The sequence below is a fragment of the Clostridium sp. L2-50 genome (assembly GCF_000154245.1).
Classification (GTDB): Bacteria; Bacillota; Clostridia; order Lachnospirales; family Lachnospiraceae; genus Coprococcus.
Genome location: NZ_DS480312.1, coordinates 446,606 through 504,276, shown reverse-complemented (window position 1 = coordinate 504,276; position 57,671 = coordinate 446,606). Strand labels below are relative to the sequence as shown.

The 57,671-nt window shown below is 42.9% G+C and carries 55 protein-coding genes and 1 pseudogene (2 of these 56 running past the window's edge); 52 read left to right on the top strand and 4 right to left on the bottom strand.

Annotated features, from left to right (window positions below):
- Together CLOL250_RS13510 and CLOL250_RS02550 are read left to right on the top strand one after the other, a co-directional pair.
- Positions 1-508 carry the 3' portion of a DUF4234 domain-containing protein gene (locus CLOL250_RS13510; RefSeq protein WP_008400462.1) on the top strand. 50 nt of this gene lie to the left of the window's left edge, so 508 of the gene's 558 nt are visible here — the last part of the coding sequence; its start codon lies beyond the left edge, outside the window; the stop codon is at positions 506-508.
- 9 nt (positions 509-517) lie between these two features.
- Positions 518-895: a DUF2752 domain-containing protein gene (locus CLOL250_RS02550; RefSeq protein ID WP_008400461.1), complete on the top strand. Its 378-nt coding sequence runs from the start codon at positions 518-520 to the stop codon at positions 893-895.
- Between the two features lie 50 nt (positions 896-945).
- Here the strand turns inward: CLOL250_RS02550 and CLOL250_RS02545 are convergent, their stop codons facing one another.
- Positions 946-1,866, bottom strand: a complete 921-nt coding sequence (locus CLOL250_RS02545) for a DMT family transporter (RefSeq protein ID WP_008400460.1) — start codon at positions 1,864-1,866, stop codon at positions 946-948.
- A gap of 311 nt (positions 1,867-2,177) precedes the next feature.
- Between CLOL250_RS02545 and metG the strand changes: the two genes are divergently transcribed.
- The 3 genes from metG to CLOL250_RS02530 all read left to right on the top strand — a co-directional run bounded on the left by metG (position 2,178) and on the right by CLOL250_RS02530 (position 7,704).
- Positions 2,178-4,214: a methionine--tRNA ligase gene (metG, locus tag CLOL250_RS02540; protein WP_008400458.1), complete on the top strand. Its 2,037-nt coding sequence runs from the start codon at positions 2,178-2,180 to the stop codon at positions 4,212-4,214.
- Positions 4,215-4,772: 558 nt separating this feature from the next.
- On the top strand, positions 4,773-6,590 hold the full coding sequence (glmS, locus tag CLOL250_RS02535; RefSeq protein WP_008400457.1) for a glutamine--fructose-6-phosphate transaminase (isomerizing): 1,818 nt from the start codon (positions 4,773-4,775) through the stop codon (positions 6,588-6,590).
- Positions 6,591-6,633: 43 nt separating this feature from the next.
- A complete protein-coding gene (locus tag CLOL250_RS02530) occupies positions 6,634-7,704 on the top strand; it encodes a DUF6382 domain-containing protein (protein ID WP_044944649.1) in 1,071 nt (356 codons plus the stop codon).
- Between the two features lie 399 nt (positions 7,705-8,103).
- On the opposite strand, the gene CLOL250_RS02525 is transcribed toward CLOL250_RS02530, so the two are convergent.
- On the bottom strand, positions 8,104-8,799 hold the full coding sequence (locus CLOL250_RS02525) for a hypothetical protein (RefSeq protein ID WP_008400454.1): 696 nt from the start codon (positions 8,797-8,799) through the stop codon (positions 8,104-8,106).
- Positions 8,800-9,065: 266 nt separating this feature from the next.
- Here CLOL250_RS02525 and CLOL250_RS02520 point away from each other — a divergent pair, with 266 nt between their 5' ends.
- The 10 genes from CLOL250_RS02520 (at position 9,066) to CLOL250_RS13225 (ending at position 26,011) form a co-directional block, all read left to right on the top strand.
- A complete protein-coding gene (locus CLOL250_RS02520) occupies positions 9,066-10,007 on the top strand; it encodes a hypothetical protein (protein ID WP_008400452.1) in 942 nt (313 codons plus the stop codon).
- A gap of 99 nt (positions 10,008-10,106) precedes the next feature.
- Complete coding sequence (locus CLOL250_RS02515) at positions 10,107-12,596, top strand: PAS domain-containing protein (RefSeq protein WP_008400450.1); 2,490 nt, start codon at positions 10,107-10,109, stop codon at positions 12,594-12,596.
- Positions 12,597-12,620: 24 nt separating this feature from the next.
- Positions 12,621-13,613 carry a rod shape-determining protein gene (gene mreB / locus CLOL250_RS02510; protein ID WP_008400448.1) on the top strand — a complete coding sequence of 331 codons (993 nt, stop codon included), beginning with the start codon at positions 12,621-12,623 and terminating at the stop codon, positions 13,611-13,613.
- A 15-nt stretch (positions 13,614-13,628) separates the two neighbouring features.
- Positions 13,629-15,878, top strand: coding sequence for an SF1B family DNA helicase RecD2 (gene recD2 / locus CLOL250_RS02505; protein ID WP_008400446.1), 2,250 nt, complete (start codon positions 13,629-13,631; stop codon positions 15,876-15,878).
- Between the two features lie 27 nt (positions 15,879-15,905).
- Positions 15,906-16,628: a ComF family protein gene (locus CLOL250_RS02500; RefSeq protein ID WP_008400445.1), complete on the top strand. Its 723-nt coding sequence runs from the start codon at positions 15,906-15,908 to the stop codon at positions 16,626-16,628.
- Positions 16,629-16,743: 115 nt separating this feature from the next.
- Positions 16,744-17,520, top strand: a complete 777-nt coding sequence (hisA, locus tag CLOL250_RS02495) for a phosphoribosylformimino-5-aminoimidazole carboxamide ribotide isomerase (protein WP_008400441.1) — start codon at positions 16,744-16,746, stop codon at positions 17,518-17,520.
- An 86-nt stretch (positions 17,521-17,606) separates the two neighbouring features.
- Positions 17,607-19,895, top strand: coding sequence for a glycoside hydrolase family 9 protein (locus tag CLOL250_RS02490; RefSeq protein WP_008400439.1), 2,289 nt, complete (start codon positions 17,607-17,609; stop codon positions 19,893-19,895).
- An 82-nt stretch (positions 19,896-19,977) separates the two neighbouring features.
- A complete protein-coding gene (locus CLOL250_RS02485) occupies positions 19,978-23,160 on the top strand; it encodes a GtrA family protein (protein WP_008400437.1) in 3,183 nt (1,060 codons plus the stop codon).
- Between the two features lie 299 nt (positions 23,161-23,459).
- Positions 23,460-25,211, top strand: coding sequence for an ATP-binding protein (locus tag CLOL250_RS02480; protein WP_008400436.1), 1,752 nt, complete (start codon positions 23,460-23,462; stop codon positions 25,209-25,211).
- Between the two features lie 20 nt (positions 25,212-25,231).
- Positions 25,232-26,011, top strand: coding sequence for a hypothetical protein (locus tag CLOL250_RS13225; protein ID WP_008400434.1), 780 nt, complete (start codon positions 25,232-25,234; stop codon positions 26,009-26,011).
- Between the two features lie 65 nt (positions 26,012-26,076).
- On the opposite strand, the gene CLOL250_RS02470 is transcribed toward CLOL250_RS13225, so the two are convergent.
- Both CLOL250_RS02470 and CLOL250_RS02465 read right to left on the bottom strand, forming a co-directional pair.
- Positions 26,077-26,550, bottom strand: a complete 474-nt coding sequence (locus CLOL250_RS02470) for a DUF6120 family protein (RefSeq protein ID WP_008400433.1) — start codon at positions 26,548-26,550, stop codon at positions 26,077-26,079.
- Entirely contained in the window at positions 26,543-26,896 is a 354-nt protein-coding gene (locus CLOL250_RS02465) for a PadR family transcriptional regulator (RefSeq protein ID WP_008400431.1), read from the bottom strand. Before CLOL250_RS02465 ends, CLOL250_RS02470 begins: the two co-directional genes overlap by 8 nt.
- A 509-nt stretch (positions 26,897-27,405) precedes the next feature.
- Between CLOL250_RS02465 and CLOL250_RS13220 the strand changes: the two genes are divergently transcribed.
- From CLOL250_RS13220 to CLOL250_RS02270, 37 genes and pseudogenes are all read left to right on the top strand, one after another.
- Positions 27,406-29,469, top strand: a complete 2,064-nt coding sequence (locus CLOL250_RS13220) for a C39 family peptidase (RefSeq protein WP_008400429.1) — start codon at positions 27,406-27,408, stop codon at positions 29,467-29,469.
- A 106-nt stretch (positions 29,470-29,575) separates the two neighbouring features.
- The gene (locus CLOL250_RS02455) at positions 29,576-30,166 is read left to right on the top strand and encodes a hypothetical protein (protein ID WP_133302415.1); all 591 of its coding nucleotides are present in this window, start codon (positions 29,576-29,578) and stop codon (positions 30,164-30,166) included.
- A gap of 223 nt (positions 30,167-30,389) precedes the next feature.
- Entirely contained in the window at positions 30,390-31,124 is a 735-nt protein-coding gene (locus CLOL250_RS02450; protein ID WP_274922225.1) for an immunoglobulin-like domain-containing protein, read from the top strand.
- Positions 31,125-31,498: 374 nt separating this feature from the next.
- The gene (locus CLOL250_RS02445) at positions 31,499-31,933 is read left to right on the top strand and encodes an A24 family peptidase (protein WP_008400422.1); all 435 of its coding nucleotides are present in this window, start codon (positions 31,499-31,501) and stop codon (positions 31,931-31,933) included.
- Positions 31,934-31,946: 13 nt separating this feature from the next.
- Complete coding sequence (locus tag CLOL250_RS02440; protein ID WP_044944644.1) at positions 31,947-32,933, top strand: hypothetical protein; 987 nt, start codon at positions 31,947-31,949, stop codon at positions 32,931-32,933.
- Positions 32,911-34,248, top strand: coding sequence for a CpaF family protein (locus CLOL250_RS02435; protein ID WP_008400418.1), 1,338 nt, complete (start codon positions 32,911-32,913; stop codon positions 34,246-34,248). Before CLOL250_RS02440 ends, CLOL250_RS02435 begins: the two co-directional genes overlap by 23 nt.
- Positions 34,235-34,423: a hypothetical protein gene (locus CLOL250_RS14075; RefSeq protein ID WP_161117056.1), complete on the top strand. Its 189-nt coding sequence runs from the start codon at positions 34,235-34,237 to the stop codon at positions 34,421-34,423. Before CLOL250_RS02435 ends, CLOL250_RS14075 begins: the two co-directional genes overlap by 14 nt.
- On the top strand, positions 34,383-35,150 hold the full coding sequence (locus CLOL250_RS02430; RefSeq protein ID WP_161117057.1) for a type II secretion system F family protein: 768 nt from the start codon (positions 34,383-34,385) through the stop codon (positions 35,148-35,150). The genes CLOL250_RS14075 and CLOL250_RS02430 overlap by 41 nt, the downstream gene beginning before the upstream one ends.
- A 3-nt stretch (positions 35,151-35,153) precedes the next feature.
- Entirely contained in the window at positions 35,154-36,458 is a 1,305-nt protein-coding gene (locus CLOL250_RS02425) for a type II secretion system F family protein (RefSeq protein ID WP_008400416.1), read from the top strand.
- A 745-nt stretch (positions 36,459-37,203) separates the two neighbouring features.
- Positions 37,204-37,470, top strand: a complete 267-nt coding sequence (locus CLOL250_RS02415) for a hypothetical protein (RefSeq protein WP_008400414.1) — start codon at positions 37,204-37,206, stop codon at positions 37,468-37,470.
- A 32-nt stretch (positions 37,471-37,502) separates the two neighbouring features.
- Positions 37,503-38,159, top strand: a complete 657-nt coding sequence (locus tag CLOL250_RS02410; protein WP_008400413.1) for a hypothetical protein — start codon at positions 37,503-37,505, stop codon at positions 38,157-38,159.
- Complete coding sequence (locus CLOL250_RS02405) at positions 38,128-38,691, top strand: hypothetical protein (RefSeq protein ID WP_118482084.1); 564 nt, start codon at positions 38,128-38,130, stop codon at positions 38,689-38,691. Before CLOL250_RS02410 ends, CLOL250_RS02405 begins: the two co-directional genes overlap by 32 nt.
- Entirely contained in the window at positions 38,678-40,351 is a 1,674-nt protein-coding gene (locus CLOL250_RS02400; RefSeq protein WP_008400411.1) for an antirestriction protein ArdA, read from the top strand. Before CLOL250_RS02405 ends, CLOL250_RS02400 begins: the two co-directional genes overlap by 14 nt.
- A gap of 72 nt (positions 40,352-40,423) precedes the next feature.
- Positions 40,424-41,416: pseudogene (locus CLOL250_RS02395) on the top strand (DUF5688 family protein).
- Between the two features lie 50 nt (positions 41,417-41,466).
- On the top strand, positions 41,467-42,447 hold the full coding sequence (locus tag CLOL250_RS02385; RefSeq protein WP_084770634.1) for a DNA adenine methylase: 981 nt from the start codon (positions 41,467-41,469) through the stop codon (positions 42,445-42,447).
- The gene (locus tag CLOL250_RS02380) at positions 42,444-42,704 is read left to right on the top strand and encodes a hypothetical protein (RefSeq protein WP_008400407.1); all 261 of its coding nucleotides are present in this window, start codon (positions 42,444-42,446) and stop codon (positions 42,702-42,704) included. Before CLOL250_RS02385 ends, CLOL250_RS02380 begins: the two co-directional genes overlap by 4 nt.
- A complete protein-coding gene (locus tag CLOL250_RS02375) occupies positions 42,701-42,979 on the top strand; it encodes an AbrB/MazE/SpoVT family DNA-binding domain-containing protein (protein WP_002593826.1) in 279 nt (92 codons plus the stop codon). The genes CLOL250_RS02380 and CLOL250_RS02375 overlap by 4 nt, the downstream gene beginning before the upstream one ends.
- Before the next feature lie 4 nt (positions 42,980-42,983).
- Positions 42,984-43,544: a hypothetical protein gene (locus CLOL250_RS02370; protein ID WP_008400406.1), complete on the top strand. Its 561-nt coding sequence runs from the start codon at positions 42,984-42,986 to the stop codon at positions 43,542-43,544.
- A gap of 16 nt (positions 43,545-43,560) precedes the next feature.
- A complete protein-coding gene (locus tag CLOL250_RS02365; RefSeq protein WP_008400404.1) occupies positions 43,561-44,121 on the top strand; it encodes a YodL domain-containing protein in 561 nt (186 codons plus the stop codon).
- 87 nt (positions 44,122-44,208) lie between these two features.
- On the top strand, positions 44,209-44,535 hold the full coding sequence (locus tag CLOL250_RS02360) for a SpoVG family protein (RefSeq protein ID WP_002593823.1): 327 nt from the start codon (positions 44,209-44,211) through the stop codon (positions 44,533-44,535).
- 90 nt (positions 44,536-44,625) lie between these two features.
- Positions 44,626-44,823 carry a DUF6133 family protein gene (locus tag CLOL250_RS02355; RefSeq protein WP_333491461.1) on the top strand — a complete coding sequence of 66 codons (198 nt, stop codon included), beginning with the start codon at positions 44,626-44,628 and terminating at the stop codon, positions 44,821-44,823.
- 1 nt (position 44,824) lies between these two features.
- Complete coding sequence (locus CLOL250_RS02350) at positions 44,825-45,283, top strand: prepilin peptidase (protein ID WP_008400400.1); 459 nt, start codon at positions 44,825-44,827, stop codon at positions 45,281-45,283.
- Positions 45,284-45,432: 149 nt separating this feature from the next.
- Positions 45,433-46,293, top strand: coding sequence for a Flp pilus assembly protein CpaB (cpaB, locus tag CLOL250_RS02345; protein WP_008400399.1), 861 nt, complete (start codon positions 45,433-45,435; stop codon positions 46,291-46,293).
- 3 nt (positions 46,294-46,296) lie between these two features.
- Positions 46,297-47,109 (top strand): AAA family ATPase, encoded by an 813-nt coding sequence (locus CLOL250_RS02340; RefSeq protein ID WP_008400397.1) that lies wholly within the window; start codon positions 46,297-46,299, stop codon positions 47,107-47,109.
- Positions 47,103-48,749 carry an ATPase, T2SS/T4P/T4SS family gene (locus tag CLOL250_RS02335; protein ID WP_008400396.1) on the top strand — a complete coding sequence of 549 codons (1,647 nt, stop codon included), beginning with the start codon at positions 47,103-47,105 and terminating at the stop codon, positions 48,747-48,749. Before CLOL250_RS02340 ends, CLOL250_RS02335 begins: the two co-directional genes overlap by 7 nt.
- On the top strand, positions 48,746-49,675 hold the full coding sequence (locus tag CLOL250_RS02330) for a type II secretion system F family protein (RefSeq protein ID WP_008400395.1): 930 nt from the start codon (positions 48,746-48,748) through the stop codon (positions 49,673-49,675). Before CLOL250_RS02335 ends, CLOL250_RS02330 begins: the two co-directional genes overlap by 4 nt.
- 2 nt (positions 49,676-49,677) lie before the next feature.
- A complete protein-coding gene (locus CLOL250_RS02325; protein ID WP_008400394.1) occupies positions 49,678-50,550 on the top strand; it encodes a secretion protein F in 873 nt (290 codons plus the stop codon).
- A gap of 17 nt (positions 50,551-50,567) precedes the next feature.
- Complete coding sequence (locus tag CLOL250_RS02320) at positions 50,568-50,978, top strand: DUF4320 family protein (protein ID WP_008400393.1); 411 nt, start codon at positions 50,568-50,570, stop codon at positions 50,976-50,978.
- A gap of 22 nt (positions 50,979-51,000) precedes the next feature.
- Positions 51,001-51,546 carry a hypothetical protein gene (locus CLOL250_RS02315; protein ID WP_008400392.1) on the top strand — a complete coding sequence of 182 codons (546 nt, stop codon included), beginning with the start codon at positions 51,001-51,003 and terminating at the stop codon, positions 51,544-51,546.
- A gap of 74 nt (positions 51,547-51,620) precedes the next feature.
- Positions 51,621-52,229 carry a DUF6550 family protein gene (locus CLOL250_RS02310; RefSeq protein ID WP_008400391.1) on the top strand — a complete coding sequence of 203 codons (609 nt, stop codon included), beginning with the start codon at positions 51,621-51,623 and terminating at the stop codon, positions 52,227-52,229.
- Between the two features lie 96 nt (positions 52,230-52,325).
- Positions 52,326-54,029, top strand: a complete 1,704-nt coding sequence (locus CLOL250_RS02305; protein WP_044944801.1) for a hypothetical protein — start codon at positions 52,326-52,328, stop codon at positions 54,027-54,029.
- A gap of 8 nt (positions 54,030-54,037) precedes the next feature.
- Positions 54,038-54,508: a hypothetical protein gene (locus tag CLOL250_RS02300; protein ID WP_008400388.1), complete on the top strand. Its 471-nt coding sequence runs from the start codon at positions 54,038-54,040 to the stop codon at positions 54,506-54,508.
- Positions 54,509-54,524: 16 nt separating this feature from the next.
- Complete coding sequence (locus tag CLOL250_RS02295; RefSeq protein ID WP_008400387.1) at positions 54,525-54,857, top strand: DUF3852 domain-containing protein; 333 nt, start codon at positions 54,525-54,527, stop codon at positions 54,855-54,857.
- A gap of 10 nt (positions 54,858-54,867) precedes the next feature.
- Positions 54,868-55,887 (top strand): DUF4259 domain-containing protein, encoded by a 1,020-nt coding sequence (locus tag CLOL250_RS14305; protein WP_008400386.1) that lies wholly within the window; start codon positions 54,868-54,870, stop codon positions 55,885-55,887.
- Positions 55,888-55,904: 17 nt separating this feature from the next.
- Positions 55,905-56,807 carry a conjugal transfer protein TrbL family protein gene (locus tag CLOL250_RS02280; RefSeq protein ID WP_008400385.1) on the top strand — a complete coding sequence of 301 codons (903 nt, stop codon included), beginning with the start codon at positions 55,905-55,907 and terminating at the stop codon, positions 56,805-56,807.
- Positions 56,808-56,822: 15 nt separating this feature from the next.
- Entirely contained in the window at positions 56,823-57,197 is a 375-nt protein-coding gene (locus CLOL250_RS02275; RefSeq protein WP_008400384.1) for a DUF7768 domain-containing protein, read from the top strand.
- Positions 57,194-57,671: the 5' end (the start) of a DNA cytosine methyltransferase gene (locus CLOL250_RS02270; protein ID WP_008400381.1), read on the top strand. The gene runs 1,244 nt beyond the window's last position; 478 of the gene's 1,722 nt are visible here — the first part of the coding sequence; the start codon lies at positions 57,194-57,196; its stop codon lies beyond the right edge, outside the window. Before CLOL250_RS02275 ends, CLOL250_RS02270 begins: the two co-directional genes overlap by 4 nt.

Sequence of the window (57,671 nt, the reverse complement as noted above, 5' to 3'; positions counted from 1 at the left end):
TGGTATCTATGGGCTTTATTGGTTTGTATGTATTACAGATGATACAAATGAGATGTCAGGCGAGAATGACTTGGCAGGTGGTGGAATGGCACTGCTGCTTACGATTGTTACCTGTAATATTTACGGATGGTACTGGGCATATAAGATGGGTGAAAAGGTCGATATCATCAAGAACAGAAACGGTATGCCATCAAGCAACAGCGGTATCCTGTTTGTAGTTCTTCAGTTCCTTGGACTTGGAATCATCAACTATGCATTAGCGCAGGATGCGGTTAACAAGTACAGCGGAACAACAGGATATAATCAGCCGTATAATGGTGGATATCAGAATCAGCAGTATGGAGCTTATAACCAGAATCAGCAGCCATATAACGGCGGTTACAACCAGAATCAGCAACCATATAACGGCGGTTACAACCAGAATCAGCAATATGGTGGTTACAATCAGGGCGGCAATAATCCATACAGCAATGGAAATGATAATAACAACCCATATAACGGACAGTAAGAAACATATATGAAAGAAAAGAAAAATCGTGTCCGAAAGATTATATATCGGGATGTCATTATCCTTTTAGCAGGAATCCTGTATGCGGCATTTGCCAGACTGACCGGTTTGGCGGTTCCCTGCATATTTCGAGTTCTGACCGGTTGGCAGTGCCCCGGTTGTGGGATAACCAGAGCGTGCCTGTCTTTATTAAAAGGAGAGATACGGACATCCTTTTCCTATAATCCGTTTTTGTACATTGCAGGACCATGTATCATATATCTGATAGTCAGGGGAGATTTGAACTATATAAAAAGAGATACATATCGGCTTGGTACAGTGGATACGGTTCTGATCTATATACTGATCGTAGCAGCGCTGATATTCGGCGTTGTGAGAAATCTATAAAAATAAAATGCCATATATCATCAGGCGAATTTGATGATACATGGCATTTTTTACTTGGCTTTTTCTTTATTTGCAAGGATAATGCCTACGCAGACAAGAACAAGTGCGACCAGACAGCGGATATTTAAGGCAGATGTTTCATGCAGAAGCAGAGCTGATAACAGTACGCCAAAGACCGGATTCGAGAAACCAAAGACGGCAATTCTTGATACCGGGTTGTGCGCTAACAGCAGACTCCATAATGTATAGGCGCAGGCCGAGATGAACGCCATATAGAGCAGAAGTAGGACAGCAGGAGCAGAGCCTCCCGCGATATGTCCGCCTCCGGCCAGACCGCAGAGGATCATCACGAAGCCGCCGACAAAGAATTGCCAGCCACTGAGCAGAACAGGATTCTCCTTATCGGAAAAATATTTGATGATAACTGAAGAGAAAGCATAAGCCACTGTTGATAACAGGATGAAGCCTTCTCCGGTGAGAGAGAAATGCGCGTCTACACCATTCCCCAGATTGATGATAACAACTCCGATAAATCCGATCAGACATCCAAGCATCTTTTTGGATGTAACCTTTTCCATTTTAAATAACAGACCCGATACAAGGATCGCCAGAAAGACGTTTGCCGCTTCAATGATCGCTGCCTTGCTTCCGGTCGTATTTGCCAGACCGACGTAAAAGAAGACATATTGCAGGATAGTCTGGAACAATGACAGGATAAAGATACGTTTGATCGTTGCCCCGCTATGTGGGATCAAAGGCTTTTTATATATGAAGCTGCAGATAAGGATAACCATAAGTCCGGCGAGCAGAAAACGGATGCCGGCGAACAGGATCTGGGATGCGGTATCATTTCCGCCGATCGCAAACATACGGTAGCCTATCTTGATGCAGGGAAACGCACTTCCCCATAAGGCACAGCAGATGAGTGCAAGTGTGATAACAACAGGTGTTTTCGTTAAAAAAAATTTCATGACAGAATAACCTCAATAATAAAAGTATAATTTTAAACAGTAACAGATGACGGCAGATCCGCAGATGTGTCGTGCGGTATTACATGATCGCACTGTTCGGACATACTATAGCACAAAAGAAATCCGAAAAAAAAGACATAATTTTATTTAGAGATGAAGGTTGCAAAAACTGTATAAAAACAAATGGAATCTGTTGACAATTTGCACAAAAAAGGCATATAATTTTTGTTATCTGGCCACATAAGATTGCCAGAAAAAATAGCGCAGACATTTCATTCGTGTTTGTAGTTTTATCAAGGAGGGTTTTTGAAATGGCAAAAAAACCGTATTATATTACAACCGCCATTGCATATGCATCAGGTAAACCTCATATAGGCAACACCTACGAGATCGTGTTGGCTGACAGCATTGCAAGGTACAAGAGATTCGCAGGATATGATGTAAGATTCCAGACCGGAACCGATGAGCATGGTCAGAAGATCGAGAACAAGGCTTTTGAGAACATGCAGACTCCAAAGGAATTCGTTGACGAGATTTCAGGCGAGATTAAGGATATCTGGGATCTGATGAACACATCTTACGACAAATTTATCAGAACAACAGATGCAGATCATGAGAGACAGGTTCAGAAGATTTTTAGGAAGCTGTACGATCAGGGTGACATATATAAGGGAGAATATGTAGGAAAATACTGTACTCCATGTGAATCTTTCTTTACAGATTCACAGCTTGTAGACGGCAAATGCCCGGACTGCGGAAGACCGGTACAGGAAGCAAAAGAGGAAGCATATTTCTTCAAACTCAGCAAATATCAGGACAGACTGATGAAGCACATTGAGCAGAATCCTGATTTTATTCAGCCGGAGTCCAGAAAGAACGAGATGATCAACAACTTCATCAAGCCGGGACTTCAGGATCTGTGTGTATCCAGAACATCCTTCAAGTGGGGCATCCCGGTTGATTTCGATGACAAGCATGTAATCTATGTATGGATCGATGCATTATCAAACTATATCACAGGTCTTGGATATGATGTAGACGGTAATAATGATGAATTATATAAGAAATACTGGCCGGCTGACTTACACCTGATCGGAAAGGATATCTTAAGATTCCATACGATCTACTGGCCGATCATGCTGATGGCACTTGGAGTACCGCTTCCAAAGCAGATCTTCGGACATCCATGGCTGATCCAGAATGACGGTAAGATGAGTAAGTCCAAGGGAAATGTAATGTATGCGGATGATATGGTCCGTCTGTTTGGTGTGGATGCAGTCCGTTTCTTCGTTCTGCATGAGATGCCATTTGAGAATGACGGAATCATTTCATGGGAGCTGGTTGTAGAAAGAATCAATTCCGAGCTTGCAAATACACTCGGAAATCTGGTAAATCGTACGATCTCCATGTCAAATAAATATTTTGGCGGCGTAGTTACGAATACCGGAGTAACAGAAGAAGTAGATGAAGATCTGAAGAATGTCGTATTAAACTGCCGTATCAAGGTCGCAGAATGCATGGATAAGTTAAAGGTTGCAGATGCGATCTCAGAGATTTTCACCTTATTCAAGAGATGCAACAAATATATCGATGAGACGATGCCTTGGGCACTTGCAAAAGATGAAACAAAGCAGGATCGTCTGAATACCGTATTATATAATCTGGTTGAGAGCATCGTGATCGGTGCGTCCCTTCTGGAGCCATATATGCCGGATACCTCTGTTAAGATCCTGAACCAGTTAAATGCTGCAAAGAGAAAGGTAACAGAGCTTGGAAGATTCGGACTTTACCCATCCGGAAACAAGGTAACAGAAACTCCTGAGATCCTGTTCGCAAGACTGGACGTAAAGGAAGTTATGGCAGAAGTTGCCAAGTTTGCACCTCCGGTAGAAGAAACTATCTACGAGAAAGCAAAGAAGCAGAAGGAAGAAAAAGAGAATTCCGAAGAAAAGAAGAAAATGAAACAGGCAGAAGCTAAGGTCGCTGCTTTGAATGCAGATCCTTCTGTATTAAATAAACAGCAGATCACCATTGAAGAATTCGAGAAAATGCAGCTGATGATCGGAGAGATCATTGCCTGCGAAGAAGTTCAGAATTCCAGAAAACTGTTATGTTCACAGGTAAAATTCGGTGAGAACAATGTAAAACAGATCGTTTCGGGAATCAAAGGCTTCTATACACCGGAGGAAATGGTTGGAAAGCGTGTTGTTGCGATCGTGAATCTGAAGCCATGTAAGCTTGCCGGAGTTGTATCGGAAGGTATGCTTTTATGCGCGGAAGATGCAGAAGGTAACCTGTCTCTGCTTACAACTGAGAAGGGCTTGCCGGGTGGTTCATTTATCAGCTAGTTTATAAAAGAAAGTCATAACGGATCACAGATGATATAGCAGAAGGTCAGCAGAATTTCCTGTTCCGCTTAGAGTAAAGCGTATGGAGCAAAAAAACGTTGTTCTGTGGTATATCGGCTGTGATCCGGTATGTGCTGCATAAAAAAATAAATCACAGGCTTACAGGTATGAAGTCGTTGATTTATTGGTAGGTCTATGATAGAATTTTAATGTCTGCTTATACAAGGAGACAGCAGATTTGGAAAGATTTAGAAATCTTAGCGCCATGTCCCTTTTATCCTGGCATTGAAGGACTGACAGATGCGGTGTAAACGTGGTTGGTCGGTACAGCCTGTTGAGAAGGGTAACGAGGATGGAGGTTATCGAAAATTCGGCGGATGCCTCTACGTAGAGTCCGGATGCGCACATGTATGTCAAATATGGGAGAAATCTCAAAACAAAACAGCATGACCGGATAATTGAATGATGCATTATAAGATAAGACTGTCGCGTTAAGAACGTGATACAGTTACTTAAAGAACAAACTGCATCATATGCCGAAAGGAGTTAATTGAATATATGTGTGGAATCATAGGTTTTACAGGAAGAAAGCCGGCGAAGGACATCCTGATCGATGGACTGGAACGGCTGGAGTACCGAGGCTATGATAGTGCGGGTATTGCACTTTTGAATGATGATGACACTTTGACGATCAGAAAAAAGGCAGGAAGGGTAAGCGAACTCAGAGAGTTATGCAAAGACGGAGAATATTCTTCAACCTGCGGTATCGGACACACGAGATGGGCAACACATGGTGGTGTTACAGATGCAAATGCGCATCCACATAGATGTGGAAATGTTGCATTGATCCATAATGGTATCATTGAGAATTACAGTGATATTATAAGAGAGTATGGTTTAGCAGATAAGCTTGTATCAGAGACCGACTCAGAAGTTGTGGCAGCCTTACTTGATACGTTGTATGAGGGTGATCCGATTACGGCGATTCGGAAAGCTGTAAAGATAATTGCAGGATCGTTTGCATTATGTATCATGTTTGCAGACAGACCCGGAATTATATACGCGGTGAGAAATGTCAGCCCGATGGTTGCGGCTCACAGTGAAGAAGGATCTATCATTGCATCCGATCTGACAGCCATTATTTCATTCTCAAAGGATTATTTTGTTGTGCCGGAATATCATATTCTGACAATGACAGAGGGTGGAATCAAGGTTGAGGACTTAAAGGGCAATGAAGTAAGACCACAGATGCTTGAGATTACATGGGATATCACAGCGGCTCAGAAAGGCGGATTTCCGCATTTCATGTTAAAGGAGATCTATGAGCAGCCGGAATCTCTGAGAAATACGATCACACCAAGAATTGTAAATTCACTTCCTGATTTTACAGAGGACGGAATTGATGATGAGGTGTTCAAAAATTGCGAAAACATTACAGTGATCGCATGCGGAACAGCGATGCATGCAGGAATTGTTGGCAAGGCAATGATCGAATCGGAGCTTCGTATACCGGTAAATGTTGAGATCGCATCGGAATTTCGATATAAAGAACCACTGATCAATGAGAAGACACTGGTTATCGTTACTTCCCAGTCTGGCGAGACGATCGACACTCTGGAGGCGATGCGGTTGGCAAAACGATGTGGTTCAAAGGTTATTTCGATTGTAAATGTAAAGGGTTCTACAATTGCAAGAGAAAGTGATTATGTGTTATACACACATGCCGGACCGGAGATTGCGGTAGCAAGCACAAAGGCATATTCGGTTCAGATGGCAGCAATGTATTTAATCGGTTGCAGACTTGGACTTGTAAAAGGTATTTATTCAGAAGATCGGGCAAAGGAATTTATCGGTAAATTACTTGGAACAATTCCGGTGATCGAAGAAACCCTGCTTCAGGCAGATGAGGTCAAGGCTGTCGCTAATTATATAAAAATGGCTCCGGATGCATTTTTTATCGGAAGGGGCATGGATTATACTCTTTCACTGGAGGGGGCTCTGAAGTTGAAGGAGATATCCTATGTTCATGCGGAGGCTTATGCGGCGGGTGAGTTAAAACATGGTACGATTGCTCTGATCACAGAGAATGTACCGGTTATCGCATTAGCGACTCAGCCGGCTGTTTACGAGAAGATGGTTTCAAATATAAGGGAAGTAAAAGCCAGGGGAGCATATGTTATTCTAATTAGTATGGGTGATGAAGTTACTGATACCCAGATATGTGATAAGCATATAAGAATACCTAAGCAGGATAGTTTATTTACAGTATTTGCAGCGGCTGTTATTTTGCAGTTGATCGCATATTACACATCGGATGCGAAAGGGCTGGATGTAGATAAACCACGTAATCTTGCCAAGTCTGTTACGGTAGAGTAAAGGGGACTTGAGTGGCTGGAGAATAATTGCGGAGGGTGTTATTATGAGCACAGAGAAGACCTATTTGTGCGACGAGTACAAATTATATTTTAAAATTGAAGATGATGTCCAGATCCTTCATAATGAAGTCGAGCTGTACAATACATCATTTGTAGGAAACAACAGCTTTTGTCATGAAGAGTATATTGATGGACAGAGAGCACTTACATATTCGATTCCGGCCATGATTACGATGAATCAGTTTATCACCAAGAAGATTCACAGAGATGAACTGGTAGATATCATGTTCAGTATAACAGACCAGCTGATGTATCTGAAGGCGAATGATATGCCACTGGGAAAGGTTATCCTGAATATTGGATACATGTATTTGAATCTGGAGGATATGAGTGTACAGCTTGTATTCCTTCCGATTGATAAACCGATGGAAAAATGCAATATGGAGAAGTTCGTCAGAGATCTGATCAACAAACTTGATTTTGCAAATAAAAAAGCATCAGATTGTGGATATGAACTGATCAAGTTTTTTGATCACAATCCATCATTTTATCTGTCAGAGTTCTATAAGTTTATCACAGATATGAAGAATGATAATAATGTTCATCCGGAAGATGAACAGCATTTTATTGTAAGACCGCAGATGGCAGAAGCTGTAGAAGAAAATACAGAAGCTCCGTTGCAGACAACTGTTGTATCAACTCCAAGCTTTAAGCTGGCGAAGGAAGTAAAAGATTATTCCGGCAGTGATATCGGATTCGATGATGACGAATCTGATGCAACATCAACGACAGTTCTTACAAATGCAACAAAGGGCAAACCGGGACCTGTGATCGTTAGAACCAGAACCGGTGAGCGTATCAAGATAGACAAGCCGATCTTCTGTATCGGTAAGTCGGCACAGGGTGTTGATTATCAGGTAACAGACAACAATTCCGTCAGCCGTCGTCATGCATATATCATCAACGTCAATGGCGTTTATTATCTGCGTGATAACAAATCAACCAATCACACCTACCTCGGCGGAAAGATCATCAACAGCGGCACAGACATGATGCTGATCGATGGCAGTAAATTCAAACTTGCAAACGAGGAATTCACATTCCGCGAGAAATAAACAAAATAAAAGTATCGCTTTATGATATCGAACAAATAAATGCTGGATATGATCATTTAAACAAAAGGGGCTTCGTCTTGTTTCTGACAGACGAAGCCTTTTTGTATAACTATTCTGTAAGTATTTTATCAGTAGGCAGAAAGACAACAGTGTGTAGTATGTATAGATAGAAAAAAGAACAATATCTTTCATGCAGCAGACTTTTTTACTCGGTATAACTTCGAACTAACCTCGGTGAGCCTCGCTAAGGTCTTAGTTACGAACGTCGGTCCTTAACGAACCACCATTAGGTGGAAGTTTAGTACCGCTATGTGAGAAATAGAACGAGAGTGTTCTGCGTAGTGAAAGGGTATTGTTCTTTTTTTAAGATAAAAATTGGTGCAGTTGTCGTTCACTCGTTTATTCTTCGGAAGTGTCGGTTTCCGTAGCGTCGGCGGTTTCGGTGGCGACCATCGCCTGATCGATCTCCGTGAGGCTGTCGGATGCGATACTGTAGTATTCGCCATCATCGTTGATAAGTGCTTTTACGACAACGGCATCTTTATATTCAGGATTCTCTGCATGAGAAGTGAGGATGGAGGCGATTCCGTTTGCAAACTTCTTATCGTATTCCTCTTTCTTAACATCGTTATATACGCCATTATTGACATCCTTGTTGAAATCCTCTATATATGACATGATCTCATCGTAGGATTGGTCTAAGACTGCGATCGGATAAATAGTTACATCCACATAATAATCGCCATTTTCTTTATAACTTTCAGAGACTTCATATTTTGCATTACTATAGATCGTAGTTGCAAGAGTCGTGAAAGTCTGGGTAACCTCGACAGACTTATTTGTATTCAGGTTGTAGTGCGAGATCAGCTGATTTGCCAGATTTGACAGACATTCCTGATACATAGCGAGTGCGTCGGTTTCATTTCCTTTGTTTTCTTTTATGTAGTTGGTGTAATCACCTTTGTAATTGACATCGAGAAGATTTTTCACATACGACTGGTATGCAGTAGCTTTCTTCTGACCACAGCCGGTAAGTGAGATAAGACCGATCACGATCATAAGAATGGCTGTCAGATAGTTTCTTGTACGTTTCATGTTGATAAAAATTCCTCCTAACAGTTCGATTTGTATTTTCTTCGTTCAATATAGCACAAAATATGTGCTTTGTAACTAAATTAAGAAAAAATAATTGTGCAAAACAATAAGGGTGTGTTATAATCATTTCAATTGATGTTTACAGAAAATGAGCATTTGCGCCGGAAAGCATGAGTATCACACACACATAGAAAGGGATGCCGGTAACAGATCCTGTTAAGACATCGGGCGCAGCTTAAATAATAGATTATTTTGGAGGGATTATCGTGGCAAAAGAGAACAAAGATAATTTTGATGAAACAGAAGTAAAGGCAGAGTCTACATTTAAGACTGTAACATTTGGTGGATATGATAAGAATTCGGTTGATTATTATATTGAGGAGTTAAAGGCTGACCATGAGAAGGAAGTTAATGAGTTAAAAGCAAATGTAAATAAGCTCAGCGAAGCTGTATTAAGCCTTAAGACCATGAGAGAAGTAAACCTGACAGAGTCGAATAAGACGATCGAAGGACTTAAGACTAAGAATTCCGAATATGAAAGCGAGATCGAATCCCTGAAAGAGCAGGTAAATGCTTATAAGCAGAAAGAATTCGAATCAGCAGGAAGATATGAGTCTATTTCAAGAACACTCTTAGAGGCAAGAGAGAGTGCGGATGCATTGATCGCCCAGACAAATAAAGAGTGTGAAGCTCAGCATGCAGAGATGACTGCAAAATGCGAAGCAATGGAGAAAGAGACAACAGATCGTTGCAATGCACTTGAAACAGAGACAAATGAAAAGTGCAAGCAGATGTATGATGAGACAGAAGCAACCTGTGCAAGTCTGAAGGAACAGGCTTACAGCGACAGTGAACGTACAAGAAATAAAGCACATGAAGCTGCCGAAGCATTAAGTGCAAAGACAGATTATGAGTGCAGAACTCAGAAAGAAAATGCTCAGAAGGAAGCTGAAGCTATCACGAATAAAGCAACCGGCGAAGCATATGTACTCAGAAAGAATGTAAAGAAAGAGTGCGATGCAGTCAGCAAGTATATGGGTGAGTTGCTTGCAGCCTTAGATGGTGTCGTAGACGCATGTTGTGTAACAAAGGATATTGCGGATAAGGCGTTTACAGGTCTAAAGAGTGAAGCAACATCGATGGTATCATCAGACGACGAGAAAGAAGAAACAGCTGCCGGCAGTGAAGACAGCAAGACAGAGGAATAATTTTAACAGCGATATTTTAAATACATGAAACTTTTCTATGGCTGACATGGAAAAGTTTTATGTGTCTATGGGGTTGCATAAGAGAAAAGAGGGATACATTTGGAGATAGGCAAAATCAGTAATTATTCAGATTTTCTGAGCCATATTGAATATCCCGCAGTTGTATTCTGCGAGGATGGAGAAGTTTTAAGTATCAACAATGCAGCGGTAAAACTGGTCGGTAATCAGATCGATTCGATTACGATGGCACCGGATAAGTTTATGTCCAGTGATGAGTTTTGGCCGATTTTAAATGAGAAAAAAACGATCATCTGGCATCGACTTCTGCTGAATATAAATAAGAAAAAAAGACTGGTTGTAAGCGGATTTGTCAATCAGTTTGAATATAATGGAAAAAAAGCATATATGGTGCTGTTTGAACTGCGTTCCGATGTAGCAATCGGAAGTATGAGTCTGGAACGTATTATTAACCATGCAGGCATTCTGGCACTGTATCTCTACAAGCCGGACAGCAGATGGCAGACTCGTTATGTAACAAAGAATATAACGGAATTCGGATATAAAGAAGGTGACTTTTACAGTGGAGCTGTAGGCATTCGCGATATTATAGTTAAGAATGACTATGATATCCTGATCGGGAATCTTTATAAGGCGGAGAATACCGGGCATACGGATTTTGAGATGAAGGTACGTTTTGTATCGGCAGAAAGTGCGATCACTACTATGATGCTGAACTGTCATATCGTAAAGTCGCCGGACGGAGGTGCCGATGGCATTGAACTACTATTTGTAAAAGAAAAAAAGCATTCCTATGATGGGGAAAAAGGTGAATATATATTATCTGTTATGAACAAGATCAAGAGTCTTGTGATGGTAAAATCCATTAGCAGAGGACACAGCATATTGAAATACATTACACCGAATGCCAGATTGCTTGGAATGAATGTAGATGCACTTATGGCTGGGAATAAATTGACAGAAGACTATGTTCATCCGCAGGATCGCGCAAGAGTTATTCAGAAAGCGAAGAATGTGTTAAAGAGTGGTGGATCTGATTATGAGGACGAGTATCGTATCGTAGATGATTATGGAAATGTCAGATGGGTTCGTTCCCAGAACAGTATCACACAGGCAGAGGATTCTTCTTATACGATCGAGTTCTTTATAACAGATATTACTGAGAACAAGAAGTTGCAGAACAGTGTAGAGGAAGCTAAGAAAGAGTATGAAGACAAGCTTTCTTACATTATGAACACGACTGTAGATGAGAATGAATATACGAGCGAGAGTATCGATAAAGACAAATGGAACAGTATTGTAAAAGCATTTGCAGGCTTAAGCGGACTGTATTCAACGGTTGTATCTCCGGCGGGTGATCAGCTTGTAGAACCGGCAGGACCGTCTCTGCATATGGGAAGCTTTTATGATCTTTTTGAGAAACCTCAGTATAAGAGCATCATTGTGAAGTTAAATGAGGTGATCCTCCAGAACAATGTTCCGGTCATTATGGAGATGGATGATGGTATAGATGGAAGTATTATCTGCGGTGCACCGGTTAAGATCGGAGAGAAACATATCGCAACCTGGATTCTGTGCGGATATGATACAGCAGATGTTGCAAAGATGAAGAAGGTATATAAGATCCAGTGGAATATGTGCAATATCTTCTCAGAATATGCATATAATGACAAGGTTCTGTCTAAAGAAGCAGAACGGAGCAAATCTGTTGAAATGTTGTTAGAGGAAAAGATCCAGAGACAGAAGATCCTGACAGAAGCACTCAGTTCCATGGACAGCGATGATAATAAGACAATCAGCAATATTTTGGAAAGAACCGGTGATTATCTGGGCATCGATGTTATGGCGATATACTCACTGAACGAAGATCAGGAGTATATGTGCAGCCATATCTGGTCAAGGGAAAAAAGCATGTCTGCGGAAGAATATGTGGAAGAATGGCAGAAGGGTAAGAAATTCTTTGCGCACAGTAAGGAAAGAACATATGACTGCATTGTAGCGGATAAGAACCATGACTTTAAGAATTTTCAGAGTAATATGGAACAGATCGGTGTAACAAGCTTTGTTGCACTCAGTATAGAGATCAATAATATTATCAGCGGATGTATCGTTATGGCGAATAACCATACGGATAAGATATGGTCAGAGGATGATATTGAATTCTCGAAGGACATTCGGAATGTCATTCAGGGTATCCTTGCCAGAATAGAAGGTGATGGTAATATCCGAATGGTAAATAAGCTTCTGGTAGATACTTATAATCATATCAAGATCGGCATCTTTATCCGTGATGAAGAGACGGGGGAGGTATTGTTCTCCAATCAGCCGTTAAATGATATGCTTGGATATGATTTTACAGGAAAAGACAGTAAGACGTTGATCCGTGATCTGAATGATACATTTAAGGGTGTGGCGACCGTACAGAAGCCGTTCCTTACTGAACGGAAAGAGGTAAGCTGGAGAAGCTATATAAGACAGTTCGACAAGATCATGGATTTATCCGAAGTCAGCATGAAATGGCTTGACGGAAGAAAGGCATCTCTTGTAATATTAAGGGATGTACAGGATTAACAGTAACCAGAAAGGGGACCAATCATGGCAAGTTCAGATATCGGTATAGATTTAGGTACCGCCAGTATATTGGTATATGTAAAAGGCAAGGGCGTTGTATTAAAAGAGCCGTCCGTAGTTGCCTATGACAGAGATACAAATAAAATAGTAGCGATCGGTGAAGAAGCCAGACTTATGCTTGGAAGAACACCGGGAAATATCGTAGCAATCCGCCCGCTTCGTCAGGGCGTTATATCGGACTACACAATAACAGAAAAGATGTTAAAGTATTTTGTTCAGAAAGCAGTAGGCAGAAGTTACTTTGGAAGACGACCTCGTATCAGTGTATGTGTGCCTTCACAGGTAACAGAGGTTGAGAAGAAAGCAGTAGAGGACGCAACTTACGCAGCAGGCGCAAGAGACGTGTCTATCATAGAAGAACCGGTGGCAGCAGCAATCGGAGCAGGAATTGATATCTACAGACCATGTGGCAACATGATCGTTGATATCGGTGGCGGAACTTCGGATATCGCGGTTATATCTCTGGGCGGTCCGGTTGTAAGTGCATCCATCAAGGTTGCCGGAGATGATTTTGATGAAGCAATCGTACGTTTTATGAGAAAAAAACACAATCTTCTGATCGGTGAGAGAACTGCAGAGGAGATCAAGATCAAGATCGGTACATGTTTTAGAAGACCTGAGAATATCACACTGGATATCCGCGGAAGAAATCTTGTAACCGGACTTCCGAAGACAGTTACCGTAACCTCAGATGAGACAGAAGAAGCACTCCGAGAACCTGCATCACAGGTATGTGAGGCTGTTCACTCCGTTCTGGAACGTACTCCGCCTGAACTGGCAGCAGATATTGCTGACAGAGGTATTGTATTAACCGGTGGAGGAGCTTTGCTTCATGGACTGGAGGAGCTTCTGGAAGAAAAGACAGGAATTACAACCATGACTGCCGAAGATCCGCTTCGTGCAGTTGCTATCGGAACAGGAAAATATATCGAATTACTCAACAGTAAGAAAGAGTAACGCAGGAGACTTGTTGTGATAAAAGAAGGTTATGTTGAAAAAGTTATCTATAAAAATGACGACAATGGCTACGCCGTTTTCACTGTAGAGGGTGAAGACGGCGAAGACATTTTTGTCGGAACCCTTCACGGTGTCAGTGAGGGAATCTATATATCTGCGGAAGGGGAATATGTCAATCATCCCCAGTATGATCTCCAATTCAAATTTAATTCTTATGAAATAAAAATGCCGGATGATATGATAAGTATAGAACGATATCTGGGTTCCGGTATCATAAAGGGTGTCGGTGAGGCACTGGCAAAACGTATCGTTAAAAAATTCAAGATGGATTCTCTGCGCATAATTGAAGAAGAACCGGAACGACTGGCGGAAGTTAAAGGTATCTCGGAACGAAAAGCAAGAGATATCGCTGTTTCTTATAATGAAAAGAAAGAGATGCAGGATGCGATTATTTTCCTGACCGGATATGGAATATCAATCAATCTGGCGGTAAAGATCTTCAATGAATATGGACAGGAGATGTATAAGATCATCCGGTCAAATCCGTATAAGATTGCAGAGGACATAAACGGTGTCGGATTTAAGACGGCAGATGAGATCGCGGAGCGAATGGGGATCAGCAGTGACTCGGATTTTCGTATCCGCGCTGCACTGTTATATACATTGTTAAATGCGAGCCAGCTCGGACATATGTATCTTCCGAAGCAGATGCTGGTGGCAAAGACCTATTCGCTCTTGGTTGATGACAATGTACCATATAATGAAGAACTGGAAGATGAGATCGGAAGCCAGATTATAGAACTTCAGATGACGGGTAAGGCGATCGTAAAGGAGCTTGCCGGAGATGTTACTGCTGTCTATGCGGCGGCAAATTATTATATTGAACTGAATTCGGCGAGGATACTGTCAGATATCGATCTTGATTTCACATCAGAGGATCGACCGTTGGATAAGATGCTTGCGCAAATCGAGGAAGCAGAGAAGATCACACTGGAAGAAAAACAAAAACTTGCGATCAAGAATGCGGTCAACAATGGTGTGGCAGTGATCACAGGTGGACCGGGTACCGGTAAAACAACAACGATCAATGCCATGATCAAGATGTTTGAGAAGCTGAATTTGGAACTGCTGCTTGCGGCACCGACCGGACGCGCGGCAAAGAGAATCACCGAGGCAACCGGATATACGGCACAGACGATCCATCGCCTGTTGGAGCTGTCCGGTGGCGGGATTGATGAAGAAGGCAACCGCTCTGCTTATACATTTGTAAGAAATTCAAATAATCCGTTAGAAGCGGATGTGATCATAATAGATGAGATGTCAATGGTAGACAGCAGTCTGTTCTACAGCCTGCTGCAAGCGATCATGCCGGGAACCAGGCTGGTACTGGTAGGAGATTCCAATCAGCTTCCATCGGTCGGACCGGGCAATGTATTAAAGGATATCATTCGTTCGGGGGTATTCTCTGTAACGGTGTTGGACAAGATATTCCGACAGGGTGAGAATAGTGACATTATTACGAATGCCCATTTGATCAATGCGGGAAAGCAACTCGAGATTAATAATAAGAGCAGAGATTTCTTCTATATTCCAAGACAGGGATCACAGGATATCATTGCGGAATTGAAGCATTTAATCTTAGACAGTTTGCCGGGCTTCTTTCAGGTTGACCCGATGAATATCCAGGTGCTTACTCCGATGCGTAAGTATGAGCTGGGTGTCGAGAATCTGAATAAACGATTGCAGGAGATCCTGAATCCTTCGAGCAGAAGCATACCGGAGAAAGAGAAAAATGATGTTGTATTCCGTAAGGGTGACAAGGTCATGCAGATCAAAAACAACTATAAGCTAGAGTGGAAGATCATGGATGCAAAGGACCGCTTTGTGAAGGAAGAGGGCGTAGGTGTATTTAACGGAGATGTTGGTTTTATAAAAGAAATCGATGAATTCGATCAGAAGATTGTTGTTGAATACGACGACGGAAGACTGGTAGATTACCTTTATTCCCAGCTTGATGAACTGGAACATGCTTATGCCATCACGATACATAAATCACAGGGAAGCGAATATCCGGTCGTAGTGATTCCACTTCTTACAGGACCGGCAAAGTTGTTGAACCGGAATCTGCTCTATACGGCAGTTACGAGAGCCAGAAAGGGTGTTGTGATCGTAGGCAATATCGGTCTGGTTAAGACAATGATCGATAATATCGACGAACAGAAGAGGTATACAACATTTGCTGAACGACTGGCAGAACTGGCATAAATTCAGAGTTATAAAGGGGGATAAAATATGCGGGAACAGAATATGTGGAACCGGACGCTTATGGATCTTGTATTTCCAAGGAGATGTCCGATCTGTGATGCAGTTATGGCATATGGCGAACAGGGCATCTGTAACCGGCATAAGACGCTGCCATATGTGACCGGACCGGTCTGTATGAAATGCGGGAAGGAGCTTTCGGAAGCTGAACAGGAATATTGTGAAGACTGCAGGCGACACACCAGAAGCTTCGAGCGGGCATATCCGGTCTTTCGTTATGAGGAGCCGGTTGCATCCAGTGTGCTTGCTATTAAATATCATAATAAACGGGAATATGTGGATTATTATGGCAACCTTCTGGCAGAACGTCTCAGAAAAGCAGGGGTTGCAGACCGGATACAGATTATTCTTCCGGTGCCGATACATAAGCGCAGAAGAAAGAAACGTGGCTATAATCAGGCTGAGCTTTTGGCCGAGGTGGTAGGACGACAGCTTCATCTTCCGGTAGATAAGACGCATTTGCTCCGGGTATCAGAGACAGCACCGCAGAAGGAATTATCTCCGCTTGAACGCGCTAATAATATTAAACAGGCATTAGAAGTTAAGATGCTTCCGGCGGAATGGAAGACAGTGTTATTAATAGATGATATCTATACGACAGGGGCAACGGTGCAGGCATGTACAGAAGCCTTGCAGGAGGCCGGAGCGGAACAGATCTACGTCGGTGTGATATGCGTAGGAGAAGGCCGATGAGAGGACTTGGCTTATAGTCGGTTCTGTGATAGAATAAATGATATCTGCGGATATTTAAAAGAATCGGCAGGAGAAATATACAGAAATGGAAAAGGCGTATCAGCCGGGGTGAGAGATGAGATTTCGTCCGTGTATTGATATACATAATGGAAAAGTAAAACAGATCGTTGGCAGCAGCCTTCAGGATGAAGGCAATACTGCGAAGGAGAATTTTGTATCTGAGTATGACGGGGCTGCATTTGCAAGGATGTATAAGGCTGCCGGGCTACATGGTGGACATATCATTTTATTGAATCCTGCGGGGAGCGGGTACTACGAAGCGGACTGCCATCAGGCAGAGCTGGCGCTTACGGAATATCCGGGAGGGCTGCAGATCGGCGGCGGAATCAATGCCGAGAATGCCGGACGGTTTCTTGATATGGGAGCATCCCATGTGATCGTCACATCCTATGTCTTTAAGAATGGTGAGATCAACTACGATAATCTGACTGCGATCAGACGGGCAGTCGGAAAGGAACATTTGGTGTTGGATTTAAGCTGTAGAAAACGCGAGGACGGATACTACATTGTGACAGATCGCTGGCAGAAGTTTACAAATGTGAAGATAACAACAGATACATTGGACATGCTTTCCGATTATTGTGATGAATATCTGATCCATGCTGTAGATGTGGAAGGTAAGGCATCCGGTATAGAGATGCATATCGCAAAGCTTCTTGGAGATTGGGGCAGAATGCCTGTAACTTATGCAGGTGGTATTGCATCATTTGATGATCTGGATAAGCTCCGTGTGTTGGGGAAGAGCCGAATTGATTTTACGATAGGCAGTGCACTTGATATTTTTGGAGGCCATATGAAGTATCAGGATGTTTTGCAGTATTCAGATCAGTAATGAAGTGTTGAATGAACACAGAGTTATATGTACAGTTGAGAAGGAAGGTACATAGCAATATAGAAAACATGGAGGGACAATAAGACATGAGAAAAATGAAGAAGGTTGCAGTCATGTGCCTGACAGCAGCGATGACGATGTCGTTGCTTGCAGGCTGTGGCGGAGCAAAGAAGGATACCGATGGTTCGACTTCTGAGACAGAAGTGACAACAGAGGTATCAACCGAAGAAGAGACAACCGAAGCTACGACCGAAGAAGCAACAACAGAGGAGGAACTCGGGGTGTCAGACGGCGATAAGGTGATCAATATCAACTTTGATGATAAAGATACCGATGGTTTCCATACTTATACAAATGGTGGAAATGAAGAAATGACCAATGAAGATGGAGAACTTCGTATCAATATTAAGAAGACGGGAAGCGTAGACTATGCGAACCAGATCTATTATGATGGATTCCGTCTGTATCAGGGTTGTGTCTATGAATATTCCTTCGATGTCCGTTCTGATCTGGAACGTACGATCGAATGGAGATTACAGATCAATGGTGGAGATTATCATGCATACACCAGTGATGTGATCACGATCGGACCGGAGACACAGCATATCACAGCACAGTTTAAGATGGAGGAGGATTCCGATCCTGCACCAAGACTTTGCTTCAACATGGGAAAACAGGAAGGTATGACCGGAGATGAAGCAGAGCATAATATTTATTTTGATAATATTTTATTAGAGGCAGTTGACGCTTCCGGCGCACAGCAGGTAGAAGCAACACCTGATCCTATGGCTATCAATGTGAACCAGGTGGGCTACATGACCGGTGACTCCAAGGTCGCTACCGTGATCGGAAAAAATGCGAAATCATTTGAAGTAATTGATGTGGCATCAGGAAAATCTGTATATTCAGCAGATCTGCCGGAAGAAGCTACCTACGATCCACCATCAGAGATGTTCTGTAAGCAGGCGGATTTCTCATCCGTAAAGGATGCAGGAACCTATAAGATCAAGACAGATGATGGAGAAGAATCAGTGGAATTCAAGATCGGTGACGACATTTACGGAGATCTGTATAAGGATGTCGTGCTGATGCTTTATAATCAGCGTTGCGGTGTGGAGCTTGATAGCAGCATTGCAGGTGAATTTGCACATCCTGCCTGCCATACAGGTGAAGCGGTTGTATACGGAACAGATAAGAAGATCGATGTAACAGGCGGCTGGCATGATGCCGGTGATTATGGACGCTATGTTGTATCAGGTGCAAAGACAGTACAGGATCTGTTCTTAACATATGAAGACAATGGATATAAGGCAGATGACATCGGTATTCCGGAGAGCGGAAACGGTGTGCCGGATGTCTTAGATGAAGCAAGATTTGAGCTGGATTGGTTGCTCAAGATGCAGGATGCAAATGGTGGTGTATATCACAAGGTAACCTGTGATGTATTCCCTGAGACAGTTATGCCGGAAGAAGAAACCGCACAGCTGATCGCATGTCCGGTTTCAAATACAGCGACCGGAGATTTTGCGGCTGTTATGGCAAAGGCTTCAGTTCTTTATAAAGATTACGATGCGGATTTTGCAGCAAAATGTCTGGATGCATCAAAGAAGGCATATGAATACCTGAGCGGTAATATGGATGCTTACGGATTCTCAAATCCGGACGATATCGTAACAGGTGAATATCCGGATACGATCTTCCGTGATGAGACGATCTGGGCAGCGGTAGAATTATATGCAGCAACCGGAGATGCTTCCTATAAGAAGGCTGCCGATGCGATCATTGAGGGTAGCGATATCGTAAACTATGGACTTGGATGGGCAGATGTCGGATATTACGCTCTGTATGACTACATCAAATATGACGGCGGTTCTGCCAAGGCAAACGAATTGTTCTTCAATGAAGTAGATAAGACCGTAGATCAGATTAAAGACAACGGTTTCGGTGTATGGGTATCACCAACCAAGACATTTGCATGGGGAAGCAATATGAATATTGCAAATAAAGGAATGTTACTTCTGATGGCAAATAAGCTTAAGCCAAATGCAGATTATGTAAAATATGCTTCATACCAAAGAGACTATCTGCTTGGAAGAAATGCAGTTGGCTACTGTTATGTAACAGGCTATGGTACAAGAACTCCGCTTCATCCGCACCACAGACCATCTCAGGTATTAGAGGTAGCAATGCCGGGTATGTTAGTAGGTGGCGCAGACAGTAATCTGGAAGATCCATATGCAAAGGCTGTTCTTCTGGGCAAAGCACCGGAGAGCAGATATGCAGACAATGCGCAGTCATTCTCCTGTAATGAGGTGACGATCTATTGGAATTCTCCGATGATCTATCTGATGTCAGGACTTGGCAACACGAAATAAACACACAAAATAACACACACATAAATAGCACAGCCGATCGGGATAACTGTTCGGCTGTAGCTGGTATAAGAGAGTTTTCATTATGGACAAAATAAAGAAGTTATTAAAAAAAGAAATTGTCAGATATGTAATAGCAGGTGGGGCAACTACGGTTGTAAATATTGTATCTTTTTATCTGCTGCGTCTGTTTACCGATTTGTCAAGAAGCGTAGCGAATATCATAGCTATATCACTGGCGATTTTATTCGCATTCTTTGCAAATAAGTTTTTTGTGTTCACAGAGAGCAGTAAAAAAGATGCAGGAACGCTGATACGGGAATTTATCTCCTTTGTCGGAACGAGGCTTCTTGCGATGCTGGTTGAAGTTGTCGGCACGAATCTGTTATGTGATTCGTTCCGCTACAATGAATTTATATCGAAGATCATTGTTCAGTTCTTTGTAGTCATAATCAATTATGTATTCGGTAAGTGCTTTGTCTTTAAGAAAGAAAAAACGTCAATCCGGATATTTATGAGAAGAAATTATCTTATCCTGCTTGCGGGAGTGATTCCTGCGTGCTTCCTTTTAGGGGTATGGATCGCGGAAAAGATCGGACCGTTTGGAGGAAACAGTCTGACTATGGTAGACAGTCTTCATCAGTATCTTCCGTTTTTCTCAGATTATTATGACAAGTTAAAGAATGAAGGCAGTCTGTTCTATACATGGGATATCGGACTTGGAAGTAATATGTTGGCGATCATCGCATATTATATTGCATGTCCGATCAATTTCCTTGTTGTATTATTCAAAAGAGAACATATCTATATAGCAATGAGTTTGTTCATCGGAATCAAGATCGTACTTTCCGGTATGTCATTTGCATATTATATGCGTGAGAAATGCAGGAATTATAAGACATATGATGCTGCGATCCTGATCTTCTCAACGGCATATGCGATCAGTAATTATGTGATCGGATATTCATGGAATCTGATGTGGATGGACTGTATCATGATCCTTCCGCTCATCATGGCAGGCTTTGAGCGTATGACAGAGAGTGGGGATTATAAGCTCTATGTTCTGTCTTTGTTCTATGCGCTGATGTGTAACTATTATATGAGTTTTATGATCTGTATCTTCCTCGTTATGGTCTTTCTGCTGACAAACCATAAGAGTGTGAAGAGATTCTTTACCGATGGCTTCCGATTTGCCGGATGCTCTCTGCTGGCAGCGGGTATGTCGGCATTTCTGTTGATCCCGGCATATCTGGGATTGAATACAACAGCGTCGGCGACCAGAGTATTTCCGAAATGGGAATGGTATGGAAGTATATGGGATCAGATCAAACAGCTGTTTTATCTGACGAAGCCGATCAAGAACCAGCAGTTTGACGGCGGCCTGAACATTTATTGCGGAACGATCTGTTTTGTTCTGGTATTTGTCTATCTGTTTAACCGGAACATTAAGCTGTGGGATAAGATAAAGAATGTGATCATTCTGGTAGTGATCTTTGCAAGCTTTAATAATAAGCTGTTGAATTATATCTGGCATGGCTTTCATGATCAGTACGGAATTCCGAACCGATTCTCATTCCTGTTCATTTTCCTGATGCTTGCCATGTGCTGTGAGGTGCTTCTGCTTCTGGATAAGAAAGATACCTTTGCGGTACTTCTGGCTGTAGCGTTTGGATATGGTTTCCTGATCTTATCCTATAAGAAGTGTACGATTGAGCGTCAGACCCTGATCTGGACTGAGATATTCCTGACGGTATATGCATTGTTAATACTGGCATTTACCCTGACAAAGGGAGTCTGGCGGAAGCTTGTCATATATGTACTGACCATAGCCTGTCTGGTAGAGACGGTCACAAATGGAATTAAGGGATATGACAGCAACGGATATGTCGATATCAGCCAGTATTTTGGCATGGAATCATCGATGAATCAGGCGATCGATACACTGGACTGTAAGGATAAGGCATATAGGGTAGAGCTGATGAATACAAAGATCGTAGATGAGCCTACTTATTATAATCTTAAGAGCGTCTGTCTGTTCGGATCGACAGTGTCCGCTGATCTGGTTGATATGATGCATGACCTTGGATATTACACAGGCGCAAATGAATTCCTGTTCGACGGCGGTAACACCTTATCCAATTCATTACTGCGTGTGCGTTATCTGTTACAGAGAGAGGGCGAATATAATTATTTTGATGTCAACTATGTAACAGATGTAGATGGAGTGAACATATATGAAAATCCATATGCGTTAAGTCTTGGCTACATGGTAAATAATGACCTGTTAGATTATGATGGTACGATCGGTAACATGTTCGATACCTTAAATCAGTTCGTGAAGCTGTCAACCGGTGTGCCGGGTGTATTCTCACAGTTATATCCGGAAGTAACGATGTACAGTGATAACTGCGAGCTGTCACATGATAGTGATACCAGTGAGTATTATTCCTATACAAGAACGGACAACAGTAAGTGCGATTTCCAGCTGAGCTTTGATGTGACGGACGAGTCTGCAGATATCTATATTCTGGCAAACAGCTCCGGTATCAATAAGGTAAGGATCTATGTAGACGGAGAGGAACAGAATTATGAGAGACTTCAGAACCAGACTTACCATGTCGGACATCTGGTTCAGGGACAGACCGTAACGGTTGAGTATTGTTTTCAGAGTTCACAGGCGAACAGCGGAAGTGCCAGATTGGTCGTATCTTCCTTTAACTGGGATTCCTTCTTACAGGCATATGATATATTAAGTGCTCAGCAGATGCTGGTTGGTAAAATGGAAGATGGTTATGTGAAAGGATATATGACGATCGACTATCCGGGACTGCTGTTTACATCCATCCCGTATGATAAGGGTTGGACAGCTTATGTAGATGGCAAGAAGTATGAGATCGATACGGTAGGAAATGCTTTCATAGCCTTGAAGCTTGCGGCCGGAGAGCATGTGATCGAGTTCAGGTATTTCCCACCGGGCTTGAAGCTTGGACTGATTCTTACATTTGCATGCTGGATCTTGTTCGGATTCTTATGCGGAAGAACACAGCTTCAGAATCGCCTGGAAGGTGCGGCATCCGGCAAGCGGAGACGCAGAAGTCGGTCAGGTGAAATCTCCGATGTAGAGCCATCAGATATAATAGAGGTATCAAAGGATGATGAGAGGCTTCCGGAGTCTGTACGGAATGAAGCTGAACCGCCGACAGATGATGATTATTACAAGCATGTAGATGAGATCCTTAAGGATGTATTTGACGATGACAAGAAGTAGAAATCGGGAATCTGAGCATCTGCAAGGCGACCATTTGAAGGCTGTAGATAGGATGTATAACATAGATAAAAAATGAGTGGCGTACATCCGGTAAATTTGTTTATATCTGACATATTATAAAAAGAAACAGAATAATGTTGTTAGTTATATATAGTAAAAAATATCAAAAAAGGCCTATAGATTTTATGAAAAATCTATAGGTTTTTTTATCATCTCGTTGACCTTAACATTCATTTATAATATAATAACATGTGGAGTCAAAGTATTAGATTCAAAAAAGTAGAAATAGAGGTGCATCAATGGAGAAAATTAAGGAGTTGGGTTGGAAACCGGTCGCAGCAGCCGGTGCGGTACTTGGTCTTCTGGCTGGTATCTTAGGTGTTGCAGGGGTAGGAGCGGGTGCTCTGATCGTTGGAATACTTGCTGCGATTGTAACATTTGGAGGCTTGTTTATCGTCTGCGGTGACAGTGCCGGAGGCAATGGTGGAAAGGGAGATAAATATAAGAAATTATTTATGAACCTGCCAATCGGATTTGCGCAGGCAAAGATCATAGAAGATCCTGTAAACGGAACCAGTTATCAGATCGTAGATGCAAACGAGATCTTTGGCGAGTACTTCAAACTTGATGTCAGTGATTACACCGGCAAGAACCTGAAGGAGAGCAAGATTGAAGTTCTTCAGGATATCAATGCATGGTTCACGGCATATAATAACTCCGGAACAAAAGAAGGAGATCTGATGGATGTCGAGATCACGATGGAATCCCTTCAGAAGGTATTCAATACCGTAATGTATAAGTCAGAAGCAGATTACATTAACATGGTCGTTATCGATATCACAGATCAGAAAGATACAGAGAACAAATTGTCCAAGGCAATTGTTGATGCGAATGCAGCCTATAAGACACAGGCTGAGTTCCTTGCAAATATGAGCCATGAGATCCGTACACCTATCAATGGTATTCTGGGTATGCTCCAGCTTACATTGATGGCAGATGATCTTCAGGCAGATTACAGAGATAATCTTGTAACCGCAAAGAACTGTGCGGATACATTGCTCCGACTGATCAATGATATTCTTGATATCAGTAAACTGGAAGCAGGAAAATATAAGATCAAAGAAGAAACATTTGATATCAAGCAGGCGATCGAGGAGACGGTTGCTGCACAGGTACCACTTGCAAATAATAAGGGGTTACAGCTCGACTGTTCATTTGGAAACAATATTCCAAAGCTGGTAAAGGGCGATGGACAGAGAATTCAGCAGGTATTAAACTGTCTGTTATCAAACGCGATCAAGTTCACCTCTGAAGGAAGTGTCCGTGTTAAGATCGCATCCATGGATATGGAAGGGGAAAATAAAGTTAAGATCCGTATGGCGGTTGCAGATACCGGAATCGGTATTTCAGAAGCAAACATGAGCAAGCTGTTCATCCGTTTCAGTCAGGTTGATTCTTCTGATACAAGAAGATACGGCGGATCAGGACTTGGACTTGTAATCACAAAGCAGATCGTTGAACTGATGGGTGGTAACATTCAGGTTCAGAGTAAAGAAGATATTGGTTCTACTTTCATCGTAGAAGTACCTATGAAGGTTGTAAAGGCATCTGATGATGCATTAGAAGAGGTTGAAAAGGAAGAAGAACCGGCAGTATTCTCAATCAATGCACACAGCAAAGCAAGAATCCTTGTAGCAGAGGATGAACCGGTTAATCAGCAGGTAATCGGTAAGCTGCTTGGTATGGCAGGCTTCTCTTATGATATTGCAGAGAATGGTCAGAAAGCAGTTGAACTCTTCAAGCAGAAGATCTACGATGCCGCTTTATTCGATGTACAGATGCCTGTTATGGATGGTATCGCAGCTACGCAGGAGATCCGTGAGATCGAGCAGAAGGAAAAGAGAAAGAGACTTCCAATTATCGCAGTAACGGCGAGAGCGATGTTCGGCGATAAGGAACGAATCCTTGAGAATAAACTGGACGATTACATAGCTAAGCCATACAATCTGAATGATGTTGTTGAGACATTAAATAAATATATTGATGATTAACGTAAGGGGGTCATTTGAAAATGGCAGGTAATTTTTTTCAGAATGCATTTGAAAAGACAAAGTCATTAGCCAATCAGGCAGTTGACAGTACAAAATGTGCTGCACAGAAGACGAAGATAAAAGGTAAGATCTCATCTGAGAATTCAAATCTTGACAGAATCTATACAGAGATCGGAAGATATTATTACAATCTGAATAAGGAAGAAGCACCGGAGGAGATCAAGCATCTGTTCGACAGCGCTGCAAAGGGCCTGGAGAATATCGCAGCTCTGGAGAAAGAGTACAGAGAAGTAGAGGAACAGGAACACCGTATTATGAACAGTGGCAACCAGTATCAGCAGACGCCACCACAGGGTATGTATAATCAGCAGATGAACGGAATGCCGCCACAGGGTATGTACAATCCACAGATGAACGGAATGCCACCACAGGGTATGTATAATCCGCATATGAATGGAATGCCACCACAGGGCATGTATAATCAGCAGATGAATGGAATGCCACCACAGGGCATGGCACCGCAGATGAACGGAATGCCACCACAGGGTATGTATAATCCGCAGATGAACGGAATGCCACCACAGGGCATGGCACCACAGATGAACGGAATGCCGCCACAGGGTATGGCGCCACAGATGAATGGAATGCCACCACAGGGTATGGCACCACAGACGAATGAGATGCCACCGCAGCAGAATGTCGCACCTGCACCACAGGCAGAGCCTGTACAGGAATCTGCACCGGCAGCTGCACCTACATCCCAGCCGGAAGCAGTTCCACAGAACGAAGAAAATGTTTAAATAAAAAACAGACATAAAAATACAGTCCCCATATAGCCAGGTTAGTTATATGGGGGCTGTGTTCGTTAATTTGTTGTTTCTGTTGTTGAGTCTTCCGTTGGTAATACTGCATCTCCGGGAGGATTTCCATCTTCCCATTCACAATCCGGAAGCTCCCCAATTACTGTTTCGGTATAAGCAAGCTGAGATTCATTCGCCATGCGGTATATATTATATTCATAACAAAGCCCTGCAAAGAGGAGAGTTAAGATCGCGATCATTAAGAGAACCAATGTAGATCTGATATAAGCAGAGGTTGAAAGATCTTTTTGCAGGGTCTCTCCATCCTTTGATGTAAGATAAGTGATCACTTGATCTTTGGGCTCTCCAAATTCTTGTTTTAATGTAGTTAAAGTGATAACAGCACCTGTCTCGGCATATTCCTCTATCGTAGAACGGATATCTGAAAGAAATTGTCGCTCCATTTTACGATACACAGGAAGTGTTCGTTTTATATCATGTAAATAACGCTTAACTGCATGTTGTTCCTGCTTATTCATGGATTTCCTCATCTCCTGTATAGTTTAAAATATTATTGATCGCCTCGTGTGTTTCCCGGTAATCTTTTAACAGAAGCTCTAAACGCTTTTTACCCGAAGCTTCCAGATGATAGTATACACGCATTAGACGTTTCCCGGCAGGCATCTTATAATCAGAGATCAAGCCTGCATCAATTAATTTGTATAGTGCCGGATACAGTGATCCTACAGGTATATCCATGACACCATTTGTCTGTTCTTTTAAAATCTGAGTTAATTCATATCCATAATAGTCTCTCAGACTTAACAGATACAGAACCATAAGTTCAACAGATCCCCTCCTGAAATTACTTTTGTTGTTGTCCATAGCAACACCTCGCTTATATTTGAATCTATTAATTCTTAAGGTTATGTGTTCCGAATATAGACTTATAGATTCCTAATATATTATAACATAGGATTTTTATAAGTAAAGTATTATATGATATAAAAGTTAAACTTATATATAGAAATACTTTATTTAGAAAAGCTAAAATATTGTTGACAAAGGGATAATGCAGAGTTAATATAGTGCGTGTAATGATACAGGGATTTATGAGCATGCAATTATATTATCTATCTGGTTACAGATTGGTAAGTCAAAAGAAGTGTACAATTTTAAGAATCATTGTGAAGACTTGTCAATAGTATTTAAATGAAGGAGGGAGGATAACGAAAAGCAAATTTTTTGGTAATGGGTATAGTAATATTCGTTAGACATAGAAAAATATTCAAAAAAATGTTTCAGATAAAAGAGGTAAAAACGAATAGTAATGAATTACAATACTAAAGAAAGGGGTATATGATAATTAATTTAAAATTATCATACAGTGTAAAATGAAATATAATTTAAAAGGTTTAATAACAATATTACTTGTAGTAATTCTTTTGTTTAATGTTACTGGTATAGTAAAGGCAGAAACGACAACTGATAAGAATACAATAGACTATCCATATACTATATTTGCGGAATCTGATGAGAACGGTGCTATTACAATTAATGCAGATAATTTTTGCATAAATGGCAATATAGCCACGAATGGCACAATTGTTTCTAGTGGCAATATGAATATTAATGGAAGTAAAAAAGAAAATGTTAATGAGAATGTAATTTATATTTTTGATAAAATTGAATCGCAATATTTTACTAATTGTAAAATTGAGAAATATACCGATGATTATATGGTTAAAGATCAAAATATAGATATTAACACACCTGTGGAGGTAAAGGGAGATATTACTCTTAGTGGAAATGTAAACATTAATGCGCCAATTAAAGCTTATAGGGATATTTCACTGCAGGGTGAAGTGAAAAATTCAAATGATTCTATAATTTATTCAAAATATGGAGATATTGTTATTGATAGTTTAAATGTAAATTTAAATGGATTAATTTATGCTCCGTTTGGTAATGTTGAGATTAAGGCTCAAAATCTTAATCTTAATAATATTGTTATTATTGCAAATAGTATAACATTTGAATGTTCAAGTATAAACGCTAATTATAATAAAAAAATAGCAAATTTTGTGGGGGTTAATTCAGAGAATTTTGTTATTCCATATGAAGATTATATTTATTTTTTGAAATCACGTAGTGATTTATATGATAACACAGAATGCGGTGATATTGATGTTGATAAGTTTATTCAATTAAGTGATGATATAAGCGAGTATGCAAATGTAGATATAGAATATGATGGAATGCAGGTGAAGAAATATATTACAGATTTGGATGAAATATATGGTGATAGCATTACATCCCTAACTGGTTTTAGCTATGAAGAAATTGCTAAAAAAGTACTTTCTATGCAATATGGAGTTGATAAGGGTCAAGTTGTATTGGGAAAATCTATAAATCTTTTAGATGCGAATAATATAAACACATATAAGGGCTTTAACTATGTTATAGAAGGAAATAAAGGCTATATTACAGTTGCAACACATTCAAAGGAAGCTTTAATCAAAGATGTTGTTGAGGGAGAAATTTTACCAGAAAAATATGGTGATTTATATTATTTATCATCTGGTGAATTATATTATAAAAATATAGATTATTATACATTAGATGGTGTGTGTATAGATAAAGATGAATTTTCTGAATTTTTAAGAGAAAGGAAAGAACAGTATTACAATCTTACTTTGAATTTGCTTGCTGACTTAGAGACAGAATGTGTTTATCAGTTAAATAATCTTATATATGTTGATAATTATAACTATGATGATATGTTATTGCAAAAAAGATATGATGGACAATCTGGTTCGGGATATGGTGGTATCGATAACTGTGCCAAATATTTGAAAGATAGATATGGCGGAACTATAACTAAAACATCTTCAAAATCTTTAACAATGGCAACTTTTTCACAAAGTAGTCTTGATAATGGTTCTAATTGCTCTTTAGCAGCAATAACTAGAGTGTTATATTATTATAACAAAAATGGATATACCAAAATAAGTAATGATTATAAAACTATATATAGTAAGGTTAAAAAAATTGCAAAAAAATATGGATATACATCTCGTGATGGAATTTCAGCAACAAAAATAAATAATGTCGTTAATGATGTACTTAAAGATTATGGATATAGTAAAAGTAATTGTAAAGGAATATATGTATGGAATTTTAAAAATCAGGTAAAGAAAGAAATTGATAATAATAGACCAGTAATTATGAATATAGCTAGAGGGTATTATGGTAATCACACAGTAACGGTATGTGGTTATGCAATATATAAAAGAAGTTCAAAAAAATCTAAAATCAGTTCAAATAAAACCTATAATATGATACAGGTTTATGATGGTTGGACAACATACAAAAGATTTATTGATTATTCAGCATTTGCTTATGACTTAGTAACATCAGGATTCGGTTCTTTTAATACCGTAACAATGAAAAAGTAAGGGAAAAATTATGTGGAGTTTTCATTTATTAATTATAGTGTTTATAATAATATTGATTATCACTATGGTTATGTTTTTAATAAAAAAGAAATCTGTGGGTTTAATTATGTTGATAGCAATATTAATTTTGTGTGGAGCGGGAGTAGTACTTTATAATACGGTTTTTTACAATAATTCGAAATATATTACAATTACAAATAAAAACAATAAAGAATTTACTATAAATATAAAAAACCATTTGTTGCAATATGAATACACATATGCCCAATTCAGTAGTGACGTATCTTTTGATATTCTTCAAAAAGAGTTAAAATCACATTATAATAATGCGTATTATGATGATACATTAGATCAGTATGTATTTATAGAAGATAATGTGATATATACCATTAAATATTATGAACATTCTAAGTTTTTATGGATGGACAGATATAAATATTTATTTTCGGCTAATACAATCGAAATAGAAAATGATTCAAATATTTATAAGATTTCATTTCCAAGAGAAGCAATTGCCGAAGAAGAAATATTTAGTACGCAAATGGAACTTAAATGTGGGTACGAAGAAATAAAACCATACTATAGTGCATTTACTAATGCAAAATTTATAGATAATAAAATTATATTGGACTATTATACACAAAAAATAGTACTTTCATTTAAAGATAATACTGTAAAGATTGAAATCCAGAAATAATTATAGAGTTATCTTGCGTTATATGGAGAACGGCAAACTGCAAAAGATTCGGTAGCGTGCAGCATATCTGAGGCTTTAAAAGCAAAATTTAAGATTTGATATATACCAGATGCAGAAAGATATATGCTAAAATAAGGTATCAATTTCATATTGATCACAGAGGGACATGTAAAGGCGAATTATATGAAAGGGAGAAAACATGAAAAAAGCGTTTAAATGTTTAATGAGCAGCATATTGATTTTTGCTATGGTGGTAACAACAGGTATCAGCAGTAAAGCCGCAGAGCTTAAGGATGGAACTGTTTCACAGGCTTCCGTTCAGGCATCGGAAGCAGAGTTATGTGGAAGTAATGCAAAGGGAGGCATCACGACACATTCATGGAAACGGTGGATAGCTACGAATACCACATGGCATTTTTATTCGATATATGCTGTATATGAGATACCCGATAAGCTGAAAAATGCAGAATGGACGGTATCGAATAAGCAGATTGCCAAAGTTGTAAAGACGAAGAATGGCATGGCGATCAGAACCGGTAAAAAGACAGGAACTGTAGTTGTACAGACAAAATATAGAAGTGAGTCAGGAACGGTTGTATATAAGATAAAGATTCAGGTTGTGAAAGCACTTTCGGCATACAAGGGAAAATCTGTGAAAGCAGAGCTTGTTGAGCTTGATTCGGACTATATGATGGTTTGTTATATGCTGTATAACGGAACCAACAAAGAGCGCAGATACAACAATAACAGGAAACTCAAAAAGTATGAAAATGGCAAATGGAAGACAGTAGCAGAAAAGAATATTACATGGACAAATTGGTATGACCTGCCGGCACATAGCCGCAAATATGTTACATTCAATCTGGGAGATCATTATGATCTTTCAAAGCTGAAAAAAGGGACATATCGTTTATACGTTGGATACGGCAAAAAGTATATTACATTCAAAATCAAATAGCACAATGCGTCTATGATTCAAAATAGCACAAGTGCTGAAAATTACATATGTGTATCAGAAAAAGATCTGTTTCGGCAGGTCTTTTTTTGATGTCAGAAAATGGGTAAAGGTGAATTATCAAGGTAATGTAATGGTTTTTATCGAGAACAGATTACCGATGGAAAGATGTGCTGATTTGTGTCATGTGCGGGAATCTGTGTCAAGTTCAGAATGGTGAAATATAGTTTATTTTCTGCGTATTTACTTCGCTTTTTCAGAATGCTAACGTATGGATACGCTCTTGACGGACACGAAGATGAGTAGCTGTTCACAGGAGAAATATATAGGTCAGATGAAAGGAGGGAGAGATATCGGCAGAGATTGAGAACACAGGTATGATTCTGGTTGCGGGTATCGCAGCATTATATGACATCAGAACATGGAAGATTCCGAATTGGCTGATCCTGTTAGGACTTGAGACAGGTATTTTTATCACCGTTTGGCAGAATGGAGTTCGTATCGGAAGTATTCGTGTACTTGCAGGGATATGGATTCCAATCGGTATTCTGTATGTGATGTTTCTGGCAGGATGGCTTGGTGCGGGAGATATCAAATTATTCTCGGCTGTCGGAGCATTTTGTGGATTTATGATCTGGAAGATCTTGCTGTATGCATTTATTGCAGGTGGAATTTTGTCATTGTTTTATGTGATAAATCTGCTCATCCGCAAAAAGAAACGGCGTGGTTTGGATGGCAGGGCAGAGAGACACAGGATTCATTTTTCTCTGGCTATCTGGCTGGCGTGTCTGGTGTATGTAGTATATGGATAAAGGAGGTTGCTGTATGAGACAGAGAAAGCTTGGCATCTGTGATCCGGATATCAGATATGCAGTTAGTCTGATGAACTATATTAATGCTGATATCGGAAATTCTTTTCTGGCATTTGCATTTTCAACGAGAGAGAGTCTGTCGGAATATCTTACAGGCAATCATCTGGATCTGGTACTGGTTGCGGAAGACTGGATGGCTGATGCGGCGTTCTGGGATACATACACAGAGCTGTGTGTGATAGGAATGTCGGAGCATAGTGCAGAGAATGTTATTTGTAAGTATGAAGATGCAGACAAGATCGTTCAGGATATCCTACGTTTTTTTCGAGCCGGATGTAAGAGCCTGTCCAGTGAATTGTTTTGTTCATATGCTGTTATTTCACCGCTTGGGCGTTGTGGGAAGACAAGATTATCGAAGTGCATCTGTTATCTGGACGAGGTAAGAGGTGGTCTGTACATCGGATTTGAGGCTTATGGGCTTCCTGCAGTTATCGGAGAAGTTCAGGAGCGGTATACGATGTCGGAGCTTGCTTATCTGATCAAGACGAGGTCGGATCAGATACTTGACTATGTGGAACGGAGCGTCATTGCGGATGGGAAGATGGGGGTTATTGATTCTCCCCGATCCTATCTGGATATTCGGAATCTGGATGCGGCAGATATGTGTTGGTTCTTAGATCGGCTCTATGCATGGGGCAGATACACCACGATCGTATGTGATATTGATGGAGGCGTACTTGGTGACAGTTCGGTTCTGGAAGCGTTTGACCATGTGATCGTGCCGGTGTTTGATGAAGCATATGCGAAGGAGAAAGTGAAAGTATTCCGGAATTGTCTGAAACGGCAGGAGCTTGGAAAGATCGTCAGCCGCATGAAGTGCGTAGAAGTTCCAAATGCTGAATATGACAGTGCGGAGATGATTCGTTGTGCGGGAAACCTCATGGAAGAAAATGGCAGGGAGGGTAGCAGAAGATGTTATGGAACAGGAAATAAAGAATGAGATGAAGCAACGCATCCTTGCGGAGCTCGATATGTCACAGGAAATTGATGATATGGAAGTCAGACGGCTGGTCGATCAGTGCATTATGGAATATAAGGGAACGACAGAGCTGCCATTGCCTGCACGGATAAAACTTAGAAAGGAGCTGTTTAATACTGTAAGGCGGATGGATGTATTGTCGGAATTCCTTGAGGATGAGAGCGTGACGGAGATCATGATCAATGGCTATGACAATATCTTTATTGAGAGATCCGGCAGGGTTTATAAGGTTGATCAGACATTTGAGAATGAGGAACGTTTGGCTTCGATCATTCAGCAGATCGTCGCAGGCTGTAATCGTATTGTAAATGAGGCGGTTCCTATCGTGGATGCCAGACTGGCGGATGGTTCCCGTGTGAATGTGGTATTGCCGCCGATTTCATTAAATGGACCGACGATGACGATTCGTAAATTTCCGAAAGAGAAAATGACGATGGAACGCCTGATTGAGGTTGGGGCATTATCAGAGGATGCGGCAGAGTTCCTTAAACGGCTGGTGAAAGCTCGGTACAATATCTTTGTATCAGGAGGAACCGGAGCAGGCAAGACTACGTTTCTAAATGCATTATCTGATTATATCCCACAGCAGGAACGGGTTATTACGATCGAAGATTCTGCGGAACTACAGTTGAAGAATGTAGTAAATCTCGTTCGGCTGGAAAGTCGGAACTCAAATGTAGAGGGAACGAATGCGGTTACTATCCGGGAGCTTATTAAGTCCAGTCTTCGAATGCGGCCGGATCGTGTGATCGTAGGAGAGGTTAGGGATGCGGCTGCCATTGATATGCTTGCGGCTATGAATACCGGACATGATGGGAGCCTCTCTACCGGACATGCGAATTCTTCCGGAGATATGATCACTCGTCTGGAATCTATGGTATTAATGGGAATGGAGCTTCCGCTGGAAGCTGTTCGCAGACAGATCGCATCTGCTGTAGATGTCATTATTCATCTTGGAAGACTGAGGGATGGTTCCAGAAAGGTGCTGGAGATTGCCGAGGTGACCGGGATGCGTGAAGGACTGGTAGAACTTCATACGATATATGAGTTTGAGGAGATGGTGGCGGGAGAAGAACAGGAGGTTACAGATATGGTTTATGCGGCAGCAGGAACACTGTCGGAACAAAATGTGACAGATGGTTTTCAGCTGCAGAAGGTTACAGGCAGACTTCGGGCGCGGGCGGAACTGCTGCATCAGGAGAAGTTCCTACGTGCCGGGATAGCTTACAAGAGCGTATTATGTGCGGAGGTAAGGTCAGAAGGTGCCGGGGTGTGAGATTTTCGGAAGGATCTCCGATAAGGTTTCCGGCAGTATTTTCAGAAGGATCTCCGGTAGGGTTACCGGCGGCATTTTCGGAAGAATCTCCGGTAAGGTTACTGGCGGAAGATTTGACAGAAAGGAAGAAAGGGATGAACAGACAGGAGGATACAAGAAGAAAAACAGATTATAGAATATACAGACTGTCTCTGCCTGAGGTGGCGGTGTGTCTGATCCTATATCTGGGGCTTGTCGGGATCATTAGTTTTCTATATTACAATTCTCCGCTTCCTATACTGATTGCAGCGCCGGGAGGTGTGGCGGCACTTCGAGTCTTTCGAAGCAGATGCATAGAGAAACGACAAAGGCAATTATATGTCGAGTTTAAGGATATGGTGCAGTCGCTTGCGGCAAGTATGGGAGCAGGATATGCATTTGAAAATGCATTTACGGCGGCATATGAAGAAATGCGCAAGTTATATGGAGATTCTGGTCTTATCGTGAAGGAATTGAAATGGGTGATACGTGGGCTTCGAATGCATGAAGATATAGAATATCTGCTTCAGGATATGGGGGAGCGTTCCGGAGTTCGTGAGATATCGGAATTTGCGCAGGTTGTCGGTGTGGCAAAACGAACCGGTGGCAACATGGTTCACATTATGAAAGCAACGGCGGCAGATATCAGCCGGAAGATGGAAGTGGAGCTTGAGATACAGACGATGATCGCAGCGAAAAAATATGAACAGAAGATTATGTTGATCGTTCCATTTTTCATTCTAGCATATCTGCGGATCGCAAATGGAAGCTATATACATATTTTGTATGAGAATATAGCAGGCAGACTGATTATGACAATCTGTTTGGCTGTAAGTATCCTTTCTGCTGCGTGGAGTAGAAAAATGATCAGGATAGGAGTGTGACGGATGGAGTTACCGGGTGTAAGAAGATTATATAAAAGGTATGGCAGGTATCTGGATCACAGGAGGGTCAGAGCCGGTCTGCGTAAGGTTCATGTAGTATCAGAAGAACGTCTGGGACAGATATGTGAAGATTATTATACCGGGCTGATATCCAGAACTCTTATGATATTGATCTTAATGGTGGTTCTGATGATTGCCGCAGGGGTTAAAGAATTCAGTCAGGAACGAAAGGTGGTGCTGGATCGCGACTCATATGGAGGAGATGAGAGCAGTATGGAATTGCAGACAGAGATCGATGGAGAACAGAAACATTTTCATGTTGCGGTGCTTCCAGTCATGTATGATGCCGACAGCATAGAGCAGGCATTTGATGCGGGATTTGAATATCTGGATTCAGTGTATCTGGGAGAAAATGGGAGCGCAGATCAGGTGAAGAAGGATCTGAACCTGATTGATGAGATCGAAGACCTCGGACTTGATGTTTCGTGGGAGATAGACCGTGATGACTGTGTGGATTTTAAGGGTGCGATTCTGGATGGTGATTATCCGGAGCCGGTTCTGGTCAATCTGACGGCGACGTTATCGTATGAGGATTTTCAGGCGGTAAGGCAGTATCCGATTCGTATAACCGGGAAAGAAAAGACGAAGACGGAACAGGTTATAGATCAGCTGAAAGAGCAGATCCGATTTATGCAGCTTCAGTCAAATGACAGCCGGCAGTTAGAGCTTCCGGCTGAGTTGGACGGATATGCTATTACGACAAAAAAGAGTATTCCTTTGCCATTTATAGTGTTCTTATTATGTGTAAGCATTGGTGTTCTTCTGGTTTGCAAAGGATATTCTGATCTGCATAAGGCAGGACAGAAGCGGAATCAGGAACTGATGCAGGCATATCCATCATTTGTCGATCTGTTGTCATTGTATATGGGAGCGGGTCTGACAGTAAAAGGAGCACTTCTAAAGATCGTTACTATGACGGATAGTCGTATCCTTTCGGAGGAGATCAATTATACATTAAATGAGATCCGATCAGGCATACCGGAGACAGAAGGGTATTACAGATTGGGAAATCGACTGGAGCTTCCGGTCTATTTGAAGATGATGACGCTGCTTTCTCAGAATATCAGAAAAGGTACAAGAGATATCCTGAATATGCTTGCAGAGGAAGAGCTGTCAGCACTTCAGTTGAAACGGGAACTTGCAAAGAAGAAAGGAGAGGAGGCAGGAACCCGACTGTTGTTTCCTATGATATTACAGCTGGGCGTTGTAATGATTATCGTGATAGCGCCTGCACTGATGGGATTTTAAAGAATACCATAATTGGATCAATATTGTCGGGACTTTAAATAATGTCGGGGCAGAAAGTTCAAAACGAAAAAATAAGTTAAGTAATGAAATAAAAGAGAAGGAGGAAGGGTGCCGGATAAACCGGAACCTAAGAGAGCTATGAAGAATGTAAAACGTTTTTTAACAGATGAAAGTGGAATGGGTGTTGTAGAGATTTTGCTGATCACAGTTGGAATATTTACCCCCTAATTCACGCTATATATTATGTAGATACAGTGGAAATAGTGGAAATAGAGAAACAGTATAAACAGGAGTGTGTATGAAGTACAGTGATGATTGCAAGGTGTATAGAATCAGATATTATAATGTATGGTTCTATTTATTTGCGAAAACAGAGATGGATGAGTATAAGATTAATATATTAGGCGAGCGTATAGGTATGGGAGATTCGATGATGATGAAGGATATTCATTGCTGGTGCACCAGACAAAATATAAGGTATAGAACAAAGTTCAAGTATCGAAAAGATTATCCAATATTAGCCAACATCTGGAATCTGTACTCGTATTGTCGCTTTAGGTGTGATCTTAAAAGGTAAGTCTGGACAACCTTGTGGATAAATCATAAGGAGAAAAAGATTTAAGGGGATAACTGGTATTTATATATTTAGAAGCAGATGAGCCAATCATGTTTTATTTACTAGAACATGGTTGGCTTTTTGGCGTTAAAAAGTTCAAAGAAAAGGGGAGTGTGGTAATTGAAGAAAATGGATGAAAAAAAGCTAAAAGAAGATTCGGGCTTTCCTTATGGATGGAATAAGGGAGATACCTGTGTGATGATCACAAACAAAACAAAAAAAAGTACCTGCGAATATACGGTAGAGAGTTATGACGGGAGGTATTTTGGAGTACGAAGTCATACTGGACTTTATCATCGAGTTTCACCGTGGAGAATGTTTCGTACAAGGGAGGAGGCGGTTGAAACATTATTAGAATCAAAAGAACAAGGATATGGAGGAATGACATTAGGGTAGAAGAAATTGAGATATTGAGGAGGTAGGAGACAATGATTCGATTTATGAGTGATACACGTTATGCTGGGCTGGAAAAGGAAATGCAGCATATACCAGGATTTCGTCCAAGAAGGAGCGGAATGGTTATCAGTCACCTTTCTGGTTGTCTGGAAAATCAGAGAAGCCCGTGTGAACGCCGTGTTACCGATTGTGTCCCGTTTTATGAGCTTCTGGAGGTGTTGGCAGAGGAAGTGGCTGTCAGCACCTTTGTAAGCCGCGTGTGCCGTCTGACAGGGAGAAGAAATCCGTGCTTTTTTCAAAGTGGTCATAGAGAACGGTTTTTGGCTATGGGAGAGAAGTGTAACAGAGCCATTGAAGAAGCAGCGACCTGTTCTGCGGTCTATCTTCTTTCCGCAGATCGATTTTTGTGTAGCAGAGCTTTAGCGGCAATTGACCAGGAGGGGATTCATTTTTCCAAAATTCATATCCACGGTGTTGATTTGGATGGCTACGTTTTGTTTCATATGGCAAGGGATCTGTATCAGGGAAGCAGTCATATTCGTTTATCAGAACTTACAGATCCAGAGTTGGTGAGCGACCGAGTATTTGAATGGATTATGACGGCCTGTGTGATTCGCAGGCATGGAAGCAGAGTTTTACGAGAGGAGGAAAGAAGTATTGACAGGAGTAAAATCGGACAGCATCAGTGAAAAAACAACGGAGCGTTCTGTACTTCGGTTTTTCAGTCCTTTGATAGCTACCATGTATACAAAAGATGACTGGGGAAATTTGGAGGAATACGGAGAGGAGGTATTTCCAGCTGAGTTGTGCAGCTATGAGACGGAGATCCTGAAACGGATTGCAGAGGAAAATCTTGAGGAAGAAGGAGATAGGGGGCTGGCGGTCTATCTGGATGATCCAAAGTTAGAAGAAAAAATTTACAGTATGAAGCCTACCGTGGAAGTCTGGCGGGGGGAACTATGGGGAGTTCTGGAAGTAGAAAGTCATAACCAGCTTTCTGAAAGGGAGATTGAAGCAGTAAAGGAGTACTGGGAAGGTCAGGAAAGTGATGGGTGGGGAGAAGGATTTGAACAGCGGGGAATCAAAATTCCAGAGGGAGAACTGTATGTCAGCTTTTGGAACAGTGGAGATGAATTCTTTCTGACCACAGAAGAAGGTTTGAAAGGAGAAGAGCAGGAACCAGCCGTTCAGAAAGGAGGGATTGTTTTTGGAGCATTATGATGGAGAATTTTATACCCTTCGATTGTTCAGCCCCATAGAAGGAGAGATATATTCTCTGAATAGTACAGAGGAAGGTATTCATCTGACCGCTTATGAGATGGAAAACTATTCGTCTTTTATACGCGACCATATGGAAGGTGTAGGATTGTTGGGAAAAAGAAATCAGAAATTGATGACATACTTTAATAATGCAAAGAGGCTGCATAAGCCGGTTAGCCTATCACTGGATCTGGAAGCTTATGAGGGAAGATTATGGAGTGTACTGCAGGCAGACTCACAGGATAAACTGACACATGAGGAGGTTCAGAGTTTAGCAGAAACATGGGGAATGATTGCTGCTGGAGGCTTTATCAGAGAAATGCAAGAGACAAGGATCCTGGTACCAGATGGAGAACTTATGGTTTTTCTTGGAAATGAGGGACTGGATTACTTTGTATGTCCGGAAGAGGTTTTGAAAGGGACGGCACATACATTAAAACCAGCCCTGGATGTTGCCATTTATTCAGAAGCATATTTCCCAGAGCGGAGTTATCAAGGGGCGAAGCTGAGGCTTCCAGCAGAACCCGCTTTTTTGAAGGATGCAAAGATGAGAGCCTTTATTCATGAAAATGAGCCTTACCGGATTGAACTTCTGGGGAACTGGCCATCTTTTCTTAAGAATATATTGGAAAAGGCAGCGTCTGTTACCTTAGAAGAAGTCAATGTATTAGCTTGTCTGGTTACTCATATGGACTCCAGTCAGATAGAAACTTATGAAGCCGCCATTCAGATGCGTCAGGAAGAAAATATAGATGTTCTAGTTGGGATAAAAGAGTTACTCAATCTTTGTTATAACCTGGAGTGCTTTAAATTCCTCCGAGGCATTATAGATGACAGGAAACTGGGAGAATTCTACCTAGAGGAAGACAGATTAGAGTGGATCCATATGCTTGAAGTGGATATAAGAGAATTATTGGATCCGCAAAGAGTGGGGATGGATCAGCGTAAGGAGGAAATGGGCATATTTACCTCAAAAGGTTATGTATTTGAGAATGCTCTTTCGTATCAAGATATTTATGATGGAATTCACCTTCCCGATATTGACGGAGTGGCCGGAGGGATTTTTTCTCTTCGCCTGGTCGGATCTCAATATCCAGAAGAACAGGGAACCTGGTTGGAACTTCCAACTACAGATTTGGGGTTTCAGTGGGCGCTGAACAGATTAAACGAGAGAACTTTTGATGACTGTATCATTACGGAGAGCATCAGCACAGTGCATGGATTATCCGTTAAGCAGACAGATGACATTGAGACATTGAATGAACTGGCAAGACAGCTTCAGGAATTTCCTGATGATAGAACGCTTTGCAAATTCAAGGCAGCTTTGGAACTAGAGCAATGCGATAGCTTGGAACAGGCTCTTCGGATTGCGGAAAACCTGGATTGTTATTCCTATGATCCACAGATGTATTCCATGGCTTCGTATGCAAGGTATCTGTTTCGGGAATTGGAGTTCAATATTGATGATCCAGCATTTGCTACATTTGATTTTCAAGGATATGGGGAACGTCAGCTTGGGCTGTTGGAAAGTGTGCAGACAACCTACGGAATGATTACCCGTAATGAAGATTTTCCAATACAGACACAGCAGAACACAGAACAGGGAATGAAAATGCAGTAAGGGAAGCGTTGAACGTGCTTGATGATCAAATGGAGGAAACTAATAAGAATGAGGTGTGAAGGAGAATAGAAAATGACATATGAAGAATTTTTGAAATTAACAAAAAAGAATTTAAAACGATTTTTTCCGGAATCTTTTCAGGAAAGAAAAGTGGAAATCATGGAGGTGTTAAAAAATAACAACATCAAATTGCAGGGAGTATACCTTCCAGGCACTAAAAGCTATACATCCGTTCCGCTTTTATATCTGGAATCCTATTATCAGGAACTTGAGGATGGAAAGAAACTGGAGGATGTGTGGCAGAAAATTGCTCAGGATTATCAGAAGTGCCAGGAAGCAGAGATAAGCATAGATGGCATTTCAAGCAGGGAATGGGATTATGAAACGATAAAGAAGAGTCTGACCGTCTATGTCCGCAACGCACAGGAAAATATAGATTTTCTGGCAAGCTGTCCTCATGAAATACGAGAGGATCTGGCACTGGTTTATGGATTTCATGTGTTGGTGGATGGAGAAAAGGCCGGAAGTGCCATTATTAATTATGACAGGCTGAGGTGGTTGGGAGTCAGTGAGGAGCAGTTAAAGCAGGATGCCTGGGAAAACATGAAGCAGAGCAATCCTCCTTGTTTTTTGGATTTACAGGATATGCTGGCAAAAATGTATTCTGATGAACTGGGAGATGTAAAAGCAGGTAGTTTGGAATATTTAGAGGATGTGGATCCCAATGCAATGATGTATGTTCTGACGAATTCAAATTAGGTCAATGGGGCGGTTTATATGTGTGACGAAGAAGTGATGTCTCTTATTGCAGAAAAGCTGGGATCAGATTTGATCGTGATTCCGTCATCGATTCATGAAACGATTATTCTAAAAGAAACAGAGAATGTAAGCGTAACTGAACTGAATGCGATGGTTGAAGCTGTAAATGAGGAAGCCGTGACCCCACAGGAGAAGTTGGGGAATTCAGTTTATCGATTTGATAGGGAAGCCCAAAGACTGGAAAAGGCAGTAGAACAGGCAGAGAAGCTGGACTTTGAACCTGGGATGTCACCGGTATTTTCGTAGGACTCAGTTATATGTTTCATGAGTATTGTGGATGTTAGGAGGGATGCAGAATCAACAGTTTTATTTCATGGGTTGGCGGAAAGAAAGCACTCCGCAGCCTGATTTACACGATGTTTCCTGCAAGTTATGACCGGTACATTGAGGTGTTTGGCGGAGGTGGTTGGGTACTATTTGGAAAACCACCAGATGACCGGTGTATGGAGATTTATAATGATTATAACTCTAACTTGGCAAATCTGTTTTATTGCGTCAAGAACCGCACGGGGGCATTCCTTAAGGAACTCGGATTTCTTCCGTTAAACAGCAGGGATGAATTTACAGTAATCCGTAATTTTATTGAAAAGCAGGAACCGGATACCCGATTTTTAATTGAGGAGCTGGAGCTGGCAGAGAAGCATCTGATGCCGCCGGATTATGAGGAAGTGAAAAAAATCCTGCTGGAAAATGCAGAGGTAACCGATGTAAAACGGGCGGCTGCATTTTTTAAACTAATTCGGTACAGCTATGGAAGTGGCTGCACGTCCTTTGGCTGCCGTCCGTTTGATGTGAGAAACTGCTTTGACACCATTTGGCAGGCATCCCGCAGGCTGGCAGATACCGTAATAGAAAATAAAGACTTTGAGGCACTGATTCGGCAGTATGACCGGGATAGTGCCTTTTTTTATTGCGATCCGCCCTATTATGAGACGGAAGGTCATTATGCAGTGGTATTCCGAAAAGAGGATCACAAACGGCTCCGAGACACTCTGACAGGGAGCAGGGGGAAGTGGATGGTCAGTTACAATGACTGCGATTTCATCCGGGAACTGTATGCAGGATATTTTATTACAGCTGTTACCCGCATCAATAACCTGGCTCAGAGGTATGAGGGCGGTTGTGAGTTTCCAGAGGTCATTATTACCAATTATGATCCTGGTGAGAGGGAGCGGTCAAAACCAAGACAGCTGGATCTATTTGGAATGTGGGGAGATGGAGAAACGGATCATTATGAGATCCGGGAAGAAATCTGTCCGGAAAGAGAGGTGCTATGAGAACAGAAAACAAGAGAAAAACAATGGTGCAAAAAAAGGAAAACGGTGTCCTTTCTGTGCCTAGTGAACTGTTACTGACGGCTGGGATTCCGCTTGATTGTGATTTGATGATAGAAACAGTCCCCGGAGTGATTCTGATTGGTATTGAGGCTCCGGTACAGACGGTTTGCAAACCTTATCTGAAGGTGTTCGATGAACTGGGGATTGAACCCAATGAAGTGGAGGCATTGATGGGAAAGGAGAAAAGGACCAGATGAGTAAACCGATGTATCGTTTAGTGGATGGAAAGGGACGTGTCCTGATTCCAAAATCTATGAGGGAAGCGGCAAAGCTGGAGTATGGGGATATTGTTTGTCTGGGAATGGCGGGTGGAAAAATTACAGTTCGGAAGGTAGAGGTTATCGAGGTGGGAGATCAGTCTCCGGAGGCAGTGGAGGCATATGTCCGTACTGCATTTCAGTTTATGCCGGACAGCCTCCGACTGGATCTAATCGGAGAACTGAGCAGACTGCTGCAGAAAAAGGAGGGGTAAGATCATGCAGGAATTCACAGAAAAGGATTGTATGCAGACAGAAAAGGAGGCATCTATCCAGAACCGGGTGGTGGTTCTTCCCTCAAAGGTATTACCAGAGCATTACACAGGGCAGCTTTTTTTCTGTACGAATATCCAGAAAACAGAAAATCCCAGACACTCCATTGCCCATCTGGTTTCCCTATCTACTGGGGAGGCATGGCACTGCTGGAACAGGGATGTGGTTGGTGTGCTGCGGCCAGAACTGTTGGGGGAAAAGGAACGACTCCAGCTCTCCCAGATCCGTCCATTTGGGGCGCTGGATTTACATGGACATTCCCCTGAATATTCTGGATACAGTTTTCTGCCGGATGGACGCTATGCGTCAGGGGTATGGCTGGTAAATCCAGAGGAAGTATGGAGCTATGTAATGATGCAGAAGGACTACCAGTATCGGATTTTGATCTGCGACAGGGATGATTTTGCCGTACTGGAAATGTTAGAGGGAAGGATGATCTTTCCCGATGTGCAGAGTCTGGAACAGTTTCAACAGGTACAGAAGGACGGGGGGATGGAGATGATTTAGAAATGAGGGAAGGGAAATGAAGCAGATTCAGATTGAAAATGGAGTGATCCGGTATTATGGGAACCGGGTAGGTCGTGTGACGGAAGGATGTGCAGTAGTGGATCCCATGTTTCAGAATGAAGCATTAGAAAGCTTCCTGCGTAAGCAGAGGAATATCCAAAAAATTCAGTGGCAGGACGGGATCTACGACCGGTTGGCAAATAGCCAGCAAGATATGGAATCGGCAAAGGGGCTAAAAGATGTACGCATCTGGCAACTGAGAGGAGATGTGGATGTGCATATGAAGTTCCTTGCACTTTTCCAGATGGAGCAGCAATATGGCTCCCCCAAGCCGGATTTTTATATCAAAGTCTATGAAGGGGCATCTGACACCAATGACCTGGAAGAACTCTATGATAAATTCCGGTATCATCCGCCGTCCGGTTATACAGGTCATGGGCTATCCATTAGTGATGTGCTGGAACTCTATGATGAAACAGGGAGTTCCTTTTTTTATGTGGATCGTTATGACTTTAAGAGAATTGATTTTACAGAGTCGCAACTGGCGGAGGAATTCATACACACCATGCAGTTTTAGCATGCAGTTTTGTCTGTCTGCTTGACTGAAATAGATCCAGAAAGGAACGGTTTATGAGCAGAAAAAAACAAAGGAGGAAGAATCAGTATGCCAGATTTAGACGTTCGGATTACATCTATGTATCCACCAGGAGTACAGGGCGGGATCAGAGCCTATGCATCCGCCACAATCGCCGGATGTTTTGCCGTCCGGGGAATCAAAATCGTCGAGGGAGGTAAGGATGGGCTCTTTATGTCTATGCCCAGCCGGAAAACACAGGATGGATACAAGGATATCTGTTTTCCTGTGACGGAGGAATTCCGCAACGAGCTGAAACAGGCGGTATTGGGAGCTTATGGAGAGGCACTGTCCATGGCACAGGCATCTACCTTACAGACAGCACCCCCTCAAAATCCAGGGCAGAACATGGTCTGATTTAAGGGGTACAGAGAACAAAAACAGAAAATCAATGGAGGAGATCAAATGAAGAATATTAAAAGACAGCTGGTAAATTATCGAAATGCAATGGTTATGCATATGTGGAATGTAAAAAACAAGCTTCAGGATACATCCGGTGAGGGATATGTGGACACAGCCATTAAGATCCTGATCGCAGTTGTGCTGGGAGCACTGCTTCTGGCAGGTCTTTATGCACTGTTTAATGATACCGTACTTCCTACACTGGTACGCAGGGTGCAGGAAATGTTTGACTATAGCGGTTGATATGGAGATCAGGATATCGCTGCTTCAGGCGGTACAGGCAGTGCTTTTTTTCTCGCTGCTTATTGCGGTTTCTGCCTGGGATCTTCGGTACCGGATTATTCCGGACCGATTCCAGGCAGGGATTGCCCTGCTTTCCTTTCTGAACTTTGCCCCCGGACAGCTGCTTGGAGCTTTAGGGGCAGTGCCATACCTCATAGTTGCATTATTTTGCAAGAGGGAAGGTGGAATGGGCGGCGGTGATATCAAGCTGGCAGGAGCAACCGGCTTGGTACTGGGACTTCCGGCAAGCCTGACTGCTTCCTGTTTAGGACTGACAGGATTTGTGATGTATGGTTGTATGGTCTGCCTGTGGAATCGGTTCAAGGGAAAACGAGATAAAGAAGCATTTCCTGTGGGACCGTTTCTGGCAGGAGGAGCGGCAGCTGTTTATTGTATGAGATTAGGAGGATGGATGATATGAAGAAGAAATTATGGATCATGGTTTGTGTTGCAGTGCCGCTTACAATGGTTGCGGCCATCGTATACCACAACAGAAAATAGGAAGACAGCAGTCAGTGGAACACTGGTTAAAAAGGAATCAAAATAAGGAAAAGAGTTGGAGGAGATGAAATGCGATTTTTGAAAAACAGGACTGTACTTGGTGTGCTTTGCATCGTGCTGTCTTTGATCATCTGCTTTGCAGTTACACCATTGTTTAATAAGGCTATGAGTGAAAAGACGGAAATTGTCCGTGTAGTAAAACCAATTTCAGTGGGAGAAGAAATTACTTCTGACATGGTAAAGACCATAGAGGTTGGCAGTTATAACCTGCCGGATGATGTAGTAAAGCATTCGGATACTGTAGTTGGGGCATTTGCATCTGCAGATTTGGCGCCAGGAGATTACATCCTGACATCCAAGATTGCAGAAGAGCCGGCGGCAGAAAATGCCTATCTCTATCATCTGACAGGAGAAAAGCAGGCAATCTCTGTTACGGTTAAGGCATTTGCCAATGGATTGTCCGGAAAGCTAAAGAGCGGCGATATTGTGTCAGTCATAGCTCCAGATTATAGAAAGCAGGGAAAAACAGTAATTCCTGCGGAACTTCAGTATGTGGAGGTCATTGCTGTGACTGCAAACAGTGGATATGACGCAAATACGGGAGAAGAACTGGAAGATGGAGCGGATCGTGAGCTGCCTGGAACCGTTACCTTGCTGGTAACACCAGAGCAGTCAATGGTTTTGGCAGAACTGGAGGCAGATGGAAAACTGCATTTATCTCTGGTGTATCGCGGGGATGAAAAGAGTGCAGGGCAGTTTTTGGAAGCGCAAAACCAGATGTTAACGGAACTGTATCCTCCAGAAGATATGGAAGGAGAAGCGGAAGAAAACGAGGCACTGGATCATTCTGATAAGGAGCCAGAGGAAACCAAAGCAGAGGAGCAGGAGGAAACCAGACAGGGCGAAACAGAGGAAAGCGGGGTGGAGTAAGCCTTGAATTTTCTAAAAAACAGTATTTTCAGCAGGGGAGCCGGGGACAGCTCTCCTGACTGGGAACCGGAAAATGAGAATCAAATGCTGGCAGTCTGGGGAAGTCCTGGATCTGGTAAAACCACGACAGCAGTGAAGCTGGCGGCGCGTCTTGCCATGCAGAAGAAGGATGTAGCTCTCCTTCTGTGTGATATGAATACACCGATGCTTCCCTGTATCTGTCCTCCTGGAGACCTGGAAGAGGAGCATTCTCTGGGGAGTGTTCTGGCAGCAACCCATGTGTCGGAATCGTTGGTACGCCATAACTGTATTACTCATAAAAAAATACGCCATCTAACAATCCTTGGAATGAGGAAGGGGGAAAATGAATACACATACCCACCTTACGAGCGGCCACAGGCAGAGGAATTACTGCAGTGTTTGAGAAAGATCGCTCCCTATATCATCGTTGATTGTGGAAGCTGTATTGCCAATGACATTCTTTCGGCCATTGCCTTGATGGAGGCAGATGCAGTGCTGCGGCTGGTAAACTGTGATCTGAAATCCATCAGTTATCTTTCCAGCCAGCTTCCGCTTCTTAAGGACAGTCAGTGGGATGCAGAAAAGCAGTATAAAGTGGCGAGCAATGTATATCCCAATGAGGCCAGCGAACACATTGAACGGGTGCTCGGCAATGTGGCATTCCAGATCCCTCATTCCGAGGAAGTAAAGGCACAGGTTCTGGAAGGGAACCTTCTGAAAGAACTGGTACTAAAGGACAGTAAAGGGTTTAGAAAAACCATGGAAGCAATCACAAAGGAGGTGTTCGGATGTTAGGGGAAAGACGCAGCAAAGCCGCGTTTTCTGCGGGTTTTCCCGAAGCTGTTCGGGAAGAAACACGACAGGATTCTGGACATCTTCCGGAGGAGATCATGGAAACGGAGGCTTCTTTGGATGGCTTGGATGGAGGGGAGGAGACAGAAGAAAACCTCCAAAATGATAGCCTGTCGGAACAGACTTGTGAAGGACAGATGCATGGAAAGGAGGATATCTGGTCAGAAGAGGAGGACATAGAGGATCCTCTGCGCACTCAAAAAACGGGAGGTCGTTCTCTCCGTACCCATGACCTGTTTTTTGCATCGGAGGATGAAGGGCGTGACTTTCAGTCCGTGCTGCAGGAGATACAGGCGTATCTTTCCAAAGAATATAGTAATCTGGTAACCGGAGATGGAAACGAAGAAATAAAAGCACAGATCCGCCGATTTGCCGGGAAGTATATTCAGGATAACCGTATACAAGTACCGGGAAAAACCACGGATGAGCTGATTGATGCGATTTATTCAGAAATGGCAGAGTTCGGTTTTCTCACAAAGTACATCTACGGGGAAGGAATCGAGGAGATCGATGTAAATGCCTGGGATGATGTGGAGGTCCAGTATTCTGGTGGAGTGACAGAAAAATTGAAAGAGCATTTTGAAAGCCCCGAACATGCCATCAATGTCATTCGGCGTATGTTGCATGTGTCTGGAATGGTGCTGGATGATGCGAGTCCAAGCGTTCTGGGACATTTAAGTAAAAATATCCGTATTGCTGTACTGAAGACACCTCTTGTTGATGAGGATGTCGGGGTGGCAGCTTCGATCCGAATTGTGAATCCCCAGAGCATGAAGAAACAGGACTTTATAAAGGGAGGAACGGCAACCAGTCAGATGCTGGATTTTTTATCGGAGTGCATCCGGTATGGAATCTCTGTGTGTGTGGCGGGAGCCACAAGCTCCGGAAAAACCACACTGTTAGGCTGGCTTCTGACCACAATTCCGGACGGTAAGCGTATTTACAGTATTGAGAATGGTTCAAGGGAGCTGGCGTTGGTACGCAGAAAGGATGGGAGGGTAGTCAATTCCGTGATTCATACCTTGACCCGTGACAGCGAGAATGAGAGGCAGAGAGTAGATCAGATTGCACTTCTTGATATGGCGCTACGCTTTAATCCGGATATTATTGTGGTAGGAGAAATGCGTGGACCAGAAGCGAATGCGGCACAGGAGGCAGCCAGAACCGGTGTTGCGGTTGTGACAACCATCCATTCCATGAGCTGTGAGGCAACCTACCGCCGCATGGTTTCCCTGTGTAAACGTGCTGTGGATATGAGCGATGAGACTTTGATGGGATTTGTAACGGAAGCCTATCCGATCATCGCATTTTGCAAACAGCTGGAAAACAAGGAACGCCGTTTAATGGAAATCATGGAGTGTGAGATTCTGGCAGATGGAACCAGACGATACCGTCCGCTGTTTCAATATCAGATTACGGAAAACAGAGTGGAGGATGGAAAGTTTGTAATTGTGGGGCATCATAGACAAATCAACCCAATTTCGGACAGTCTGGCAAGACGGCTGATGGAGAATGGAATGCCGCAGGAAACGCTGGCAGGACTTTTGAATGTAAAAAAGGATAGAGAGGGGGAGAACGGATGACGGCGATTCAGCTATTGGCGTGTGCAGGAATGATCGTGGGTGTATTTTTACTGCTGGAAATGAAGCCAGTGGAGTTTACGGACAGCCTGTTTGGATTTTTATTGAATCCCAAACGAAGTCTGCGGGAAGACATCAGGGAATCATCAGGAAGAAAAAAATCAGGGATTTTGCGCAGGGAACTGAAGGAAGCACAGAACATTCTTCAAATGACGGGCAGGGGGAACCGGTTTTCCTTCATCTGCGCAGTTGCTCTGGCACTGTTTTGCGCTGGGGGATCCATTGCCATTTTGTTAGGGAATTTTTTCCTGGCTCCGGTGATGGCAGTGGGTTTTTTATTTCTGCCATTCTGGTATGTGAAACTGACTGCCAATCATTATAAAAGGGATGTGTCTGCAGAACTGGAAACGGCGCTTTCGGTCATTACCACAGCATATCTGAGGACAGAAGATATTGTGACGGCGGTGGAGGAGAATACAGCATATTTAAATCCTCCAGTGTCCAGAGTATTTCAGGATTTTCTCATCCAGATTAAAATGGTAAATCCGGATGTTCAGGCCGCCCTTCGGATTTTGCGGGGAAGGATTGATAATGAGGTGTTTCGGGAGTGGTGCGATGCGGTCAGTGACTGCCAGCATGACCGGAGCTTAAAGACTACACTGCCGCCCATCGTATCAAAGCTGTCGGATATGCGGAACGTGAACGCAGAACTGGAATACATGATCGCAGAACCAAGAAAAGAGTTTATGATCATGGTTGTGTTTGTAGTAGGCAATATTCCTCTTATGTATCTGCTGAATCAGGATTGGTATGATGTACTGATGCATACGGTACTGGGACAGTGTATTCTGGCTGCTACTGCAGCGGCTATTTTTATATCCGCTGGCTTTGTAGTGAAATTGACCCGTCCCATTGAATACAGGAGGTAGCTATGGAAGGCTTGTTGTTTTTATTCGGGCTGTTTTTAGCTCTGGGACTTTTCTTTTTAACTGCGTCTGTTCTAAAGTTACCTACCATGGGTGCGGCGAAGGCCATGCTGGGTACGGTAAAACAGGAGCGGAAAGCGGCAAAGACATTGGAAACTTATTTTATGATCCTAGCAGTGCGACTGTCTGGTTTCATCCGGATGGATGCATATAAGAGAAGCAGGATGCAGAATGTGTTAAAAGCCAGTGGAATGAATATGACCCCGGAAGTGTATCAGGCGTATGCTCTGGTAAAATCAGGCGCAGTTCTTTTGGGAGCGATTCCCTGCATATTTCTTTTTCCACTTCTAGTTCCTGTCGTGGTTGTGCTGGCCTTACTTCTTTACTTTAAGGAAAATCAGAAAGCGGATGAAACCTTAAAGGCAAAGCGGGAAGAGATAGAGGGGGAGCTTCCGAGAATGGTGGCGACTATGGAACAGGAACTGAAAGCAAGCCGTAATGTGATCGGTATGTTGGAGCGGTTCAAGGGGAATGCGGGACCAGCGCTGACTGGAGAGTTAGATATTCTTCTGGCGGATATGCGTTCCTCCAATTATGAAGCGGCGCTGACACGATTCGAGGCAAGACTGAACTCGCCCATGCTGTCCGATGTGGTACGTGGATTGATTGGTGTCCTTCGAGGGGATGACAGCACAGTGTATTTTCAGATGCTGGCTCATGATTTTAAGCAGATCGAACTGCAGAGATTAAAAGCACAGGCACAGAAAATCCCTCCTAAGATCCGTGTTTTTTCCTTTGTCATGCTGGTATGTTTTCTGCTGACTTACCTGGCGATTATCTGCTATGTGGCATTGGAGAGCCTCGGAGGAATGTTTTAGACAGGAAGGAGGAGAGGATGAGGAGTCATCGTTTATGGAGAGCACTGTCAGAAAGACGGGGCGAAGGATATGTGGATGTGATCGTGTTGGTTTTGTGTGCGGTCATGGTGCTTGCCCTTGCCATGCGTGTGCTTCCGATTTTTATTCAGAAACAGCAGTTGGATACCTTCGCTACAGAACTGGTGCGTGAAGCAGAGGTAAGCGGGCGCGTAGGTACAGAGACAAGCCGCCGTGCCGCTGTGCTGTCAGAAAAAACAGGGCTTTATCCGGACATTTTATGGTCCAGTCATGGAAGAATCCAGTTAAATGAAGAGGTTACCGTTACCCTGACGATGGATACAAATATCGGTCTGTTTGGCGAGTTTGCTTCTTTTCCGGTTACGCTTCGCGCACAGGAAGCTGGAAAATCAGAAGTTTACTGGAAATGAGGTGGAGGGATTGCGGAAACGGATGAAAGAGATACTGAGAGACAGGCGAGCCTCCTCATTTCCCATGACCATCGGGATTGTTCTTTCGTTGATTATTCTGATGTGTGGGATTAGTGAGTATTTCCGGCTTCAAATTATTGCGGCAGGTGTGCGGGAAGCCGTGGAGGATGCTGTCATCTCCACAGTCAATGATAATTATGCAGGTGTGTATCATGGAGTCAGGGAGGGATATTCTGGCAGTTATGTTCCTTTTGGAGAGGGAAGTTGGGAAGAAGATCTGAATGAAGGGGACATTTATGATTATCTGGATGAAACCATAGGGACCCGATTGTCTGGCGGCAGGCATATAAAGTATGCGGATACTGGAACTGCAATGGAGTTTGCCATAGACAGCCTGCAAGTGACGCTTCGGAATGCACCTCTGGCCCCATCAGATCCAGCCCATGCGCAGCGGTTTGAGGCAGATGCTATTGTTAGACTGGAGGTTCCGGTTCGGTTTGGCGGCCGGATTCTTCCATCCATGTGGATCACATTGAAGGTACAGGCTGGATATACAGAGGTGTTCTAGGGAATGACCTGGACTTTGAGAGGATTGTATAGTATGTTGTGCATAACAAAACAGGATAAAGGAGGAGCAGAATTATGAAACTGACAGAGAAGATGAAAAAGAATCTGGCAATTTTGGGTGGCGTGCTCATAGGAATCGGCCTGATCGCTGCCATAGGAATGCAGTTTGGTTCGAAACCGTCAGGTAAAGATGTTCTGCCAGGAACAGGGGAAACGGAAACAGAATTGATTGTAGATCCTGGAGATTTTGAAAAGAAGGAAGAGGAAAGTAAAGTAGTGTCCAGAGAAGAAGAGAGCCTTGTGATTCATCAGGGAATCGGAGAAAATCAGGAAACAGACACTCAGGCGGTGGACAGTCGGGCGCCACAGACTGATCAGACAACGCAGAGTATCCAACCGAAACCAACCAAACCAGAACCGCCAAGCAAGGAGATCCTGACAGATCCAACACAAAAACCGGATGGTACAAAGCAGGATACCCCTCCGGTTCCGGTGGATCATGAAGCGGTAGAAAAACCGTCCGAACCGGTAGCAGATCCGGAACAGCCGCAGGCAGGAGATACTTCCGGGAACCAGATCTATGTTCCAGGATTCGGCTGGGTAGAAAATCATGGAGGAGGAGGCTCTGGAACTGCAGCAGAAGATATGTATGAAAACGGGAATAAGATTGGCATTATGGATTAAGACAGAAAGAGGAAGCACCGCATCAATGTGGTGTTTTTTCTTTTCCCAGAAACCAGGGAAGGAAACAAGGCTTCCCGTGGTTGGAAAGGAGGATACTTGAAACAGAAGAAATATGTGTTTTTTACAGTCTCAATCTTACTGTCTTTGATACTCTCCATCCAGGTTTATGCGGTAGGGGACGGGAACCTGGATGGAGGTGGCGGAAGTATGGGACAGGGGACCATCCAGAATTCCTGGTCACCGGGAAATGAAGGAGTGCGGGTTACCGTAATCCGGGCAGAGAGCCATGATCCGGTAACAAGACCGATTGACTTAACAAATAAGCATCCCAATATTACCTACTCCTTTGGGAAAGTCAGTAAAATGTCATATACCAAAGGAAGTGCCCTGATGATCGACACCAATCCGTATGAGTATGTGAATCCGGCACAGCCCCTACCAAGGATCATCAGCTCGAAAAGCTTGGGGCAAGCTAATATTGAGCAGATAAAAAGCTATTTTACAGATGAACAGGTGGTGCGTAGCATTGCCGGACTAACCGGAATGGACTTTGACACACTGGTGGGAGGGGAGTATAGGCTCTTATTGGAGCCGATCAGTTTCCTTAAATTTCAGGGAACCCTGATTGCGGTTACAGCAACAGAGGCAGCGCTCTATGATGAGATGTTAAGTGGTGGGCTTCGTACTGTCCTTCCAACAGTGGCATTTCAGAACCTGCCGCTTTCCATGTTTTTGGAAACACCAGATCTGGGATATCCGGCCTGGGGCGGTCCGACATCGGGAGTCCGTTCCAACAGTGAAATAAAGAGTTCCTTGGGTCTTGGTATTGTACGGTTCCGGGATGTGCCTCCAGAAGAACCGGAAATCACGACTTATGATTATGAATATCGGACGAATACGGAAGTGATTACGGCAGTAGAGGTAAGCGGCGGGCAGAGTGATCCGGATCATCCGGTATCCGTAACATTTTCCGTAGGGGGAAGAAGCTATGAGGTAGGGGAGGTATATTATCCGTCTGGCGACAGTCAGCTGGCTTGGATCCGCTGGACAACACCGGAGCAGCCTCAGACTATGACGATGACCGTCCGTGTGCGGGGCGGAGGAGGAACAAGTAAAGGAACTCTTCACATCAAGGTTGTGGATCTGGATGAAAATCCACCGCCAGATCCCAATGCGGATGACCGGAATGACGAGTTTACAAGACCTTCGGTTCCTTCCAATGCAGAAGTAACCTCTGCATCCTGGGGTGTGTGGAGACCATGGTGGAGGGAATACTGGGTATGGCACAGCGGGGATGAGGATGATGACGGGTACTGGTGTGACCATGGCTGGTGGGAGTTTGATCTGGACCGATATTCCGCAAGCCTGACTGCAGATATGAGAATTACAACCGATGAAAAGTCCCCTACTGCTACGGGAAGGACGATGAAATCCGGTTATGGATTCCAGGAAAAGGTAACAACTCATGTCAGCACCAATCAGAGTTCTGCAGTGACATCTGCGCAGAATGCGGTGACTTATTTTCCGGAATTTCAGTATGAGAGGTTTTGGAGGCTTTTGGAGCGGATGAATGTCGGCTATGATATGACCCATGAGTTTAAGAAAAATGGTTACAGTACCTATGAGAGGAGAACGCATTTTACACCAATTTGGTATCCGGACGGAAGTTATACGCCATATACTTGGCTGCTGGATTGCTGGACACCGGCTGGAATGCTCTCCATGAATCTGAATGATTCTATTACCATTGATGGGAACTTGTGGAGTGACTGGCATATCGCACCACAGAAACCAGAGTAGGAGGAAGTATGTCATATCAACAGACGGAGAAACCAAAGGGATTTTTGTATCATTACACAACCCGTGACCATTTGGAAGATATTCTGCGGGATGGCAGGATACGAAGGATGGGTGATAAGGAGTGCTGGTTTTGTACATCTTTAGAGGATACACTGGAATTAATGCAAAAGACAGTGATGATGGAAGGGAAGCCTTACTATGGAGTTGGAGGAGTATTAAGGTATTATCCTGTATTTGTTCCGGAATCCTATGTGATTTTGAGATTGCAGCCACGTTTTCAAAATGGGGAATGGGTTCGGTGGAATCAGGAACTTCCACTAGATGCACCTACTTCTTTGCAGGAGGAGGCAAAGCGGTTTAGCAGTTTAAAAGTTGGCTTTCGGGGAGATCTAAAGTTTCAGGAACATCCGGATATTATCGAATTGGCTCCTCTTCTTGAAAGACAGCAAAGAATGGGGCTGAAACTCACACAATCTTAGTAGAAAGGAAAAATAAATGAGAACAAAGAAAATTTCAGCAGTTATGTGCATGGTATTCGTACTGGTAGTTTTGTTCTGCGTTCCGGTATATGCATCGGGCGATGTAGCCGGTGCGATTGAGGGAACTTGGCAGACGGCATCCCAACAGATTAAAACAGTTGTCGATCATGTTGTATTTCCCGCTATAGATCTGATCCTTGCCGTGTTCTTTTTTGGAAAACTGGGAACGGCATACTTTGATTATCGGAAGCACGGACAGTTTGAATGGGCAGCACCTGCAATTCTGTTTGCCTGTCTGGTATTTACCCTAACTGCACCGCTTTATATCTGGCAGATTCTCGGAATTTAGGAGGGATGTCATGGGATGTTGGGGAATTACTGCGTTTGAGTCTGATACTGGGCTGGATGCCATTGGTCTTATACGGAACCATCTTCCGGAACAAGGAGATGTGAAGCTTCAGCAGATGATTGACTGGTTGAGGGCAGATTCTTGGAATGCCCCTCCGGAAGTGTCAGAAGGGGTGTCTCATACAAGCCCAATGGCAGTGGCAGAACTAATTGTAAAATTCCAGGAGAAGGATTTTTCTGCACTGGATGGAATCAGGGGGGATAAAAAGTTTTCCTCCCTGTCTTCTTTTACAGCATCAAAAGAATCCCTTCAGTGGGTAAGGGAATATCTGTCGGAAACTCTTTTTTACAGCCGTAAATGTGCAAAAGAGCAGGAGAAGTCGGGAGTTTTGTGGGGCGGTTGGTTTCAGGAACGGGATTGGAAGCACTGGCAGGCGCATATGGAAAGACTGATTGGAAGGATGGATGAACTGCTTACAAGAGAGGGAGAAACAGTTGCATTATGGACAGGAAGCGTTTGCCAGAAGGTGGAACCAGGAAAAATGGCAGGAAAGAAAGAAGGGGAAGAACGTGAGAACCCACATAGGTCGGAGGAGGAAAGCATGACGTTTTTTGAGAGAGAACTTAAAAAATTATTTGGAACGGGAGCGAACTTTTCAGAACCAAGGTTTGTCGGGAATTGTTGTTATGGAAGGCTGACGGATCAGATCCGTGTCAAAATCAACTTTCAGACAGGCATGGTTGCGGATCATTATGACCGATTGAAAGTGACCCTTTTGAATCGGAATGAAGGAATGATCGACAGCATGGTTGTGAAATTTGGAGATGTGTGGGGGCTGAAAAAAACGACTAATCCCAATTTTCGCGACGGGGTAAATCCCCACATCTGGTCCTATGGAAAGGAGATCGGCTGGTATGTATATCAGCCCGGAAAAGAGGATTATAAAGTACTCAGCGAAGCGATAAAAACCTATCTGCAAGTGTTTCAGGAACCGGAGGAAACTATGCAAATGGGACAGAAGATGTGTTAAGGGGAGGTGGTTAAAACTTGTTTATCTGGGATTTTGTTGCAGACACGGTTCTGGGACAGATCATTGACTGGCTGTATGGTCAGATTGTTGGATTTCTGGGGGATTTTTTCATGCAGATGGGAAGCATGGGGGCTGAACTGTTTGAAATGAGCTGGGTACAGTCTGTTGTGCTTCTTTTTTATTATCTGGCATGGGCACTTTATGTGACGGGAATCGTAGTGGCAGCCTTTGAATGCGGAATTGAATATCAGAATGGCAGGGGAAGCATACGCGATACTGCCCTGAATGTAATCAAAGGATTCCTGGCAGCCAGCCTTTTTACGACTGTTCCAGTGGAACTTTATAAGCTCAGTATTTCACTTCAGGGGAGTTTTACAGCCGGTATTACAGGATTGGGAGAAGATATTGGGACAGTTGCGGCAGGGATTGTGCAGTCTCTTCAGGATGCTGCTACCTGGCAAGAAGCTGCCACATCTGGAGTTTTTGGTGGAATCGGAAGTATCAGCAGCCCGATTTTTATGATTTTTCTCCTGATCCTCATGGGTTATGCGGTAATCAAAGTGTTCTTTGCGAACTTAAAACGGGGCGGGATCCTGCTGATCCAGATTGCAGTAGGGAGCCTTTATTTATTCAGTGTGCCAAGGGGATATATTGATGGATTTGTTGGCTGGTGCAAGCAGGTAATCGGTCTGTGCCTGACCGCATTTTTACAGGCGACGGTCCTGATCGCAGGTCTGATGGTCGTTAAGGATCAGGCACTGCTTGGTCTGGGACTTATGTTATCGGCAGGTGAGATTCCTCGGATTGCGGGGCAGTTTGGGTTGGAAACGGGAACCAAAGCAAATGTGATGGGAGCAGTCTATGCAGCGCAGGGAGCTATGAACCTAACAAGGACGGTTGTGCAAGTGGTTTCTAAGTAGAGAGGACGGTGAAGGATGGAACACAACAAACTGGTGTATATTGCATCTCCGTATTCTGGAGATGTTGAGCGGAATGTAGCATTTGCAAAGGCAGCCTGTCGTTATGCCATGAACCAGGGGGTTACGCCAATTGCCTCCCATCTGTTATATCCGCAGATGCTGGATGATGGAGTCCCAGAAGAGAGGAAGCTGGGAACAGATATGGGGCTTCGGATTTTGAAGGTGTGTGAGGAAGTCTGGGTGTGTGGAAGTGAACTGTCTTCAGGAATGGAGCAGGAAATCCGTGCAGCAAGGCAGCTTCAGATTCCGCTTAGACGGGTCAGCGAACAGGAGATTGGATGGGAACTATGTGAAGTACCGATACAAAAGGGAATGGAGATGGGCGGATGATGACACTGGGGAGTCTGTTTGACGGGATTGGAGGATTCCCTTTGGCGGCAGTTCACTGTGGAGGTGTACCGGTATGGGCCAGTGAGATAGAACCGTTTCCCATGAGGGTAACCAAACTCCGGTTTCCAGATATGATCCATGTAGGGGACATTACAAAACTGGATGGAGCAAAATTGCCGCCTGTGGATGTAATCTGCGGAGGCAGCCCCTGTCAGGATTTGTCAGTAGCCGGATTACGGAAAGGATTGGCAGGGGAGCGCTCCGGTCTGTTTATGGACCAGGTACGCATAGTAAAGGAGATGAGAGCAGAGGATGAAAGACGAGGGGTATCAGATGACTTTATTCGACCTCGATACCTCGTTTGGGAAAATGTCCCTGGAGCATTCAGTTCCGCAAATGGAGAAGATTTCCGGGCGGTCATCGAGGAGATTGTCCATATCAAGGACAGTACCTGTCATGTGCCTCGACCTGACA

What these genes read in the sequence shown, in the direction of transcription:
- CLOL250_RS02550 (WP_008400461.1), top strand. Translation starts at nt 518, where the DNA reads ATGAAAGAAAAGAAAAATCGTGTCCGAAAGATTATATATCGGGATGTC.
- CLOL250_RS02545 (WP_008400460.1), bottom strand. Translation starts at nt 1,866, where the DNA reads ATGAAATTTTTTTTAACGAAAACACCTGTTGTTATCACACTTGCACTC.
- metG (WP_008400458.1), top strand. Translation starts at nt 2,178, where the DNA reads ATGGCAAAAAAACCGTATTATATTACAACCGCCATTGCATATGCATCA.
- glmS (WP_008400457.1), top strand. Translation starts at nt 4,773, where the DNA reads ATGTGTGGAATCATAGGTTTTACAGGAAGAAAGCCGGCGAAGGACATC.
- CLOL250_RS02530 (WP_044944649.1), top strand. Translation starts at nt 6,634, where the DNA reads ATGAGCACAGAGAAGACCTATTTGTGCGACGAGTACAAATTATATTTT.
- CLOL250_RS02525 (WP_008400454.1), bottom strand. Translation starts at nt 8,799, where the DNA reads ATGAAACGTACAAGAAACTATCTGACAGCCATTCTTATGATCGTGATC.
- mreB (WP_008400448.1), top strand. Translation starts at nt 12,621, where the DNA reads ATGGCAAGTTCAGATATCGGTATAGATTTAGGTACCGCCAGTATATTG.
- CLOL250_RS02500 (WP_008400445.1), top strand. Translation starts at nt 15,906, where the DNA reads ATGCGGGAACAGAATATGTGGAACCGGACGCTTATGGATCTTGTATTT.
- hisA (WP_008400441.1), top strand. Translation starts at nt 16,744, where the DNA reads ATGAGATTTCGTCCGTGTATTGATATACATAATGGAAAAGTAAAACAG.
- CLOL250_RS02490 (WP_008400439.1), top strand. Translation starts at nt 17,607, where the DNA reads ATGAGAAAAATGAAGAAGGTTGCAGTCATGTGCCTGACAGCAGCGATG.
- CLOL250_RS02485 (WP_008400437.1), top strand. Translation starts at nt 19,978, where the DNA reads ATGGACAAAATAAAGAAGTTATTAAAAAAAGAAATTGTCAGATATGTA.
- CLOL250_RS02480 (WP_008400436.1), top strand. Translation starts at nt 23,460, where the DNA reads ATGGAGAAAATTAAGGAGTTGGGTTGGAAACCGGTCGCAGCAGCCGGT.
- CLOL250_RS13225 (WP_008400434.1), top strand. Translation starts at nt 25,232, where the DNA reads ATGGCAGGTAATTTTTTTCAGAATGCATTTGAAAAGACAAAGTCATTA.
- CLOL250_RS02470 (WP_008400433.1), bottom strand. Translation starts at nt 26,550, where the DNA reads ATGAATAAGCAGGAACAACATGCAGTTAAGCGTTATTTACATGATATA.
- CLOL250_RS02465 (WP_008400431.1), bottom strand. Translation starts at nt 26,896, where the DNA reads ATGGACAACAACAAAAGTAATTTCAGGAGGGGATCTGTTGAACTTATG.
- CLOL250_RS13220 (WP_008400429.1), top strand. Translation starts at nt 27,406, where the DNA reads ATGAAATATAATTTAAAAGGTTTAATAACAATATTACTTGTAGTAATT.
- CLOL250_RS02455 (WP_133302415.1), top strand. Translation starts at nt 29,576, where the DNA reads ATGTTGATAGCAATATTAATTTTGTGTGGAGCGGGAGTAGTACTTTAT.
- CLOL250_RS02450 (WP_274922225.1), top strand. Translation starts at nt 30,390, where the DNA reads ATGAGCAGCATATTGATTTTTGCTATGGTGGTAACAACAGGTATCAGC.
- CLOL250_RS02445 (WP_008400422.1), top strand. Translation starts at nt 31,499, where the DNA reads ATGATTCTGGTTGCGGGTATCGCAGCATTATATGACATCAGAACATGG.
- CLOL250_RS02440 (WP_044944644.1), top strand. Translation starts at nt 31,947, where the DNA reads ATGAGACAGAGAAAGCTTGGCATCTGTGATCCGGATATCAGATATGCA.
- CLOL250_RS02435 (WP_008400418.1), top strand. Translation starts at nt 32,911, where the DNA reads ATGGAACAGGAAATAAAGAATGAGATGAAGCAACGCATCCTTGCGGAG.
- CLOL250_RS02430 (WP_161117057.1), top strand. Translation starts at nt 34,383, where the DNA reads ATGAACAGACAGGAGGATACAAGAAGAAAAACAGATTATAGAATATAC.
- CLOL250_RS02425 (WP_008400416.1), top strand. Translation starts at nt 35,154, where the DNA reads ATGGAGTTACCGGGTGTAAGAAGATTATATAAAAGGTATGGCAGGTAT.
- CLOL250_RS02415 (WP_008400414.1), top strand. Translation starts at nt 37,204, where the DNA reads ATGGATGAAAAAAAGCTAAAAGAAGATTCGGGCTTTCCTTATGGATGG.
- CLOL250_RS02410 (WP_008400413.1), top strand. Translation starts at nt 37,503, where the DNA reads ATGATTCGATTTATGAGTGATACACGTTATGCTGGGCTGGAAAAGGAA.
- CLOL250_RS02380 (WP_008400407.1), top strand. Translation starts at nt 42,444, where the DNA reads ATGAGAACAGAAAACAAGAGAAAAACAATGGTGCAAAAAAAGGAAAAC.
- CLOL250_RS02375 (WP_002593826.1), top strand. Translation starts at nt 42,701, where the DNA reads ATGAGTAAACCGATGTATCGTTTAGTGGATGGAAAGGGACGTGTCCTG.
- CLOL250_RS02370 (WP_008400406.1), top strand. Translation starts at nt 42,984, where the DNA reads ATGCAGGAATTCACAGAAAAGGATTGTATGCAGACAGAAAAGGAGGCA.
- CLOL250_RS02365 (WP_008400404.1), top strand. Translation starts at nt 43,561, where the DNA reads ATGAAGCAGATTCAGATTGAAAATGGAGTGATCCGGTATTATGGGAAC.
- CLOL250_RS02360 (WP_002593823.1), top strand. Translation starts at nt 44,209, where the DNA reads ATGCCAGATTTAGACGTTCGGATTACATCTATGTATCCACCAGGAGTA.
- CLOL250_RS02355 (WP_333491461.1), top strand. Translation starts at nt 44,626, where the DNA reads ATGGTTATGCATATGTGGAATGTAAAAAACAAGCTTCAGGATACATCC.
- CLOL250_RS02350 (WP_008400400.1), top strand. Translation starts at nt 44,825, where the DNA reads ATGGAGATCAGGATATCGCTGCTTCAGGCGGTACAGGCAGTGCTTTTT.
- cpaB (WP_008400399.1), top strand. Translation starts at nt 45,433, where the DNA reads ATGCGATTTTTGAAAAACAGGACTGTACTTGGTGTGCTTTGCATCGTG.
- CLOL250_RS02335 (WP_008400396.1), top strand. Translation starts at nt 47,103, where the DNA reads ATGTTAGGGGAAAGACGCAGCAAAGCCGCGTTTTCTGCGGGTTTTCCC.
- CLOL250_RS02330 (WP_008400395.1), top strand. Translation starts at nt 48,746, where the DNA reads ATGACGGCGATTCAGCTATTGGCGTGTGCAGGAATGATCGTGGGTGTA.
- CLOL250_RS02325 (WP_008400394.1), top strand. Translation starts at nt 49,678, where the DNA reads ATGGAAGGCTTGTTGTTTTTATTCGGGCTGTTTTTAGCTCTGGGACTT.
- CLOL250_RS02320 (WP_008400393.1), top strand. Translation starts at nt 50,568, where the DNA reads ATGAGGAGTCATCGTTTATGGAGAGCACTGTCAGAAAGACGGGGCGAA.
- CLOL250_RS02315 (WP_008400392.1), top strand. Translation starts at nt 51,001, where the DNA reads ATGAAAGAGATACTGAGAGACAGGCGAGCCTCCTCATTTCCCATGACC.
- CLOL250_RS02310 (WP_008400391.1), top strand. Translation starts at nt 51,621, where the DNA reads ATGAAACTGACAGAGAAGATGAAAAAGAATCTGGCAATTTTGGGTGGC.
- CLOL250_RS02300 (WP_008400388.1), top strand. Translation starts at nt 54,038, where the DNA reads ATGTCATATCAACAGACGGAGAAACCAAAGGGATTTTTGTATCATTAC.
- CLOL250_RS02295 (WP_008400387.1), top strand. Translation starts at nt 54,525, where the DNA reads ATGAGAACAAAGAAAATTTCAGCAGTTATGTGCATGGTATTCGTACTG.
- CLOL250_RS14305 (WP_008400386.1), top strand. Translation starts at nt 54,868, where the DNA reads ATGGGATGTTGGGGAATTACTGCGTTTGAGTCTGATACTGGGCTGGAT.
- CLOL250_RS02275 (WP_008400384.1), top strand. Translation starts at nt 56,823, where the DNA reads ATGGAACACAACAAACTGGTGTATATTGCATCTCCGTATTCTGGAGAT.